49 protein-coding genes, 1 tRNA gene and 1 rRNA gene (1 of these 51 only partly in view) are annotated in these 57,153 nt (G+C 69.2%); 23 read left to right on the top strand and 28 right to left on the bottom strand.

What is annotated here, in order from left to right; translation table 11 throughout:
* A protein-coding gene (locus ACWGSK_RS10705) for a serine/threonine-protein kinase (RefSeq protein WP_358508797.1) crosses the window boundary here: on the top strand, positions 1-878 show its 3' portion. 490 nt of this gene lie to the left of the window's left edge; 878 of the gene's 1,368 nt are visible here — the last part of the coding sequence; its start codon lies beyond the left edge, outside the window; its stop codon occupies positions 876-878.
* 15 nt (positions 879-893) lie between these two features.
* Here ACWGSK_RS10705 and ACWGSK_RS10700 read toward each other — a convergent pair whose 3' ends face one another.
* Positions 894-2,927: a thioredoxin domain-containing protein gene (locus ACWGSK_RS10700; protein WP_452455723.1), complete on the bottom strand. Its 2,034-nt coding sequence runs from the start codon at positions 2,925-2,927 to the stop codon at positions 894-896.
* A gap of 32 nt (positions 2,928-2,959) precedes the next feature.
* Complete coding sequence (locus ACWGSK_RS10695; protein WP_358508801.1) at positions 2,960-3,979, bottom strand: AraC family transcriptional regulator; 1,020 nt, start codon at positions 3,977-3,979, stop codon at positions 2,960-2,962.
* A 125-nt stretch (positions 3,980-4,104) separates the two neighbouring features.
* On the opposite strand from ACWGSK_RS10695, the gene ACWGSK_RS10690 reads away from it, so the two are divergent.
* Together ACWGSK_RS10690 and ACWGSK_RS10685 are read left to right on the top strand one after the other, a co-directional pair.
* Complete coding sequence (locus ACWGSK_RS10690) at positions 4,105-5,241, top strand: MBL fold metallo-hydrolase (RefSeq protein ID WP_358508803.1); 1,137 nt, start codon at positions 4,105-4,107, stop codon at positions 5,239-5,241.
* Positions 5,238-6,068: an SDR family oxidoreductase gene (locus ACWGSK_RS10685; protein ID WP_358508805.1), complete on the top strand. Its 831-nt coding sequence runs from the start codon at positions 5,238-5,240 to the stop codon at positions 6,066-6,068. The genes ACWGSK_RS10690 and ACWGSK_RS10685 overlap by 4 nt, the downstream gene beginning before the upstream one ends.
* A gap of 34 nt (positions 6,069-6,102) precedes the next feature.
* Here ACWGSK_RS10685 and ACWGSK_RS10680 read toward each other — a convergent pair whose 3' ends face one another.
* The gene (locus ACWGSK_RS10680; protein ID WP_358508807.1) at positions 6,103-6,405 is read right to left on the bottom strand and encodes a hypothetical protein; all 303 of its coding nucleotides are present in this window, start codon (positions 6,403-6,405) and stop codon (positions 6,103-6,105) included.
* A gap of 5 nt (positions 6,406-6,410) precedes the next feature.
* Positions 6,411-7,289, bottom strand: coding sequence for a mycothiol conjugate amidase Mca (mca, locus tag ACWGSK_RS10675; RefSeq protein ID WP_358508809.1), 879 nt, complete (start codon positions 7,287-7,289; stop codon positions 6,411-6,413).
* A gap of 168 nt (positions 7,290-7,457) precedes the next feature.
* Between mca and ACWGSK_RS10670 the strand changes: the two genes are divergently transcribed.
* The 3 genes from ACWGSK_RS10670 to ACWGSK_RS10660 all read left to right on the top strand — a co-directional run bounded on the left by ACWGSK_RS10670 (position 7,458) and on the right by ACWGSK_RS10660 (position 9,273).
* Positions 7,458-7,874: a DUF4307 domain-containing protein gene (locus tag ACWGSK_RS10670; RefSeq protein ID WP_358508811.1), complete on the top strand. Its 417-nt coding sequence runs from the start codon at positions 7,458-7,460 to the stop codon at positions 7,872-7,874.
* Positions 7,875-8,023: 149 nt separating this feature from the next.
* Positions 8,024-8,521, top strand: coding sequence for a transcription elongation factor GreA (gene greA / locus ACWGSK_RS10665; protein WP_358508813.1), 498 nt, complete (start codon positions 8,024-8,026; stop codon positions 8,519-8,521).
* 146 nt (positions 8,522-8,667) lie between these two features.
* Positions 8,668-9,273, top strand: a complete 606-nt coding sequence (locus tag ACWGSK_RS10660; protein ID WP_452455722.1) for an RDD family protein — start codon at positions 8,668-8,670, stop codon at positions 9,271-9,273.
* 11 nt (positions 9,274-9,284) lie between these two features.
* Here ACWGSK_RS10660 and ACWGSK_RS10655 read toward each other — a convergent pair whose 3' ends face one another.
* Both ACWGSK_RS10655 and ACWGSK_RS10650 read right to left on the bottom strand, forming a co-directional pair.
* The gene (locus ACWGSK_RS10655; RefSeq protein ID WP_452455721.1) at positions 9,285-10,598 is read right to left on the bottom strand and encodes a hypothetical protein; all 1,314 of its coding nucleotides are present in this window, start codon (positions 10,596-10,598) and stop codon (positions 9,285-9,287) included.
* A 155-nt stretch (positions 10,599-10,753) separates the two neighbouring features.
* Positions 10,754-11,908, bottom strand: a complete 1,155-nt coding sequence (locus tag ACWGSK_RS10650) for an FIST signal transduction protein (RefSeq protein ID WP_358508819.1) — start codon at positions 11,906-11,908, stop codon at positions 10,754-10,756.
* 128 nt (positions 11,909-12,036) lie between these two features.
* Here ACWGSK_RS10650 and ACWGSK_RS10645 point away from each other — a divergent pair, with 128 nt between their 5' ends.
* Positions 12,037-13,458, top strand: coding sequence for a sigma 54-interacting transcriptional regulator (locus tag ACWGSK_RS10645; RefSeq protein ID WP_358508820.1), 1,422 nt, complete (start codon positions 12,037-12,039; stop codon positions 13,456-13,458).
* Between the two features lie 14 nt (positions 13,459-13,472).
* Positions 13,473-14,600 carry a VWA domain-containing protein gene (locus ACWGSK_RS10640; protein ID WP_452455720.1) on the top strand — a complete coding sequence of 376 codons (1,128 nt, stop codon included), beginning with the start codon at positions 13,473-13,475 and terminating at the stop codon, positions 14,598-14,600.
* A 7-nt stretch (positions 14,601-14,607) separates the two neighbouring features.
* Here ACWGSK_RS10640 and ACWGSK_RS10635 read toward each other — a convergent pair whose 3' ends face one another.
* Both ACWGSK_RS10635 and ACWGSK_RS10630 read right to left on the bottom strand, forming a co-directional pair.
* Positions 14,608-15,420 (bottom strand): GntR family transcriptional regulator, encoded by an 813-nt coding sequence (locus ACWGSK_RS10635; RefSeq protein ID WP_358508824.1) that lies wholly within the window; start codon positions 15,418-15,420, stop codon positions 14,608-14,610.
* A gap of 8 nt (positions 15,421-15,428) precedes the next feature.
* A complete protein-coding gene (locus tag ACWGSK_RS10630; RefSeq protein WP_358508825.1) occupies positions 15,429-16,160 on the bottom strand; it encodes a GntR family transcriptional regulator in 732 nt (243 codons plus the stop codon).
* Between the two features lie 326 nt (positions 16,161-16,486).
* On the opposite strand from ACWGSK_RS10630, the gene ACWGSK_RS10625 reads away from it, so the two are divergent.
* Complete coding sequence (locus ACWGSK_RS10625; protein ID WP_358508827.1) at positions 16,487-16,744, top strand: hypothetical protein; 258 nt, start codon at positions 16,487-16,489, stop codon at positions 16,742-16,744.
* Positions 16,745-16,937: 193 nt separating this feature from the next.
* Here ACWGSK_RS10625 and ACWGSK_RS10620 read toward each other — a convergent pair whose 3' ends face one another.
* The 3 genes from ACWGSK_RS10620 to ACWGSK_RS10610 form a co-directional block, all read right to left on the bottom strand.
* Positions 16,938-18,083, bottom strand: a complete 1,146-nt coding sequence (locus ACWGSK_RS10620) for a cystathionine gamma-synthase (protein WP_358508829.1) — start codon at positions 18,081-18,083, stop codon at positions 16,938-16,940.
* 79 nt (positions 18,084-18,162) lie between these two features.
* Positions 18,163-18,891 (bottom strand): acyltransferase, encoded by a 729-nt coding sequence (locus ACWGSK_RS10615; protein WP_358508830.1) that lies wholly within the window; start codon positions 18,889-18,891, stop codon positions 18,163-18,165.
* Between the two features lie 139 nt (positions 18,892-19,030).
* Entirely contained in the window at positions 19,031-20,398 is a 1,368-nt protein-coding gene (locus ACWGSK_RS10610) for a cystathionine beta-synthase (protein ID WP_358508832.1), read from the bottom strand.
* 322 nt (positions 20,399-20,720) lie between these two features.
* Between ACWGSK_RS10610 and ACWGSK_RS10605 the strand changes: the two genes are divergently transcribed.
* From ACWGSK_RS10605 to ACWGSK_RS10595, 3 genes are all read left to right on the top strand, one after another.
* Positions 20,721-21,776, top strand: a complete 1,056-nt coding sequence (locus tag ACWGSK_RS10605) for an SGNH/GDSL hydrolase family protein (RefSeq protein WP_358508834.1) — start codon at positions 20,721-20,723, stop codon at positions 21,774-21,776.
* 39 nt (positions 21,777-21,815) lie between these two features.
* Positions 21,816-23,036: an acetyl-CoA C-acetyltransferase gene (locus ACWGSK_RS10600; RefSeq protein ID WP_358508835.1), complete on the top strand. Its 1,221-nt coding sequence runs from the start codon at positions 21,816-21,818 to the stop codon at positions 23,034-23,036.
* Between the two features lie 237 nt (positions 23,037-23,273).
* Positions 23,274-23,525: a DUF4287 domain-containing protein gene (locus tag ACWGSK_RS10595; RefSeq protein WP_067607743.1), complete on the top strand. Its 252-nt coding sequence runs from the start codon at positions 23,274-23,276 to the stop codon at positions 23,523-23,525.
* Positions 23,526-23,601: 76 nt separating this feature from the next.
* On the opposite strand, the gene ACWGSK_RS10590 is transcribed toward ACWGSK_RS10595, so the two are convergent.
* From ACWGSK_RS10590 to pruA, 3 genes are all read right to left on the bottom strand, one after another.
* Positions 23,602-24,519 carry a Bax inhibitor-1/YccA family protein gene (locus ACWGSK_RS10590; protein ID WP_358508837.1) on the bottom strand — a complete coding sequence of 306 codons (918 nt, stop codon included), beginning with the start codon at positions 24,517-24,519 and terminating at the stop codon, positions 23,602-23,604.
* Positions 24,520-24,677: 158 nt separating this feature from the next.
* Positions 24,678-25,604, bottom strand: a complete 927-nt coding sequence (locus ACWGSK_RS10585; RefSeq protein WP_358508839.1) for a proline dehydrogenase family protein — start codon at positions 25,602-25,604, stop codon at positions 24,678-24,680.
* 150 nt (positions 25,605-25,754) lie between these two features.
* The gene (pruA, locus tag ACWGSK_RS10580; protein WP_358508841.1) at positions 25,755-27,380 is read right to left on the bottom strand and encodes an L-glutamate gamma-semialdehyde dehydrogenase; all 1,626 of its coding nucleotides are present in this window, start codon (positions 27,378-27,380) and stop codon (positions 25,755-25,757) included.
* A gap of 222 nt (positions 27,381-27,602) precedes the next feature.
* On the opposite strand from pruA, the gene ACWGSK_RS10575 reads away from it, so the two are divergent.
* The gene (locus ACWGSK_RS10575; protein WP_358508843.1) at positions 27,603-29,414 is read left to right on the top strand and encodes a helix-turn-helix domain-containing protein; all 1,812 of its coding nucleotides are present in this window, start codon (positions 27,603-27,605) and stop codon (positions 29,412-29,414) included.
* Here the strand turns inward: ACWGSK_RS10575 and ACWGSK_RS10570 are convergent.
* The 7 genes from ACWGSK_RS10570 to ACWGSK_RS10540 all read right to left on the bottom strand — a co-directional run bounded on the left by ACWGSK_RS10570 (position 29,382) and on the right by ACWGSK_RS10540 (position 35,454).
* Positions 29,382-29,455, bottom strand: a tRNA-Leu gene (locus ACWGSK_RS10570). The two genes, ACWGSK_RS10575 and ACWGSK_RS10570, sit on opposite strands and share 33 nt — an antisense overlap.
* A 117-nt stretch (positions 29,456-29,572) precedes the next feature.
* A complete protein-coding gene (locus tag ACWGSK_RS10565; RefSeq protein ID WP_358508845.1) occupies positions 29,573-30,949 on the bottom strand; it encodes an NAD(P)/FAD-dependent oxidoreductase in 1,377 nt (458 codons plus the stop codon).
* A 410-nt stretch (positions 30,950-31,359) separates the two neighbouring features.
* Complete coding sequence (locus ACWGSK_RS10560) at positions 31,360-32,361, bottom strand: Ppx/GppA phosphatase family protein (RefSeq protein WP_452455719.1); 1,002 nt, start codon at positions 32,359-32,361, stop codon at positions 31,360-31,362.
* A complete protein-coding gene (locus tag ACWGSK_RS10555; RefSeq protein WP_452455718.1) occupies positions 32,358-32,942 on the bottom strand; it encodes a DUF501 domain-containing protein in 585 nt (194 codons plus the stop codon). Before ACWGSK_RS10555 ends, ACWGSK_RS10560 begins: the two co-directional genes overlap by 4 nt.
* A gap of 32 nt (positions 32,943-32,974) precedes the next feature.
* Complete coding sequence (locus tag ACWGSK_RS10550; RefSeq protein WP_358508884.1) at positions 32,975-33,343, bottom strand: FtsB family cell division protein; 369 nt, start codon at positions 33,341-33,343, stop codon at positions 32,975-32,977.
* 174 nt (positions 33,344-33,517) lie between these two features.
* Positions 33,518-34,801, bottom strand: a complete 1,284-nt coding sequence (gene eno, locus ACWGSK_RS10545; protein WP_358508851.1) for a phosphopyruvate hydratase — start codon at positions 34,799-34,801, stop codon at positions 33,518-33,520.
* A gap of 101 nt (positions 34,802-34,902) precedes the next feature.
* Positions 34,903-35,454, bottom strand: a complete 552-nt coding sequence (locus ACWGSK_RS10540) for a TetR/AcrR family transcriptional regulator (protein ID WP_452455717.1) — start codon at positions 35,452-35,454, stop codon at positions 34,903-34,905.
* Between the two features lie 134 nt (positions 35,455-35,588).
* On the opposite strand from ACWGSK_RS10540, the gene ACWGSK_RS10535 reads away from it, so the two are divergent.
* Positions 35,589-36,794 carry an FAD-dependent monooxygenase gene (locus ACWGSK_RS10535; RefSeq protein WP_452455716.1) on the top strand — a complete coding sequence of 402 codons (1,206 nt, stop codon included), beginning with the start codon at positions 35,589-35,591 and terminating at the stop codon, positions 36,792-36,794.
* Between the two features lie 90 nt (positions 36,795-36,884).
* A complete protein-coding gene (locus ACWGSK_RS10530; protein WP_358508856.1) occupies positions 36,885-38,339 on the top strand; it encodes an FtsW/RodA/SpoVE family cell cycle protein in 1,455 nt (484 codons plus the stop codon).
* A 49-nt stretch (positions 38,340-38,388) separates the two neighbouring features.
* Here ACWGSK_RS10530 and ACWGSK_RS10525 read toward each other — a convergent pair whose 3' ends face one another.
* Together ACWGSK_RS10525 and cysC are read right to left on the bottom strand one after the other, a co-directional pair.
* The gene (locus ACWGSK_RS10525) at positions 38,389-39,138 is read right to left on the bottom strand and encodes a MazG family protein (RefSeq protein ID WP_452455715.1); all 750 of its coding nucleotides are present in this window, start codon (positions 39,136-39,138) and stop codon (positions 38,389-38,391) included.
* Positions 39,139-40,710, bottom strand: coding sequence for an adenylyl-sulfate kinase (gene cysC, locus ACWGSK_RS10520; protein WP_358508860.1), 1,572 nt, complete (start codon positions 40,708-40,710; stop codon positions 39,139-39,141).
* 323 nt (positions 40,711-41,033) lie between these two features.
* Between cysC and mfd the strand changes: the two genes are divergently transcribed.
* Positions 41,034-44,666: a transcription-repair coupling factor gene (gene mfd / locus ACWGSK_RS10515; protein WP_452455714.1), complete on the top strand. Its 3,633-nt coding sequence runs from the start codon at positions 41,034-41,036 to the stop codon at positions 44,664-44,666.
* A gap of 72 nt (positions 44,667-44,738) precedes the next feature.
* Here the strand turns inward: mfd and ACWGSK_RS10510 are convergent, their stop codons facing one another.
* Positions 44,739-46,394, bottom strand: a complete 1,656-nt coding sequence (locus ACWGSK_RS10510) for a cell division protein PerM (RefSeq protein WP_452455713.1) — start codon at positions 46,392-46,394, stop codon at positions 44,739-44,741.
* A 138-nt stretch (positions 46,395-46,532) separates the two neighbouring features.
* Here ACWGSK_RS10510 and ACWGSK_RS10505 point away from each other — a divergent pair, with 138 nt between their 5' ends.
* Positions 46,533-47,027 (top strand): DUF1707 SHOCT-like domain-containing protein, encoded by a 495-nt coding sequence (locus tag ACWGSK_RS10505; protein ID WP_358508865.1) that lies wholly within the window; start codon positions 46,533-46,535, stop codon positions 47,025-47,027.
* A gap of 93 nt (positions 47,028-47,120) precedes the next feature.
* Here the strand turns inward: ACWGSK_RS10505 and sucD are convergent, their stop codons facing one another.
* The 3 genes from sucD to ACWGSK_RS10490 form a co-directional block, all read right to left on the bottom strand.
* Positions 47,121-47,999, bottom strand: coding sequence for a succinate--CoA ligase subunit alpha (sucD, locus tag ACWGSK_RS10500; protein WP_358508867.1), 879 nt, complete (start codon positions 47,997-47,999; stop codon positions 47,121-47,123).
* Between the two features lie 14 nt (positions 48,000-48,013).
* Positions 48,014-49,195, bottom strand: coding sequence for an ADP-forming succinate--CoA ligase subunit beta (gene sucC / locus ACWGSK_RS10495; protein ID WP_358508869.1), 1,182 nt, complete (start codon positions 49,193-49,195; stop codon positions 48,014-48,016).
* A gap of 358 nt (positions 49,196-49,553) precedes the next feature.
* On the bottom strand, positions 49,554-49,964 hold the full coding sequence (locus tag ACWGSK_RS10490) for a cobalamin B12-binding domain-containing protein (protein ID WP_358508871.1): 411 nt from the start codon (positions 49,962-49,964) through the stop codon (positions 49,554-49,556).
* A gap of 146 nt (positions 49,965-50,110) precedes the next feature.
* Between ACWGSK_RS10490 and ACWGSK_RS10485 the strand changes: the two genes are divergently transcribed.
* The 6 genes from ACWGSK_RS10485 (at position 50,111) to ACWGSK_RS10460 (ending at position 56,294) form a co-directional block, all read left to right on the top strand.
* Positions 50,111-50,398 carry a hypothetical protein gene (locus tag ACWGSK_RS10485; RefSeq protein ID WP_452455712.1) on the top strand — a complete coding sequence of 96 codons (288 nt, stop codon included), beginning with the start codon at positions 50,111-50,113 and terminating at the stop codon, positions 50,396-50,398.
* A gap of 69 nt (positions 50,399-50,467) precedes the next feature.
* On the top strand, positions 50,468-51,955 hold the full coding sequence (locus tag ACWGSK_RS10480) for an AlkA N-terminal domain-containing protein (RefSeq protein ID WP_452455711.1): 1,488 nt from the start codon (positions 50,468-50,470) through the stop codon (positions 51,953-51,955).
* Complete coding sequence (locus ACWGSK_RS10475) at positions 51,952-52,542, top strand: methylated-DNA--[protein]-cysteine S-methyltransferase (RefSeq protein WP_452455710.1); 591 nt, start codon at positions 51,952-51,954, stop codon at positions 52,540-52,542. The genes ACWGSK_RS10480 and ACWGSK_RS10475 overlap by 4 nt, the downstream gene beginning before the upstream one ends.
* 111 nt (positions 52,543-52,653) lie before the next feature.
* The gene (locus tag ACWGSK_RS10470; protein ID WP_452455709.1) at positions 52,654-53,688 is read left to right on the top strand and encodes a M23 family metallopeptidase; all 1,035 of its coding nucleotides are present in this window, start codon (positions 52,654-52,656) and stop codon (positions 53,686-53,688) included.
* 879 nt (positions 53,689-54,567) lie between these two features.
* The gene (locus ACWGSK_RS10465; protein WP_452455708.1) at positions 54,568-55,929 is read left to right on the top strand and encodes an HNH endonuclease; all 1,362 of its coding nucleotides are present in this window, start codon (positions 54,568-54,570) and stop codon (positions 55,927-55,929) included.
* A 170-nt stretch (positions 55,930-56,099) separates the two neighbouring features.
* Positions 56,100-56,294, top strand: coding sequence for a hypothetical protein (locus ACWGSK_RS10460; protein WP_452455707.1), 195 nt, complete (start codon positions 56,100-56,102; stop codon positions 56,292-56,294).
* A gap of 583 nt (positions 56,295-56,877) precedes the next feature.
* On the opposite strand, the gene rrf is transcribed toward ACWGSK_RS10460, so the two are convergent.
* A 5S ribosomal RNA gene (rrf, locus tag ACWGSK_RS10455) occupies positions 56,878-56,993 on the bottom strand.
* Positions 56,994-57,153 lie beyond the last annotated feature (160 nt).

Here is a 57,153-nt window from a genome sequence, read left to right as displayed (position 1 = left end):
CCTCCGGGTTCACCGCCGCCGCGGGAACCCCCGGCTACATGTCGCCCGAGCAGAGCATGCCCGGCGGCGACCTGGACGTGCGCTCCGACGTGTACTCGCTGGGCGCGGTCGCCTACGAACTCATGACCGGCCAGTCGCCGCCGCGCCCGCCGGTACGGGCCGCGCCTGGCCGGATCCGGCCAGGCCTGCCTCCCGCACTGGACGAACTGATCCTGGCCGCGCTATCGGTGGACCGCGAGGACCGGCCGAGCGACGCCAAGACCTTCACCGATCGGGTCAGGGCGATCCGTATGTCGCCCGACCTGCCCAAGGCGGCCCCTTGGTGGTCCCTGTCCCGCATGCCCTGGCGGCGGAGCGGCGCCCTCGCCCTCGTCTGCGGGGTGTTCGCCTTCGTCATGACCGCCTCACTCGGATCCCCGGGGATGTCGTTGACCACCGTCCGGCACGCGGCCCAGGACGTGCGCGTGGACGTGCCCTCGGTGTGGGCCCGGGAGTTCCACCCCGACCAGGAGGCGCGACCGGCCGTGGCCGAGGCCGGTGCCGGTCCCGGGCTGCTCGCCGCGACCGACGCCGAACACTGGAACGCCACCGACGAGGAGTCCTACGGGGTGTACGCCACGGTGCTGCCCGGCTCCCCCGACCTGCGCCGGGTGGCCGAGACCGACCCGTGCGCGGGGCAGCCCGAGGAGCGCTCCGTGCGCACCGACCGGTGGGAGGGCATGCTCTGGGAATGGCCAGAGTGCAACGACAACGGTACGTTCACCTCGATCGCGGTGCACCCGCCCGACACCCCGCGCACGGTGTACATGGAGATCCGCCAGCCCGACTACCGGCCGGACGTCGTGGACACCATCATCGACAACGTCCGGCTCCGCTAGCGGCGCTCGGCGGCCTCACCCTGCGAGCTGTGCGAGGAGTTCCTCGACGGTGGTGACGGGGAGCTTGCAGGTGAAGCCCTCGCACACGTAGGCGGTCGCCTTCCCCTCGATCGGCGCGCGGTGCTCCAGCAGGGGCACTCCCCCACTGTCACGTCCGTCGCCTCGGGACAGGACGGTGCCCAGCGGCGCCCAGCGCAGGACCGCGCGGACCATCTCCTCGACGGTCGGATCGCCGATGTCACCGACCACGGCCACGGCGCGCGGCCCGGTCAGCAGGGCCTCCCCGGCGGCCAGGCCCCAACCGGCGAAGCGCGGGGCCTTCTCCGCCAGGAGCGGCACCACCGACAGTGCGCCCTCGGCCGCCTCCCGGTGGCGTTCGCTCCCCGTGAGCGCCGCGTAGGTGAGCAGCGCGGACGCGGCGGCGAACCGGCCCGAGGGGGTGGCGTTGTCCGTGGGGTCCTGGGGGCGACTGAACAGCTTCTCCGCGTCGTCCGCGGTGTCGAAGAACCCGCCCTCGTCGTCGCCGAAGTGGTCCAGGACCGTGTCCAGCAGACCGCCGGCCTCCCGCACGTAGCGGGCCTCACCCGTCACCCCGTGCAGGGCGAGCAGCCCCTCGGCCAGGTTCGCGTAGTCCTCCAGCACGCCCGTACCGGGGCCCGGTTCGCCGTCTCGCGAGGTGCGCACCAGGCGTCCGTAGCGCAGGTGGACGTCCAGGAGCAGGTCCACTGCCTCGCGGGCGGCGGTGATCCACTCGGGGCGCCCCAGCAGGGCCCCGGCCTCGGCCAGACCGGCGATCGCCAACCCGTTCCAGGAGGCGACCACCTTGTCGTCGCGGGCCGGCGGCACGCGGTCCGCGCGGGCGGACAGCAGGGCGGCGCGCACCCGGTCGTAGCGTTCGGGGTCGTCGGGGTCGGAGCGCAACTGTAGGACGGAGGAACCACGCTCGAAGGTGCCTTCCTCGGTCACGTCGAAAAGCTCGGCCGCCCACGCGCCGTCCTCCTCGCCCAGGACCTCGCGCAGCCGCTCGGGCGTCCACACGTAATAGGTGCCTTCCTCACCCTCGCTGTCGGCGTCCAAGGCCGAGGCGAACCCGCCCTCGGGGGTGCGCAGGTCGCGCAGCATCCAGTCGGCGGTCTCCTGGGCGGCGCGCAGCAGCAGCTCCTGGTCGGAGTCGGCCCCCGCGTCGCCTTCGGCGGGACGACGACTCAGCCGGGTGTAGGCCCGCAGCAACAGGGCGTTGTCGTACAGCATCTTCTCGAAGTGCGGGACCACCCAGCCCCGATCCACCGAGTAACGGGCGAAGCCCCCGCCGAGCTGGTCGTAGATGCCGCCGCGCGCCATGGCCACGGCGGTGCCGCCCGCCATGAGCGCGGCCGGGGTGGGCTCGTCGGCGGTCTGGAACGGGAAGGTCCGTTCGTGCTGCGCGGTGAGGAACGACAAGAGCATCGACGGCGGGAACTTCGGCTCGTCGCCGTACCCGCCGGAGGTGGCGTCGTAGTCACGGATCAGCGCTTGGACGGCCAGGTCCAGGTCGGCGGCGGTCGGCGGCGGCGAGGACGCCAGGCGACGTGGTGCGCTCAGCGCGTCCACCACGCGTCGCCCCTGCTCCACGAGGTCGACCCGCTTGTGCCGCCAGGCCGAGGTGATCCCCTGGAGCAGCCGCTGGAAGTGCTCGCGCGGGAAGTACGTGCCGCAGTAGAAGGGCGCCCCGTCGGGGGTGGCGAACACCGTCATCGGCCAGCCGCCCTGGCCGGTCATGGCCTGGGTGGCCTCCATGTACACCGCGTCGACGTCGGGGCGTTCCTCACGGTCGACCTTGATGTTGACGAAGAGGGTGTTCATCAGGTCCGCGGTCGCGGGGTCCTCGAAGGACTCGTGGGCCATGACGTGGCACCAGTGGCAGGCCGAATATCCGACCGAGATGAGGAGGGGGACGTCGCGGCGGCGGGCCTCGGCGAAGGCCTCCTCACCCCAGGGCCACCAATCCACGGGGTTGTCGGCGTGCTGCAACAGGTACGGGCTGGTCGCGTCGCTCAGGCGGTTGGGCATGTATCCCACTCTGCCGGCCCTCGTCCGACGGGTCAGGTCCCCACCCGGGCCAGGTACACGCGGGGCGCCGTCCCCTTCCAGCGTTTGAACGCCGTGGTGAAGCTCGGGGTGTTGCGGTAACCGAGCCGGCGTCCGGTCTCCTCGACCGTGCATCCCGCGGCGAGCAGTTCCTCCGACAACCCTTCACGGACCTCGTCCAACAGCACGCGGTAGGAGGTGCCCTCGGCCACGAGCCGCCGGCGCAACGTCCGTGAGCTGACGTGCAGTCGCCCGGCCACCACCTCGATGTCGGGGACGTCCGGGAACCCGGACATCAGGTGACCGCGGACCAGTCCGGCCACCCCGGAACGTCCGTACCTCTCCCCCAGCAGCCGCCGGCACTGTTCCTCGCCCAGGGCGACGGTGTGCGCGTCGGCGCGCGGCAGCGGCCGGTCGAGTTCCACCGCGTCCAGGACCAAGGCGTCCTCCTCTGCGTCGAAGCGGACGCGTGGGCCCAACAGCCTCGTGTAGGGCTCCGGGTCGGTGGGCGGGCGACCCCTCAAACGCACCTCGGGAAGTTGCTCCTCCGCCAGCCCGAGCTCACGACCGAACGCGATGATCGAGGCCAGTTCCCGGTGGACGAAGAAGCGCCGGACGTCCTCGGGCAGGTGTCCGGACCGCAACAGCAGGCGTGACCGGCCGCCACCCTCGACCACCCTCATGTCACAGAAGGCCCAGGTCAACGCGAGGTAGCGCAGCCCCACGCCGATCGCCGAGCGCAGATCGGGGCTGCCGGAGATCGCGAACCCCCAGATGCCGTGCGTGGTGAGGTGATAGCGGGAACCGGCGAGCACCGGCAGCGCCTCGACGGTCGGGAGCGCGTCGAGCAGGTTCCGGACGATCCGTGTCTCCTGCTCCGCGGTGACCAGGGTGTGCGGGTCCTCCAGGTCGGCCAGGGCGATGCGGGTTCCATGGAGGACGGTGCCCTTGGACACCGAGTGTTCCCCGCCCAGCCGCACCAGCAGTAGGGCGCTGGCCGGACCGCGCGGCAGGTCCCACCGATGCACCGGCATTCCCTCCTCCGTCCATACGCGTGTCCGAAAATGTTAACTCCCTGGCCGGAGGAAGAGTGTCCCAGCCCACACCCTGGTTCCTAGGGTGCCGTGAGAAGAGCGGTTCCGAGGAGCGGAGAACGAGGATGAGCACCGGTCACACCGAGGACACCCTGGCCGACATCGGCGCGCGGGGCGTACCCGAGTTCGAGGGGGTGCATGACGTCTGGCCGCGCGGAGAACGACTGAGCGCGGTCAAGGAGGCCGCCCACGCGTACAAGGAACGCTTCAAGTCCCAGGGCACGGTGCGCGCGGTGCGATCGGTGGACATCGCCGCGGCCCCCTATCCGGTCGCGTTCGCCTTCAACAACGCCGTGTCGGTACCGACCCTGCCGATGATCGCGATGATCAACCGCATGGTGGTGGTGCAGTACGACGATTGGGAGGGGCGTCCGCGCACCCTGGTGTTCGAACCGACCGTTCCGGACGGTTCGGCGGAGGCCCCGTTCTACCACCACCTCCAGGAGCTGATGCGCAGGATCCCGGGTGGGACCCGGCTGGCCGAGGCCTTCCTGCTCAAGTACTACAACGAGCCGGCGGACGCGCTGACCAAGCTCGGGCTCGCCCCGGAGGACATCGACTTCTGCACCTTCGACCACCTGCACGTCCAGGACCCCCGGATGATCCTCGGGTCGAGCCGGGTGATCCCCGGCGAGAGTCGCCCGCGCCCGCCCCTCTTCGGTTCGGCGCGGATGTTGGTGCACTCCCGTGAACTGGCCACCTTGGAGTCCCTGCACCCGATGCAGTGGGCGTGGTACGTGGAGGACGGGCTCAGCGGCGTGGACCGGTCGTCGTTCGTGACCTTCGACGGGGACGTCGAACTCGGTCCGGGCGTCACCTTGCTGTGGACGCCCGGGCACACGGACGGAAACCACTCTCTGCTGCTCAACACCCCCGACGGTGTGTGGGTCTCCTCCGAGAACGGCATCGCTCTGGACAACTGGCAACCAGAGTTGTCGAAGATCCCCGGAGTGCGCGGGTACCACCGGCGCTACGGCCGGGAGATCTGTCCGAACGCCAACACCCTCGAAGACTCGCTCGACCAGTACGACTCGATGGTCAAGGAGAAGATCCTCGCGGACCCGTGCCGTCGGGACCCGCGTTGGCTACAGATCCTCCCCTCGACGGAACTCGCACCGTGGAAGCGGTTCTGGCCGGTGATGCCGACGTTCGCGCATGGAGGCGTCTCCTACGGCGAACTCCGTGGGGGCGAGGCACGATGACGGTGAGGTCAGGGCCCGCAGGTGCCGTGGTCACCGGCGCGGGGCGCGGGCTGGGGCGGGAGATCGCCGCGCTGCTGGTGGAGCGCGGGTACACGGTGCTGATCACCGACGTCGACGGGGAAGCCGCCGCGGCCACCGCCGCGGACCTTGGCCCGCGCGCCACATCGATGCGGGTGGACGTTCGGGAAGAGGCCGAGGTCGTCGCGGCGGGCGACGAGATCCTGGCCCGCGCCGGACGACTGGACGTGTGGGTGAACAACGCTGGGGTGCTGGTCACCGGACCGGCGTGGGAACAGGACGAGGCGACCCGGTCCCTGCTGTTCGGCGTCAACGGCCTGGGCACCGTGAACGGCACCGTGACGGCGATCCGGACCATGCTCGGACGGGGAGGAGGCCACATCGTCAACATCGTGTCCCTGGCCGGGATCACCGCCGTGCCCGGCGAGGCCGTGTACGCCGGGTCCAAGCACGCCGCCATCGGCTTCAGCCTCAGCACCCTCGCCGACCTACGACTGGCACGGGTGCGCGACATCGACGTCTCGTGCGTGTGCCCGGACGGGATCTGGACGCCGATGCTGCACGACAAACTCCACGACCCCGAATCGGCGCTGTCCTTCTCGGGCAGGCTGCTGCGGCCGGCGGAGGTGGTCAGGGCCGTCGGCCGCGTCCTCGACCGGCCTCGTCCCGTGACGATCCTGCCTCGATGGCGGGGATGGCAGTCCCGGCTCGCCGACGCCCTGCCCGGGTTCGGGCTGTGGGCACTACCGATGGCGGTGGCCATGGGACGGAGCACCCAACGCAGGATGCTCCGATCCCTGAAGAATTAGTGCCGCGACGGGGTGAACCCTGGCCGACGCGGCGCTAACCCTTGTCCGTACCGCTGTCGGCCTTGTCCGAACCGGAGGCCTCGACCTTCGTGGTGTCGGTCTCGGCGGCCTCGTCGGACTCGCTCGCGTAGATGTTCGGCCCGGACGGCTTCTCTCCGGCCTCCTCGGCGCGCTCCGAGACACCCTCCAGCTTGCCCGTCATGTTGCGCATGAGGAAGAACAGGGCCACACCGATCGCGAAGATGGCGAGGAAGCCCATGACGCCGGGCGTGACCGTGTCCTTGTCCAAGGAGAAGCTGTCGGCGAGCACCATCGTGGACGCGAGAAGGGTGTTCATGTCGTTCATACTCTCATTGCTTCCCGGACCCCCGCGAAGAGGTCCTTCTCCGGGACCTCGGTATCCACGAGGGACCGGACCAGGTGGTAGTCCTCGGTCGGCCAGGCCTCGGCCACGATCTCGTTGGGCACCGCGAACCAGAACCCGTTCGGATCGATCTGGGTGGCGTGGGCCCGCAGGGCGTCGTGCGCGACGTCGAAGTACTCACCGCAGTGCACCCGAGTGGTGATCTCCCAGCGACGGCGGTCGCCGTCCTTGATCCGCGCGGCCCAGTCCTCGAAGGGGTTCTCCAGGCCGCGTTCGGTCAGGACCTCGGCGAGCGCGTCGAAGCGCTCGGGCGGGAAGCCCACGAAGTAGTACAGCTTGAGGGGCTGCCACGGGTCTCCGGTGCCCGGGTAGGCGTCCGGTTCGGGCGCGGCGTCGAAGGCGTGCATCGACACCTTGTGGGTCATGATGTGGTCGGGGTGCGGGTAACCGCCGTTCTCGTCGTAGGTGAGGATCACGTGCGGGCGGAACCGGCGGATCGCCTCGACCAGAGGGGCCGCGGCCTCCTCCACCGGAAGGGTGGCGAAACACCCCTCGGGCAGGGGCGGCAGTGGGTCGCCCTCGGGCAGACCCGAGTCGACGAAACCGGCGAACTCCTGCTCGATCCCCAGGATCTCGCGGGCCCGGTTCATCTCCTGACGGCGTACCTCGGTGATGTTCTCCCGGATCTCCGGGCGTTCCATCGCGGGGTTGAGGATGTCGCCGCGTTCACCACCGGTCATGGTGACGACCAGCACTTCCGCGCCCTCTTGGACGTAGCGCGCCATGGTGGCGGCACCCTTGCTGGACTCGTCATCGGGATGGGCATGGACGGCCATAAGCCGCAGGCGCTCGGACAACGAAGGATTCTCCTTGGCTCGGTCGACGACCTGGACGACCTCTGGTCAGGGGCACGGCCGTGCCCCCGGTGGTCCACGACGTCGTACGACTCACGTGCGGGCCGCGTAGGGGGGCTGTCAGGTCGGGGATATCTTAGACAACACCATCCCCTCGCTCGGAGATTCCCAATGTCAGCGACCCCGGAAGATGATGCCGTGAACAGTGCCGACACAGCTCCAGCGCTCCGTAAGCGCCACGGCAACGGGCCCGTCTTCTTCATCGTCGGCACCATCTTCGCGGTGGCGGTCACCTTCGGTTGGGGATTCTCCGTGATGAGCTACAACGGGTTGGGCGGTGGCGTGTACCACCAGGTGGTGACGGTCACGGCGCCATCGGCCGACGAGGCGCGGATCTCCTTCGAGGTGAACAGCAAGGACGGCGCCGAGTGCCTGCTGCGCGCGTTGGACGAGCAGATGGTCGAGGTGGGTACGAGCAGGGTCGAGGTCGAGGCCGGTAACCGGATGGTCGAGGCGAGCATCGAGACGGTTCGTGAGGCCGGCACGGTAGAAGTGGCCTCTTGCAGGGAACAAGGTTCGCAAGACTGATCGACCGAGTCCTCCCCGGCCGGGTACCCAGGAGCGGGGCGGAACCCCGAGAGCACGGACACCGGGCGCCTGATCGCGCTCGGTGATATTCTCGTAAGTTCAGCTCTGGCCGCCTGGTGGCCTTTGCTACTAGTACACAAGGAGTTCCCGTGACCCAGACCCGCGATGACAACGCCACCTGGCTCACCCAGGATGCGTACGACCGGCTCAAGACCGAGCTGGACCACCTGTCGGGGCGTGGGCGCATCGAGATCGCGGAGAAGATCGAGGACGCCCGAGAGGAGGGCGACCTCAAGGAGAACGGCGGATACCACGCCGCCAAGGAGGAGCAGGGCAAGATGGAGGCCCGCATCCTCCAGCTCACCGAGATCCTGCGCACCGCGAGGGTCGGCGAAACGCCCCGTACCGAGGGCGTGGTCGGACCCGGCATGACCGTCACCATCATGTTCGAGGGTGACGACGAGGAGGTCACTTTCCTGCTCGCTTCCAGGGAGGAGAGTGGGTCCCCCATCGACGTGTACTCCCCCAAGTCCCCGCTGGGTTCGGCGATCAACGGCAAGCGTGTGGGCGAGACCGTCAGCTACGCGCTCCCCAACGGCAAGAGCCTCGGTGTGGAGATCATCGGAGCGGTGCCCTACGGCATGTGAAACGTCCGGTCGTCGCACGGACGAGACCACATGACGAGGGGCGGCCACGGCCGCCCCTCGTCGTGTGGCCGGTGGGCCCATGGCTGGGTACTCTGCATTTGAACCCCGCTCGTTGAACCCCTTCTACTCAAGGAACCGGCGGCCGCATGCCCTCGCCCTACTGGAACCCCCAAGACCCGTATCAGGCCGGACCACCGCCGCAGAACGGTGGCTGGTCCTACGGAGGGCCGCTTCCCGCACAGTCGGCTTCTCCACTCCCCCCGCCCCCGCCCCCGCCCCCGCCACCGGCTCGTCCCGCCGGGTTCGGCATCCGTCTGGTCGCCCGGGCCATCGACGCGGTCCTGGCGACCGTCGCCGCCTTCGCGTTCTTCCTCGTGATGGTGCTCTTCATGGTGCTGGCGAACGGAGGAGACAGCGCGACCAGCGACGCCGAAGGAGCCCTCTGGGGCTCGTTGTTCCTCTTCGGCTGGGGCCTACTGCTGTTCTTCTACGACTGGCTCTACCTGATCGCCTGGGGCAGCACCCTCGGCAAGATGATGGTGGGCATCAAGGTGGTCGACGCGGCGGACGGCGGCAGGCTGAACCAGGGCCAGGCCATCGGCCGGTCCATGCTGTTCTGCCTGCCGCAGTCGTTGCCGTGTCTGGGCCACCTGTTCTCCCTCGGGGAGTCGATGGCCATGTTCGGTGACGACCGGGAACGTGCCCTGCACGACCGCGTCGCCGGAACCGTGGTGATCCGCACCCGCGGCTGACCGAAACCGGCTCAGGGCTGGTCGGGCAGGCACTGCGGGGCCTCGGAGCCGCCCGAGGCGAAGACCGCCGGAACGTAGTGGTCCTCCCCGATCCGGTACCACACGTCGTCGGTGCCGTTCGGTCCGTTGGCGGTGTCGCCGACCACCTGGCAGGCCACGTCGACGTTGGCCTTGTGCGCGGCCAGACCGACGGTGTCGTGGTGGGTGGACGGGCCGGTGCGTACGACCACCGGGTCGCTCTGGGTGTCCGTGATGATCTCCGCGCGATCGCGGTACTCGGCGGTCCACAGGTAGTCGACCTGGACCCAGCCGTTGGTGGGCAGTTGCAGCCCCTCGTTGAAGGCTCCGTCGGCCAGGTCGATGCCGGCGGGGTTCCCCACTCGGCGACCGAACCCGTCCAGTCCACCGTTGTGGCCCTCGGTGAAGGCGGCCTGGGACTGGGGGCGACCCCGGTCCAGGTCGGGCCAGGACTCACGATCCTCGTTCCAGTGGTCGTCGGTGATGTTCCACGGGCCCACGTCCCACACCGGCAGGTAGGCACAGCGCGCCTTGTGGTTCTCGGTGTCGCCCGTGGCGTCCGGCCCGAGTTCGCCGGTGGTGCACACCCGGACGGTGTACTCGCCGCCACCTCGGTTGGCGAGGCCTCTGCGGGAGGGCAGGGCCACGAAGTGGTCGTCGGGGCGCACCGTGTGACCGTTGGCGGTGGTGTTGCCGACCAGACCGATGCGGGTGGCGAAGAGCCGGGCGGAGTAAGGGGTGGGCACGTCGTCGTCCCGCGCGGAAGCCTCGGTGTCGGCCTCCGCTTCGGCGTCGGTGGACGAGGACTCCACGGGGCGCAGACGCACGTCGGTGACGGAGGTGTCGTTCCGCTCCCCCTCGGCGGACATCTCGACGCGCAGCTGCACCTCGGTGACCTCCGAGGAAAGGGCCACCCGGCCCCCGCGGGATCGGGCCGGGTGCCACTCGGTCCACATGCCGTCGGCGCGAACGCCCCGGGCCTCGGTGAGGACCTCCTCCTCGTCACCGGTGGTGGTCACGGCCACGTCGACGGTGTCGGTGGGGGTCTCCAACTCCTGTTCGGGGAAGGTCGCCAACCCGGTGCGCCGCTCCGCGGTCTCCAGTCGGAGCGAGGCCCCCGATCTCTCTCCCGTCTCCAGGCGCAGTGCCCCCGAGTCGAGGGCCAGACCGATCCGGTCGGTGGAGGACAGGTCCTGTTCGAGCCAGGTGGTCTCCGCCGAGGCCGCAACGGGGACCGTCAACGGGGCCAGCAGGGCGAATGCCCCCAGTGCCACTAAGGGCGCGGTGGTGCGCCGATTCTGCGCCATCGTTCCTTCTCTCGCCAATTACCCGAAGTGAATAAAATAGTCACTCTCAGTAACTAACGGAACGCGCGCACACTCAAGGAGCCCACGTCGGGTGTTGGTGATACGGCGGTAAAAGTCCGACTTGGAATGAGACGATCGTGGTCCTACCGGATGCGTCAGGGAGCGAAGGCCAGCAGGCAGGCGGTGAACCCGTGTACGTGGTTCACCCCGGAGACCGGTCCGATCTCCCCCGCCGCGAAGAACCCCGCCACCGGAGCGGCGCCCAGGATCCGCCGGACCGCGAGCACATCGTGGTCGGCGCGGGTGAACAGGCCATCGCCTCGACCGTTGCAGGAGAACAGCAGCCCGCCGCCGACGGCGTGTTCGGCCCCGAACTCGGTCAGTCTGCGGGCGAAGTCCTCGTCGGCGGTGCCGGCGTCCCTGACCTGGAAGCGGACGGTCTGTCCGATCTCCACCATGTCGCCGATGGTCAACGCGCCCAACTCGGGGTCGGCGCCCACCAGGCTCCGTACGAGGAAGTCACCGTGTTCGTGTTGTTCGGCGTACTCGTCCATGGCCACCCCGATGTGCAGTCCACGTTCGGCGAGCTCACGGTCCTCGTCGGAGAGCTCCTCGACCAGCTCCTCCAGCTTCTCGTAGGCGTTGCCCCCGGCCAGTTCGAGGAGGAGGTTGCCCTCGGCCTTGGTGACGGTCATGGCCGGGCCGACCGGGCGACAGCCCTGGCTGACCACGGTGCCCAGCACACCCTCACCACCGATGAGGACGCCGATGGCGCCGTTGTCCACCACCTCGCCGTCGCTGAACAGCCGTACCGACTCCTCACCGCGCATGCCGTCGGCCATCCCGCCGACCAGCGGCAGCCCGCCCAAGGCGGCGGTGGTCTCACGGACGAACGCCTGGGTGGGGAACTCGTAGGGGTTGGTGAGCAGGATGCCGACCCGGTCGTTCGGTCCGGGTTCGCGCATGCCCACCACCGCGAGCTGCTCCTCCTCCACCACCGTGTCCAGCCGGAACGGGGTGAACTCCACGTCGGGAAGGCGAGCGGCCCAGACGCTCACGGCGCCCTGTCCCTCCACACCGCGACCGCCGCCGACCACACCGCTCCCACTGCAGCCCAGGGTGATCGCGCCGCCGGACAACTCCATGACCTTCAAGCCCGCGAGCGAGACCTCGTCGGGATCCGCCCCACTGACGAAGAAGCACACGAGATCGGCGAGTCCATCCACCTGTTCCAGTGCGTGGAGAACAGCACGCTCGGCCGCGTTCACGAGGTCGGCCCCCGTCGTCAGAGCATCGCCGAACCTTGTCACTGCCACCCCCGTCTACGGCCGGCCACGACACCGGCCATGGGAACCTCACGGCCCCATTCTTCCATTCGTCCCCCAGGGACTTTCCTGCATCTGGCCCCTCAAACTCTCCCGGGCCTACACTGCTTGCCGTGACCTATGCCTCACCACCTCCAGGCGGGTTCGCGCGCACCCTCGGCGCACTGCGCGGGTCCGGCCATGTCCACCGGTCCACCGCGGCCGAGGTCCGCGAGAACCTCCTGGCCCGCATGGGCTCGGGGCTGCCCCGCTTCCCCGGTGTCCACGGGTTCGACCACACGGTGCTGCCCCAACTGGAGCGGGCGCTCATCGCCGGCCACGACGTGGTGCTGCTCGGGGAACGCGGGCAGGGCAAGACCCGGCTGATCCGCACGGTGTCGGGGCTGCTCGACGAGTGGTCTCCCACGGTGGCGGACTGCCCGATCTCCTGTCATCCCTACGCGCCGACCTGTCCGTCCTGTCTCCGCCGATCCACGGCCGAAGGCGATGAACTCCCGGTGCGCTGGCGGCACCGGGACGAACGCTACGGCGAGAAACTGGCGACCCCCGACACCGGTACCGCCGAACTGGTCGGCGACGTCGACCCGGCCCGGCTGGCCGAGGGCCGCTCCCTCGGCGATCCGGAGACGATCCACTACGGGCTGCTGCCCCGGGCCAACCGGGGGATCTTCTGTGTCAACGAGCTGCCCGACCTGCCGGCGCGGGTCCAGGTCGCGCTGTTCAACGTGTTGGAGGAACGCGACCTCCAGGTGCGCGGCTACAACCTGCGGCTGCCGCTGGACCTGCTGTTGGTGGCCAGCGCCAACCCGGAGGACTACACGAGCCGGGGACGGATCGTCACCCCGCTCAAGGACCGCTTCGGCGCCCAGGTGCGCACCCACTACCCACCCGACCTCGACCACGAGTTGGCTCTGTTGCGGCAGGAGGCGGATCTGTCCGAGGGCACGGTCGTGCCCTCACACCTGTTGGAGACGGTGGCCCGATTCGCCCGCCTGGTGCGCGATTCCAATCGGGTGGACCAACGGTCGGGGGTGTCGGTGCGGCTGACCGTGGCCGCCGCCGAGACCGTGGCGGCCTCGGCCCTGCGTCGCGCGGCGTTGATCGGTGAGGAAGTGCCGGTGGCACGGGTCTGCGACCTGGCGGGGGTGGCCGAACCCCTCCTGGGCAAAGTCGAGTTCGAGACCGGGATGGAGGGACGTGAGTCCTCGATCTTGGAGACGCTGTTGCGCCGCGCCATCGCCGAGACCTTCCGGGCCAGGATGGGCGAGGCCGACCTGGAACCGTTGAGCGACCGTTTCGCCGGCGGTGGCACGGTGGAGAGCGGTGACCTGGTGGGCGCCGCCGAGCTGCTGCGCCGGGTGGGAACGGTGCCGGGTCTGGCCGGACTGATCGAACGGGCGGCCCCGGAGGAGACGGACGGGCCGCCCACACCTGGGCTGGCCGCGGCCGTGGTGGAGTTCGCGTTGGAGGGGCTGTACCTGGAACGACGACTGTCCAAGGACACCGCGCCCGACGGTGGCGTGTACCGGTTCTGAGAGGGGCGTGTGGTGTGAGGTTTCGGTACCGGGCGTACATGGGCGGGGCCGACCCGTTGGCCGACGAGGAACCACCGCCGGGTGAGGCGGTGCGCGCCGCCGATGAGCTGCGCGCGCTGATCTCCGCCGAACTCGTCGATCGGGACTCGGCGCCGTTGGTCGCGGCCGAGGAGGCCCTGGAACGCTACGCGGCCGGAGAGCGCTCCGCCCTGGACGAGGTGGACGCCTTGGCGTTGAGCGCCCTGCTGGGCGCCCAGGGGCGGGAACGACTGGACCGGTTGGACGAGGCCGACCACGGGTTGACCCCACGCGAGCTGCGCCGGCTGGGCGAGGTGGCGTTGGCCGAGATCGAGGCGGCGCCGAGCGTGCGGGGCGGAGGCCACCGGGGCGGTTCCGGGAACGCCGGCGAAACGACCGGCGCGAGTGTGCGGCACGACGGCCTCGACCGTCCCTTGGATCCCGTGGCCACCATGCGCGCGGCCATGGTGCGACGCGCCGCCGCGGGAGACCTCACGGCGGCCGACGGCGCGCCCCTGCGCACCGACGACCTGCGCTACACGGAGACCGAACCGACCGGCGCGGCCGCGGTGTGCCTGTTGGTCGACCTGTCCCATTCGATGACCACGCGCGGCCTGCACGAGGCCGCCACCCGCACGGCCCTGGCCCTGCACACCCTGGTGCGGACCCGGCGGCCCGAGGACAGGATGCTGGTGATCGGGTTCGACGACCGGGCCCGGGAGATGACGCCCGCGGAGTTGGTCGAACACGACTGGCGTCGGGTGCCCGGCACCAACCTCCAGCACGCGCTGCACCTGGCCCGTGCCCACCTGCGGCGACACCGGGGGTTGCGTCCGGTGATCATGGTGGTCACCGACGGGGAGCCCACGGCGCACCTGGGCGAGGACGGCGACGCGCGGTTCGCCTGGCCGCCCACCCCGCGCACGGTGGAGGTCACCACGGCCGAGCTGGACGCGGCGTTGGCGGAGGGTACGGAGTTGACGTTCTTCCTGTTGGCCGACGATCCCCGGTTGCGCGCCTTCCGGGAGCTGTTGGAGCGGCGACGCGGGGTGCGTGTGGTGAACGCCGACGCCGAGGCCCTGGGGGCACTGGTGGTCGGGCGTTACCTCGACGGGAAGGACTGAACCGGGATCAGCGCTCGAAGATGTTGACGTCCGAGGCCATGAGCAGAAGCTCCTCGGGGGCGTCGCCGCCCGAGTACAGCAACTGGTGGCGGTTGGCCGGCATGAGCGTCTCGGTGAAGCGCAGTGGTCGGTCCCCGTCGTAGGCGGACCGTTCCTGCACCAGCAGTGGGATACCGGGGCCCAGCCCGAAGGCCTCGGCCTCGTCCGGCGAGGGCATGCGCGCACCCACGATGTCCCAGTTCCAGCTCTCGCGGAAGCCCAGGTCGCGCATGACCGCCGACACTCCGCCCTCCAAGGGTTCGGGGGACATGAGCGCGGTTCCAGAGGCGATCGAGAACGGGAAGTAGGTGATCTGGGACTGCCAGAGACTTCCGTCGACGAAGCGGTCGGAGGAACGGATCACGACGAGGCCGCCGTGCTGTGTCCGGTCGTCGGCTTCGTGGCGCAACCGCTTGGCCACCTTGGGCCGCATGGTGTCCAGGCTGACCTTGATCTTCTCGTCGATGTCGTGGTAGCCGGCCTGCAACAGTCGGGGCTGGTAGCCGGCTTCGAAGCGCTCGGAGTCGCTGCCGCCGGAGACCGGGGTGGCCAGGTGGAGGAACGGCTGGTGGTCGGCGACGAACGCCCCACGGCCGGGGACGATGTCGATGCGCCCCTCGTCCTGGAGGATGCGCATGCCCAGGCGCGCCGTGGCGCGGGAGACCCCGAGGTCGTCGGCGAGGTCCTCCTCGCCGGGTAGTCGCTCGCCCGGCTCGTAGTCGCCTCTGGCGAGGGCCTCGCGCAGGTGGTCGGCGACCAGCGTCTTCTTCGGTGTGCTCATGCGATGCATCAGTCCCGGTGGTAGGCGTTGAGGTCGCCGTGCTCGTACTGGTAGCGAATGCTGTTCCCCGCGTACACAGTGTGCACCAACCGGATGGGACGGTCCTCGGAGTAGTCGGTGCGGTGGACCTCCAGGACCGGCACCCCGGGGGTGAGCTCCAGTTGGCTCGCCTCTTGGGGCGTGGGCATCCGGGTCTCCAGTTCGTCCACGTAGCCGACCTGGCGGTGGCCGTGGTCCATGAGGACCTCCAGGGCGCTCTCCACGTCCTCGGGCAGCATGAGCGGGGTGCCCTCGACCAGGTCCATGGGATAGAACGCGGAGCTGACGGAACCGGATCGGTCTCCGGCGAAGCGGTGCAGGTGTCGGACGACCGTCATGGTGCCCTCCGGGACGCGCAGCCGTGGGGCGATGTCGGAGTTGGCGCTGAGGAGTTGGAGTTCCTCCAGGGTCAGCCCGGCGAGGTTGGGTTCGTTGAACCCGCCGGGGCCGCCACGACTGCGGGTGGCGTAGAAGATCTCGGGGACCACGTCCTGCACGTAATGGCCGCGCCCGGGTCTGCTCACGATGAGGCCCTGGTTGCGCAGCATGCCCAGGGCCAGACGGATGGTGTTGCGGGAGGCCTCGAAGCGCTCCTCCATCTGCTTCTCGGAGGGCAGTTGACCCCCCTGCGGGAGGCTTCCCTCCTGGATCTCCCTGCGCAGAGTTCGAGCGATCTGTCGATATCGGCTTTCTGCCCGCATAAGTCCGCCCTCATAGGGGTAAAAGACCAACAACTCAACCTGTACCAACAAGCTGAGAGCTACACCAGCCGAACAAGTTCAACCAGTTCCGTTGAACCCATATTAGTTGAAGGCCACCCGGAGTACACAGTGGATCCCTCTCTCGGTCACTCGGCCGAGAAAACCCGGGGGACGACCCACTCCCCACCGATCCCACACAGAACAACAGCACCGAACAGCAAGAGGGAAGCCTTCACACCTTGAGATCACAGCCAACGCCCCCTCGGTTCACAGGGGGGCCGACCGGATAGCAGAAAAGACTCTCCACACCCCTTAGGAGAACCGCAATGGAGAACACGTTCATCGCTTTGACCTTCGTCGGCCTGATCCTCCTCGGCCTCGCGGTCGGCTTCTTCCTGGCCGTCTCCATCGGCATCCGCCGTCAGGACAGCCGAGGCAGCTACCGCTCGCTGCGAGACGACGACAACGACAGCGCCCTGTCCCACACCAGCCGTTTCGTCTGCGGCCTGCACTTCCGCGACGACGAGACCACCGACGACACCGCGCCCCTTCCCACCCAGGACCGCACGCCCACCGCGGCCTGAGGAGAAGAACCCCGGCGGTGATCCTCCCAGGGTCCAGGACTCCGGCTCGGAGTCATCCCCCCACGACCGCGCTCACGACCCGCCCCGACCACGTGGGTCGCGATGACGGCCGCGAGGCCGAAGTACGCCGCGACGGGCCCGGCAACGACGCCGGGGAACCCGCGCGGCAGCGCCGCGCGGGCCCCGAGAGGGATCAGCCCTCCAACGCCTGCAACAGATCGGCGACCAGGTCATCCCCGGACTCGATGCCCACGGAGATCCGCACCAGATCCGCCGGTACCTCCAGCGGTGAACCCGCCGTCGAGGCGTGGGTCATCCGCCCCGGGTGCTCGATGAGGGACTCGACCCCGCCCAGGGACTCCCCGAGCGTGAAGACCTTGGTCCGCTCACACAGCTCCAGTGCCGCCTTCTCCCCATCGCGCAGAGCGAAGGAGACCATCCCACCGAAGGAACGCATCTGCCGCTCGGCGATCTTGTGCCCCGGGTGCGACTCCAACCCCGGGTAGTACACACGTCGCACCGCGGGGTGGCCCTCCAGGGCGGCCACGACGCGCTCGGCGTTCTCGCTGTGGCGGTCCATCCGCACCCCGAGGGTCTTGGCACCGCGCAGGGTCAGCCAGGAGTCGAAGGGGCCCGGAATAGCTCCCATGGTGTTCTGGTGGAAGGCCAGCCGCTCGCCCAACTCGGCGTCGGCGACGACCAGCGCTCCACCGACCACGTCGGAGTGGCCACCGACGTACTTGGTGGTGGAGTGCACGACCACATCCGCGCCCAGCGTGATCGGCCGCTGCAGGTAGGGCGAGGCGAACGTGTTGTCCACGACGTACAGGGCGCCACCGTCGTGCGCGACCTGGGCGACCGACTCGATGTCGGTGATGCCCAACAGCGGATTGGTGGGCGTCTCGGTCCACACGACCTTGGTGTTCGGGCGCATGGCGTCCCGCACCGCGTCGACGTCGGTCTGATCGACCGCGTCCCAGCTGACACCCCAGCGCTCGACCACCTTGGAGATCAGCCGGAAGGTGCCCCCGTAGGCGTCGCCGGGGATGATGACGTGGTCGCCCGGGGAGAGGACCGTGCGCAGCAGGGTGTCCTCGGCGGCCATGCCGGAGGCGAAGGCGAGCCCGCGCGATCCGGCCTCCAGGGCGGCGAGGCACTCCTCCAGCGCGGTGCGCGTGGGGTTGGCGGTGCGGGAGTACTCGTATCCCTGCCGCATCCCGCCGACGCCGTCCTGGGCGTAGGTACTCGTCTGGTAGATCGGCACCACCACGGCGCCGGTGCCGGCGTCCGGCTCCTGCCCCGCGTGGATGGCCAGCGTTTCAAACCCATCGAACTTCATGGGGCCAACAATAGTGCCCAGGATCCACACGGGACCCGCTGTCAACTGGGAGGTCTCATACTCCGGACGGGCGGGACGGTCAGGCCGGCGGGAAACGGGTGGGCGAGCCCGGTTCCGGTGGTTCGGCGGGAGCCTCGGGCGGCAGACCGGTCACCGGGGTGGGCACGCGGGTGGGCGTCCCGGTGCCGCGCAGCGGCGGGTCCCAGCCCAGCTCGGGATCGTGGGCGCGCACGACCTTGCCCGGGATCCCGGCGATGACGGCGTGGTCGGGGTAGGTGCCGGGGCGTACCACCGTGCCGGCGGCGACCACCGAGTTCTGCCCCAGGTGCACGCCGGGCAGGATCACGGAGTTGGCGCCCAGCCAGCTCCCGGCGCCGATGCTCACCGGGTCGTCCACCGGCCACTGCAGGCCGACGGGGATGTCGGTGTTGGCGTAGGAGTGGTTCTGGTCGGTGATGTAGACGTAGGGCCCGGTGTAGACGTGGTCACCGATGTCGACGGACCGGTGGGCGACCACGTGCGAGCCGCGGCCGATCGCGCACCCTGACCCGATGCGCACGACGGAGCCCTCGCCGAGGTCGTAGTCGGGGCCCATCCCCGCGGCCAGGGTGATGTCGCCGCCCAGGACGGTGTGCACCCCGATCTCGATCCAGGGTTCGCCGTACAGGGTGGCGATGGGAAAGGCGATGGCCGAACCACTGCCGAAGCGGGCGAACCTACGGCCGGCCTTCGACTCCGCACGGATCTCACCGTGGGTGCGTGCGTACGACCAGACGGAACGGATGATCCAGTTGAGGAGCCGGGACACGGGTGCACCTACTTATTACCGGCCAGTAAATACCAATGCGACGAACATTAGCAGTGTCCGAGTATGCGGCACCCTGTCCGGTACGTGAAAACCGGGCCCCGAACAACGTTCGAGACCCGGTGCGCGAAGGCCGCTACCTTCAGCCGGAAAGGTGCGCCAGCAGGTCCTGACGGGTGAGAATCCCCACCGGCTTGCCGTCGCGCAGCACCACCAGGGCGCCCGACCTGCGCAGCAGACGCACGCAGTCGCTCACCGGGGTTCCGGTGCCCACCGTGGACAGCGGCTTGGCCATGTGGGTCTCCACCAGGTCGTCCAGGTCCGCGCGGCCGTCGAAGAGGGCGTCCAGCAGGTCGCGCTCGGCGATGGAACCCACGACCTCGGCCGCCATGACCGGCGGCTCCTCCTTCATCACCGGCAGCTGGGAGACGCCGTACTCGCGCATGATCGCCACGGCGGTGCCAACGGTCTCGTCCGGGTGGCTGTGCACGAAGTCGGGCATCTCGCCCTCCTTGTCGCCCAGCACCTTGCCCGCGGTGGCCTCCTCGGTCTCGGCCGACAGGAAGCCGTAGTCGGACATCCACTCGTCGTTGAAGATCTTGCCGAGGTAGCCGCGGCCGCCGTCCGGCAGCAGCACGACGATGACGTCGTCCGGCCCGGCCGTCTCGGCCACACGCAGCGCCGCCTCCACCGCCAGACCGCAGGAGCCGCCCACCAGCAGGCCCTCCTCCTTGGCCAGGCGACGGGTCATCAGGAACGAGTCCTTGTCGCTGACCGCCACGATGTCATCGCAGATCGCCGTGTCGTAGGTGCCGGGCCAGATGTCCTCGCCCACGCCCTCGACCAGGTAGGGGCGACCGCTTCCGCCCGAGTAGACCGAACCCTCGGGGTCGGCTCCCACGACCTGCACGCGCCCCTCGGAGGCCTCCTTGAGGTAGCGACCGGTGCCGCTGATGGTTCCACCGGTGCCGATGCCCGCCACGAAGTGCGTGATGCGGCCCTCGGTCTGGTCCCAGATCTCCGGGCCCGTGGAGTGGTAGTGCGAATCGGGGTTGTTCTGGTTCTCGTACTGGTTGGGCTTCCAGGCGTTGGGGATCTCCTGGGCCAGCCGGTCCGAGACCGAGTAGTAGGACTCGGGGTGCTCCGGCGCGACCGTGGTCGGGCAGACCACGACCTCGGCACCGTAGGCCCGCAGCACCGACAGCTTGTCCGGGCCGACCTTGTCCGGGCAGACGAAGACGCAGCGGTAGCCCTTCTCCTGGGCGACCATCGCCAGACCGATGCCGGTGTTGCCCGAGGTGGGCTCCACGATCGTGCCGCCCGGCTTGAGCGCGCCGCTCTTCTCGGCGGCCTCGACCATGCGCAGCGCGATGCGGTCCTTGACCGACCCGCCCGGGTTGAAGTACTCGACCTTCGCCAGGATCGTCGGGGCCAGTCCCTCGGTGACCTTCCGCAGACGAACCAACGGGGTGTCCCCGACCAGGTCGATGAGTGAGTCGTGTACCCGCAACTTCGCTCCTTCGCATAGTGGCGACCGGGTCTTCGGCCCGCCTGTCTCGCATCCCCGGTGACACCCGAGGCCGGTGGGGACCGTTCCGGTCTCCCCCACCCTGAACTCTAGGGCGTGTTCTCGGGGGTTCGTTCCGCCTCACCTGGCGCGAAGCACCGAACCGACCGGCCCCACCCTCGCGAACGTATCGAGCAGGTGTCCCGAAGGCGCGACTTGTGTGCCGCCAAGGTACGTGACCACCGGGTTCCCCGCCGGTAACGTCGGTGGACGACCGGCTCGCCGGTGCCTGAGGCGGGTCCTACTCACCGGGGGTGACCTCCGCATGCTGCGAGCCACGCGAGCCCGACGCATCGCCGCCGCCACCGCCTTCGGTGGAGGCGGCCTCACGCTCGTGGGCGGGGGCACGCTGGCCCTGCTCTACCTCCAGGCCAGGCTGGCCAAGAACGCCATCGGCGTGACCGAGTGGAAGCGGCCCCGCGCCGACGGCACCTACGGCGACGGGGACGGACCGCCACTGCGGCTGTTGATGATCGGCGACTCCACCGCCGCCGGGTTCGCCGTGGAGGAGGCGGGTGAGACACCCGGCGTGATGCTGGCCGCGGGGATCGCCGCGGCCTCCGATCGTCCGGTGCGGCTGCGCTGCACGGCCAAGCCGGGCGCCACCTCGGCCGACCTCGGCCGCCAACTCGAACGGGCCGGGGCGCGCGTGCCCGACCGGCGCTTCGACGTGGCGGTGGTCTTCATCGGCGCCAACGACGTGATCCGCCGGGTACGGCCCAACGACGCGGTGGCGGCGCTGCGCGACGTCACCCGGGAGCTGATGGGGCTGGGCACACCGGTGGTGGTGGCGACCTGCCCGGACCTGGGAACGGTGCGCCCCATCGGCTGGCCACTGCGGTCGGTGGCCAGGCGGGCCTCGCGCCAACTGGCGGCCGCCCAGACGATCGCGGTCACCGAGGTCGGCGGGCGCACCGTCTCACTGAGCGACATCCTCGGCGAGGATTTTCGGACGGACCCTGGTTCCATGTTCGGACCAGACCGTTTTCATCCGTCGGCTCGCGGGTACGCCCAGGCCGCGTTCGTCGTTCTTCCGTCCGCGTGCGCCGCCCTGGGACTGCTGCCCGAACTCGACGAGGACGAACGCACCCGTGGCGTCCTGCCGGTCGAACGCGCGGCCGTGGTCGCCTCCGAGACCCCGGGAACCGAGGTCACGCGGGCCGATGGCCCCGAACCGAGTGGTTCGCGCTCCGGGTGGTCGGCCCTCATCCGCGGCCCGTTCCGCCTCCGGGACACGCCCCGGGAACACGGTCGAGGGCCCGATCCGAAGGACTCGGGAACGAGGACCCCGGATGGCGCGCGGGAACGCCCGACGGGTTAACTGGTCAGTAATAACGTGCCCACGACAAGGACGAGGAACATGCCCGAAGCAGTCATCGTCGCCACCGCGCGCTCCCCGATCGGCCGGGCCTTCAAGGGCTCCCTGAAGGACATGCGTCCGGACGACCTCACCACCCAGATCATCGGCGCGGCCCTGGCCAAGGTCCCCGAGCTCGACCCCGAGAGCATCGACGACCTCATGCTCGGCTGTGGTCTGCCCGGTGGTGACCAGGGCTTCAACATGGCCCGCATCGTGGCCGTGCAGCTGGGCCTGGACAGCGTTCCGGGTACCACCATCACCCGTTACTGTTCCTCCTCGTTGCAGACCACCCGGATGGCCTACCACGCCATCAAGGCCGGTGAGGGCGACGTCTTCATCTCCGCCGGTGTGGAGACCGTCAGCCGTTTCGTCAACGGCAGCAGCGACAACCCGCAGAACGAGAACCCGCTCTTCGCGGACGCCAAGGCCCGCACCGAGAAGCGCAAGGAGGGCGGCCAGGGCGACTGGACCGACCCGCGCGAGTCCGGCCTCCTGCCCGACGCCTACATCGAGATGGGCCAGACCGCGGAGAACGTCGCCGAGCTCACCGGCGTCTCCCGTCAGCGCCAGGACGAGTTCGCCGTCCGTTCGCAGAACCTCGCCGAGAAGTCCCTCGACAACGGCTTCTGGGAGCGGGAGATCACCCCGGTGACCCTGCCCGACGGCACGGTCGTCAGCACCGACGACGGCATCCGACGCGGCACCACCTACGAGAAGGTCTCGCAGCTCAAGCCGGTCTTCCGCCCCGACGGCAGCGTCACCGCCGGTAACGCCTGCCCGCTCAACGACGGCGCCTCCGCCCTCGTCATCATGAGCGACACCAAGGCCAAGCAGCTGGGTCTGACCCCGCTGGCCCGGATCGTCTCCACCGGCGTGACCGGTCTGAGCCCCGAGATCATGGGCCTGGGCCCGGTCGAGGCCTCCAAGCAGGCCCTGGCCCGCGCCAACATGGCGATCGGTGACATCGACCTGGTCGAGATCAACGAGGCCTTCGCCGCCCAGGTGCTGCCCTCCGCCGACCGGCTGGGCATCGACATCGACTCCCGGCTCAACGTCAACGGCGGCGCCATCGCCGTGGGCCACCCGTTCGGCAGCACCGGCGCGCGCATCACCGGCACGCTGATCAACGGTCTGCGATTCCACGACAAGACGTTCGGTCTGGAGACCATGTGCGTCGGCGGCGGCCAGGGCATGGCGGCCGTCTTCGAGCGCCTCAGCTGATCCGCGAAGCGTTCTCGGGGCCCCGGACCGGATCGGTCCGGGGCCCTTCGCGTCGCCCGGCCCGACGAAAGCATGCGAAAAGGTCGAAGTTCCCTCCGGGTTCGGCCGTATAGCACCTCTGGGAGAACGTTCCCGCTCCGGCAAGGTAAAAGCCGGCGACCAGGTCTTGTCCGAACCGTGAACCTGATGCATGGTCGCAGGTAAGTGCCACACGCCCAACGCACTGCGGAGGTGCCTATGTCGGTTGCCCACTCGCCGGAGATCCACGCAAAGCTCATCGAACGCATCCCGGTCGTGACAGGCCGAGGACTCCACGAGTGGTTCGACTCGCTCGACAAGGGACCGGGCCTGCTGCGCCCCTTGGACCGGTCACACTGGCTCGCCGACGAGTACGACCTCACCCACGGCTACGCCCAGGCCATCGTCACCGAGTACGACCGACGCCGAAGGAACCGGACCATCCCGGCACCGCGCCGCGAGGGTTCCTGACCCAGGGAACGGCGAACGAGAAAGGGCCGCCCCGAAGCGTCTTCGGGGCGGCCCATCCGTGCGGGACGATCGAGCGCTACTCGGCGAACATCGTCTTGATGATCCAGAGCAGACGCAGGATCTCGATGTACAGCCAGACCAGGGAGACGGTCAGACCGAAGGCGAACTGCCAGGCGAACTTGTTCGGAATGCCGGCGGCGACGCCCTCCTCGATGCCACGGAACTCGATGGCCAGGGTCAGGGCGGCCAGCACGACGAACACGATGCCCACGCCCAGGCCCAGCCAGGTGGGGCCACGCAGGCCCATGCCACCGGCGATGAAGAAGCTGAGCACGAAGTTGACCAGCATCAGCGCCGCCGCGCCCATGACGGCGTAGGAGACGGCCTTGACGAAGCCGTCGGTCACCTTGATGATCCGGAACTTGTACAGCGCCAGCATCACGGCGAAGACCGCGACCGTGCCGATCACGGCCTGGGAGACCAGTGAGGTGCCCGCGGACGGGTCGTTGAGGGTGACCGAGAGGGTCGCGCCGAGGAAGGCGGACAGGCCACCGACCAGCAGACCCTCCAGAGCCGCGTAGCTCAGGATCGCGACCGGGTTGGTGATCTGCTTGAACGCGATCACCAGGCCCAGCACGAGGCCACCGAGCATGCCCACGAACATGAGCGCCATGCCCAGGCCCGTGTTGCTCATGAAGAGGAAGTAGTTGATGACGCCGAACAGCGCGACCGCGCCCAGGGTCATACCCGTGCGCACGACCACGTCGTCGATGGTCATCGGCTGGTCGGCGGCCGCCTGCTGCGGGTAACCCTGCTGGGGATAGCCCTGCTGCGGGTGACCGGGCTGACCGTAGCCCTGCTGGGGGTAACCCTGCTGCGGGTACGGCTGTCCGTACCCCGGCTGGCCATAGCCCTGCTGCCCGTAGCCCTGGCCGGGCCCGGACTGCTGTTGTAGCGCCCGCTTGAGGACGGGGTTGGAACTGCGCATCCGCATGTCTAGTAAAGGCCTTTCACGCGTGGATTGCTGCCCACAAAGTAACGTACGGGCCTCTGTCCGGGTTCCGAGAGAAGGTCACCGTTGGGAAACGGCGACGGCCCGCGCCGTCGGGGAACGGGGCGGGCCGTCGACACGAGCGCGTGCTCGGCGGTCGCTCAACCGCGCGTGATCAACGACCGTGCGAAGAAGAGCATGTTGGCGGGACGCTCCGCCAGACGACGCATGTAGTAGCCGTACCACTCGTCGCCGTAGGGCACGTACACGCGCATGCGCTTGCCCTCGGCGGCCAGGCGCACCTGTTCGGCGTCCCGGATGCCGTACAGCATCTGATACTCGTAGTCGTCCGCGCCACGGCCGTTGGTGGCGGCCAGCTCTCCGGCGATGGCGATCATCCGCGGGTCGTGCGAGGCCACCATCGGATAGCCCTCGCCCTCCATGAGGACGCGCAGGGCCCGCACGTACGCCTTGTCGACCTCCCGCTTGTCCCGGTAGGCCACGGACTCGGGCTCGTCGTAGGCGCCCTTGCACAGACGCACCCGGGAACCGGCGCCGCTGAGGTCCTGGCAGTCGGCCACGGTGCGACGCAGGTAGGCCTGGAGCACCGCGCCCACGAACGGGAAGTCCTCGCGCAGTTCGCGCAGGAGACCCAACGTGGAGTCGACCGTGGTGTGGTCCTCCATGTCGAGGGTGACCGTGGTGCCGATCGCCTTCGCGGCCTCCGCGATCTTGCGCGCGTTCTCCAACGCGATCTTCTCGCCGTCCGCGTTCAGGAACTGACCGACGGCCGACAGCTTGACCGAGACCTCGGCGCGGTCGCCCAGTCCGGCCTCGCCCAGGGCGGCGAGCAGGTCCTGGTAGGCGTTGACCGTGGCGGTGGCCTGGGACAGGTCGGTGGTGTCCTCACCGAGGAAGTCCAGGGTGACGTAGCGGTCCTCGGCCAACTCGTGGACGGCCGGCAGGGCCTCTTCCCGGGTGGATCCCGCGACGAAGCGGGTGACCATGGCCCGGGTCATGGGCGTGCGCTCGACGAGCTTGCGGCAGGTCGCGGACCTGGCGGCGAGCAGCAGGGGTTTACGAAGCATGGTGACCTCGAAGAAGACGTGCGCGAACCGGTCGCGGTCGGCGCGGACGGAGCACGGCCGGTCGACCCGGCCGCACCGATGGGTTCCTCGGGGGGCGTGGATGTGGCGCGCACCTCCTCAGGACGGAGGAGGAGGTACGCGCCCGGGGCACTACCCCTGGTGGGGGTAGGAGGAGATCGTCGGCGCGACGAACGTCTCCTTGATGGCGCGCGGGCTGGCCCAACGGGACAGGTTCTGCGCCGAACCCGCCTTGTCGTTGGTGCCGGAGGCGCGACCGCCACCGAAGGGCTGCTGACCGACGATGGAGCCGGTCGGGCGGTCGTTGATGTAGAAGTTGCCGGCGGTGAAGCGCAGGGCCTCGGTCGCCTTGGCCACGGCCGCCCGGTCGGTGGCCAGGATGGCGCCGGTCAGGGCGTAGGCCGAGCCCTCGTCGACGACCTTGAGGATCGCGTCGAAGTCGTCGTCCTCGTAGACGTGGACGGCGACGACCGGACCGAAGTACTCGGTGCGGAAGACGTCGTTGCTCGGGTCGGTGCCCTCGATGATGGTCGGGCGCACGAAGTAGCCGACCGAGTCGTCGGCGGTGCCGCCGGCGATGATGTTCAGGGTCGGGTCGGACTTGGCGTCCTCCATGACCTTGGCCAGCTTGTCGAAGGAGCGACGGTCGATGACGGCGCCCATGAAGTTCGACAGGTCGGTGACGTCGCCCATGGTCAGGGCCTCGGTCTCGGCGACCAGGTCGTCGCGCATCTTCTCCCACACCGAACGCGCGACGAAGGCGCGCGAGGCGGCGGAGCACTTCTGGCCCTGGTACTCGAACGCGCCGCGGACGATGGCGGTGCGCAGCACCTCCGGGTCGGCGGAGGAGTGGGCGACGATGAAGTCCTTGCCACCGGTCTCGCCCACGATGCGCGGGTAGGAGCGGTAGTTGGAGATGTTCTCGCCGACGCTCTTCCACAGGTGCTGGAAGGTCTTGGTGGACCCGGTGAAGTGCACACCGGCCAGTTCGGGGTCGTTGAGGGCGACGTCGGAGACGGCCAGACCGTCACCGGTGACCATGTTGATGACGCCCGGGGGCATACCGGCCTCCTCCAGGAGGCGCATGGTCAGCTCGGCGGCGAACTGCTGGGTCGGGGACGGCTTCCACACGACCACGTTGCCCATCAGGGCCGGGGCGGTGGGCAGGTTGCCGGCGATGGCGGTGAAGTTGAAGGGGGTGATCGCGTAGACGAACCCCTCCAGCGGACGCTGCTCCATCCGGTTCCACACGCCCTTGACGCTCAGCGGCTGCTGCTCGATGAGCCCGCGGGCGTAGGAGACGTTGAAGCGCCAGAAGTCGATGAGCTCACAGGCCGCGTCGATCTCCGCCTGCTGGGCGGTCTTCGACTGACCGAGCATGGTGGCGGCGTTGATCGTGGCACGCCAGGGGCCGGCGAGCAGCTCGGCGGCGCGCAGGATGATGGCGGCGCGGTCGTCGAAGGACATCGCGCGCCAGGCGGGGGCCGCGGCCTTCGCGGCGGCGATGGCGTCGCGGGCGTCATCCTGGGTGGCGTTGCGCATCGTGCCCAGGACCGACGCGTGCTTGTGCGGCTGAACGGCGTCGATGGGCTCGCCACCGCCCATGCGGCTCTCACCGTTGATGCGCATCGGAAGGTCGATGCTCTCGCGGCCGAGCTCCGCGAGCCTGGCTTCGAGCTCGACGCGCTCGGGGCTACCCGGAGCGTAGGAGAGAACGGGTTCGTTGACCGGCAGCGGGACGTTGGTCACGGCGTCCATGGGGCACCTCCCTGGAAAGAATGTCCCTGAACGAGCAGGGTTGGGCTGATTCAACGGTCTCAGAGCGTGGACATCCCTACCTTGTGGGCCGGGCCACTCTTTGCCGGACTTATTTGTCCGCTAGAACAAACAGGGATACTTTCGCATGCGACTTCGCCACAGCCGGGAAGCCGTGGCCCCAGTAGTGCCATACCCCGGAAACCCTTGGGAAGGAACCACGTCATGCCTGTTCAGGATGGTCAAGATGGGGAAGTCGAAGAGGGCGTCGCACTGCGCGCGCTGTTACTCGCCCTCGGCGACCCGGTGGTCGACGTGGCCGCAGCCCCCCACGGACTTGATGTTCAGGTGGACAAGGTCGTCATCCTTGACCCCGAGGATCGCGTGGAGGCACGGGAGGGCGACCTCGTGCTGTTGATCGGGGTGCGCGGTTCCCGGGCACGGAGCATGGTGCGCACGCTCGCCGAGCAGGGAGCGACGGCGGTCGCGGTCAAGACCGGTGTCCACGCACAGCCACAGGAGGTGTTGCCTCCGCCGACCGAGCAAAGGTCGGGGCGCGTCCAGCGCTCGGTGGAGGAGGCGCTGGCCCTGCGGACCGAAGCCCAGGAGGCCGGGATCGCGTTGTTGACGGTGCGACCCGAGGTGCGGTGGGACCAGTTGCAGTCGGTGTGCCAGCACATCGTGGACGACGCCCGGGTGACCGCCACCGAGGACCTGTCGGAGGCGGGCGGCGACCTGTTCTCCATGGCGCAGACCATCGCGCACCTCACCGGCGGGTTGGTGAGCATCGAGGACGCCGCGAGCCGGGTGCTGGCCTACTCCAGCGGCGCCGAGGTGGACGAGTTGCGCCGACTGTCGGTGCTCGGCCGGCAGGGACCCGAGTCGTACCTGGCGCTGCTGCGCGAATGGGGCGTGTTCGCCAAACTGCGCTCGGGCGAGGAGGTCGTGCGCGTCGACGAGCACCCCGAACTGGGCATCCGCCGCCGGCTGGCGGTGGGCATCCACGCGGGGCGTCGACCGTTGGGCTCGATCTGGGTGCAGGAGGGGTCCGAACCCCTGGCCGCGCACGCGGAGGAGGCGCTCCTGGGCGCGGCCCGCACCACCGCGCTGCACATGATCCGCCAGCGCACCCAGGCCAGCGCGGGCCTGCGGCTGCGCGAGGACCTGTTGTCGAGCCTGTTGGAGGGACGCATCGACGCGAGCGCGTTGGCCGACACCGTCGAGGTGCACACCGACCGGGCGGCGCTGGTGATCGCGTTCTCACCGCGTCGAGGTTCGGAGTCCGAGGACGTCGAGGGCGGGACCGGCGAACGCGCCGACCGCCCCGAACGGGAGTTGCGTCGGCGCCGGCTCATCGACCTGGTGTCGGTGCACACCGCCGCCTACCGGCGCGGTTCCCTGACCACCGATCTGGACGGGCGGGTGTACGTCCTGCTCCCGGATCTGGCCCGCGGCCGTGAGGGGTGGCGCGGGGTGGAGCAGTCGGTGGTGGCTCTGGCCCGCAGGACGGTGGCGGCGGCGCGCGCGGCGCTCGGCGTTCGGGTACAGGCGGCGGTGGGTTCGCTGGTGGAACGGCTGGGCGACGTGCCCGAGTCGCGCGGCGAGGCCGACCGGGTCCTGGACGCCATGGAACGCGACCTGGACCGGGACGACGACTGGGAGGTGGCGACCATCTCCGACGTGCGCTCACAGGTGCTGATCAGCGAGACCCTGGCGCACCTTCGGGCGGATCCGTCACTGCGGGACCCGCGGGTGAGCCGGCTGATGGAGCACGACCGTGCCGGGGGCGCCGACCTGGTGCACTCGTTGCTGGCCTACCTGGAGGCGTTCGGGGACGCCCGTTCCGCCGCCGAGCGGTTGCACGTCCACCCCAACACGCTGCGCTACCGGGTGCGGCGCGCGGCCGCCGTCAGCGGCATCGACCTGGGTGATCCCGGCGAGCGGTTGTTCACCTGGCTCCAGCTGCTCATGGAGCGACACGACCTGGATGATCGCGCTCGGAAGTACCCTCGGTCGGACTCGAACCGACACTTGTGACCCTTTTAGGGGGCCTGCCTCTGCCATTGGGCTACGAGGGCGACACCATCATACCGGCCGGGCCGATTGCCCACTTTGGTTCTGCTTGGCCGGAAGGGGACAGAAAACGGCCGGGTTCCAGTGGAACCCGGCCGTTTTCTGTGTTCTCGTGACGCGCGTCAGCTCACTCGACGAAGTCGACCGTCCTCGACCTGCGGGCTGCTGGCCGCCTCGAAGGCCTGACGGGGCTCGGCCATCTCGGGAAGCGCGGCGAAGTCGCGCTTGAGGAAGAGGGAGAGCGTCCAGTCGGAGAGCACCCGCAGCTTGCGGTTGAAGGTCGGCACCGCGAGCAGGTGGTAGGCGCGGTGCGCGTACCAGGCGAGACGGCCGTTCAGCTTGATCTTGCCGAACAGCTGGGCGGCCCCCTTGTGCACGCCCAGACCGGCGACGGCCCCGAGGTTGTCGTGCTTGTAGGCCTTCAGATCGGTGCCGCGCAGGGTCGCGATGACGTTGCCGGCGAGCACCGGGGCCTGACGGACCGCGTTCTGGGCGTTGGGCGGGTAGTAGCCGCCCTTGCCGTCGGGCACCTGGGCGTTGTCGCCACCGGCGAAGACGTTGTCGGTGCCGTTCACGGTCAGGTACTCGGTGGTGTCGACGTGACCCTTGGGGCCCAGGGGCAGGTCACTGGCGGACACGACCGGGCTGGGCTTGACGCCCGCGGTCCACACCAGGGTGCCGGCGTCGAACTCGGTGCCGTCGCTGAGCTTGATGTGCTGGTCGGCGGCCGACTCCAGGAACGTGCTGAGACGCACGTCGATGTCGCGGCGACGGAGCTGGTTGAGGGCCTTCGCACCGACCTCGGGGCCGACCTCGGGCAGGATCTTGTCCGCGGCCTCGATGAGGTAGAAGTTCACCTCGTCCTGCTCGATCGAGGGGTGCACGCGAACGGCGTCGCGGACCATGTCCTCCAGCTCGGCGATGGCCTCGGCACCGGCGAAACCGCCACCGACGAAGACGAAGTTGAGCGCCTTGGCGCGCACGTCCTTGTCGTCGGTGGAGTCGGCGATGGCGAGCTGGTTGAGGACGTGGTTGCGCAGGTAGGCGGCCTCTTCGACGGTCTTGATGCCGATGCCCCACTCCGCGAGCCCGGGGATGGGCAGCGTGCGGGAGACGGCACCGGCGGCCATGACCAGGTGGTCGTAGGCCATCGTCTGGGGTTCACCGACGTTGGGCTCGTAGCGGACCGTGTTCTGGGCGCTGTCGATGCGCACGACGCGGCCACTGAGGACGCGGACACGGTCGAAGACCTTGCGCAGCGGCACCACGACGTTGCGCGGGGAGATGCTGCCGGCGGCCGTCTCGGGCAGGAAGGGCTGGTAGGTCATGTAGGAGTTGGGGTCGATGACGGTGATGCGCGCCTCACCGGCCCCCAACTTCTTCTCCAGCCGCCTCGCGGTGTACATCCCGAGGTAACCGCCCCCGACGATGAGGATGTGCGGGATCTCCGCCTCGTCCCCGCCGCCGTGTACCAGCCGGTAGTTCCTGCTCTCGGTCATCGCATTTCCGCCCTAACGGTTATTCCTGTGGCGCCCTTGCCTCAAGGGCCGCAAAGCCTGTCACGGTCTTCGGTTCCCCGACCAAGTGCGATCGGGCCGACCTCCGAGTCGTGATCTCCTACCTTCGCCTCTTGCGGAGGCCGCTTGTGCATTCTTTCACAAGCAGCCATCCGCAGGAAGGTTCACATCCGCCTACCTTCAGACCACCCCACGGCATATGCGAGAGACGTCTTCGCAGGTCAGATGGGTTGTGAATGCATTCACAAGAGGACTACGGGTGACACGTCTCACCCAAGGTCCCGGGGCGCACCTCCCGGAAGTCCCTCCGGATTCGCCCGAAGTTCCCTTTCCAGGAGGTCACGCCTCGATGTATCGGCCCTGACGACCGGTCTCCCCGTGTGGGGTCCGGGTCAGGCCCCCTCCCCCGCCGCGATGAGGCTCCAGGCCACACCGTCCAGGATGTCGTGCTCGCTCGCGGTGAAGTGATCGGCGCCCGTACGCGCCAGCACGCGGGACAGCACCAGGGCGCCCGCCCCGATGACGTCGACGCGACCGGGGTGCATGACCCCGATCTCCGCGCGCCGGGAGTGCGTGGAACGCAGCAGATCACCGGTGATGCGCTCCAGGTCGGCCGTGGAGACCCGGGTGTGGTGGATACGCTCGGAGTCGTACTCGGGAAGGTCCAGGGAGATCCCGGCCACCGTCGTCGCGGTCCCGGCCACGCACACCACCGAGCCGGCCTCGCCCAGCGGGACGACCTTCTCCACCTCGTCCAGGGCGACCTCGATGTCGGCCGTGGCCGCCTGGATCTGTTCGTCGGTCGGCGGGTCCGAACTCAGGTGGCGCTCGCTCATGCGCACGCAACCGATGTTCACCGACAGGGACTCCCGAACCAGTTCGTCGTCCTCGCCCAGGCCGCCCAACACGAACTCGGTGGAGCCACCGCCGATGTCGACGACCAGGAAGGGCGGGGAGAAGTCCCCGTCACTCCCCCCGTCGGCCGCCTCGGCGTCCAGCTCGGCCGTGGCCCCGACGAAGGACAGTTCGGCCTCCTCCAGACCGGTGACCACCTCGGGCTCCACCCCGATGATCTCGCGGACCCCGTCCACGAACACCTGACGGTTGCTCGCGTCCCGGGTGGCGCTGGTGGCGACCATACGCACCGTGTCCGGGCCCGGCTCGATACCGTGCGCCTCGATCGCCTCGGCGTACCCGCGCAGCGCGTCGAAGGTGCGCTCCAGCGCCTCCTCGGAGAACGCGCCGGTCTCGTCCACGCCCTCACCCAGACGCACGATCTCCATGCGCCGGTCGGCGTCGACCACCTGGACCTCGTCACCGTCGAGGGAGACGACGTCGGCGATCAACAGCCTGATCGAATTGGTTCCGCAGTCGATCGCGGCGACACCGCTCATGAAGCGTCCGTCCCTTCAGCGCCCTCGGGGGCGTTCTCGTCCACGCGCACACACGGGCCCCGGTCCCACCAGTCGGGGAGTTCGTCCAGCGCCTCGGCGCCGATGGGGTTGGCCCCCGGGGAGGCGAGCTCGTGCCCGACCAGGGCGTGCAGGCACTTGACCCGTGTGGGCATCCCACCGGTGCTCTGCATGCCCTCTGGCAGCGGCTCCACACCGTCCAGGCGGGCCTGTTCGGAACGATCGGCGATGTAGGACTCGTGGGCCTTGGTGTAGGCCTCCTGGAGGTCGGGCTCCTCACCCAAACGCTCCTGCATTCGGCGCATCGCGCCGTCGCCCTCCAACCGACCGATCGCCGAGGCGGCGCGCGGGCAGGTCAAGTAGTACAACGTCGGGAAGGGGGTGCCGTCTTCCAGGCGGGGGGCGGTCTTCACCACGTCGGGCAGGCCGCATGGGCAGCGGTGCGCGACGGCGCGGACCCCGCGAGGCGGGCGACCCAACTGGAGTTCGATCGCGGCGAGGTCGCGCTCGGAGGCGGGATCACCATCGGTATGCCCCGGAACGGGCTGATCTGCGGAAGTCATGACCCAACCAGCATAGGCGCAGCCGAGGCTGGTCAGAGCCCGTCGTCGGGCCGGTCGGCCTCCTCCACCGAGCGCCACAGCTCGGTGAACCAGGGGTCACGAGGCTCGGAGGGGTCGACCCTCTCCTCGTCCTCGGTCTCGGGACGGATGACGATGTAGGCGGTCTCGTCCGGGTACTGGTAGTGCAGGCGGGCGCGGGCCTCGCGCTCCACGTAGGCGTCCTCGTTCAACGCCTCTTCGCGCTCGCGCAGCTCCTCGACGTTGGTCTCCATGCGGGCCCGATCGTCCTGCAACTGGGCGATCTGAGCACGCTGCATGACGTACTCGCGGAGCGGATAGGCCAGGCTCAGCGCGATCACGATGACCACGAGGGCCAGGATCGCGGCCCGGCTGGTGAGCATGGGCCGCACCCGACGGGTGCGGCCCGCGCTCGTGGCCTTGGTGGCCTTGGCCTTCGTCGTGGCCTTGGCCGTCGTGCCCGCTCTGGTGGCAGCACCCTTCCGCGGCTTGTCGGTTTTGGCCGACTTCCGGGCCTTTGTGGGCTGCTGCTGCGTTTCGCGGGACACTGGGGCAGACTAGCCGCGCTCGGTGAACCTCGGGAAGGCCGACACGCCCGCGTACACGGCGGCGTCGTCGAGTTCCTCCTCGATGCGCAGCAGCTGGTTGTACTTGGCGACCCGCTCGCTGCGCGCCGGGGCACCGGTCTTGATCTGGCCGGCGTTGGTGGCCACCGCGATGTCGGCGATGGTGGTGTCCTCGGTCTCGCCGGAACGGTGGCTGATCATCGCCGTGTAACCGCTGCGCTGGGCGAGGGACACCGCGTCCAGGGTCTCGGTCAGGGTGCCGATCTGGTTGACCTTCACCAGCAGCGAGTTGGCGGTGTCGGCGTCGATGCCGCGCTGGAGCCGCTCGGGGTTCGTGACGAACAGGTCGTCGCCCACCAGCTGGACCTTGGCGCCGAGCCGCTCGGTGAGCTTCTTCCAGCCCTCCCAGTCCTCCTCGTCGAGGGGGTCCTCGATGGAGACCAGCGGGTAGGCGTCGACGAGCTCCGCGTAGTAGGTGGCCATCTCCTCGGAGGTTCGGGACTTGCCCTCGAAGGTGTACACACCATCGGAGAACAGTTCGCTGGCGGCCACGTCCAACGCCAGGGCGACGTCGGAACCGACCTTGTAGCCGGCCTTCTCGATCGCCTCGACGATGAGGTCCAGGGCGGCACGGTTGCTGTCCAGGTTCGGGGCGAAGCCACCCTCGTCACCGACACCGGTGCCCAGGCCATGGGCCTTGAGCACCGACTTCAGGGAGTGGTAGACCTCGGTGCCCCATCGCACGGCCTCGGAGAAGGTCGACGCGCCGATCGGAGCGACCATGAACTCCTGGATGTCGACGTTGCTGTCGGCGTGCGCACCACCGTTGAGGATGTTCATCATCGGCACGGGCAGCACGTGCGCGTTGGGACCGCCGATGTAGCGGTACAGCGGCAGGTCGGCCTCCTCGGCGGCGGCCCTGGCCACGGCCAGGGAGGTGCCCAGGATGGCGTTGGCGCCGATCCGGGACTTGTCCGGGGTGCCGTCCAGGTCGATGAGCGCACGGTCGATGGTGCGCTGTTCGTCCGGGGTGTGGCCGCGCAGCTCTTCGGCGATCTCGTCGTTGACCGCGGTGACGGCCTTGGTCACACCCTTACCGCCGTAGCGGTCGCCGCCGTCGCGCAGCTCGACCGCCTCGAACCGTCCGGTGGAGGCACCGCTGGGAACACCAGCGCGGGCAGTGATCCCGTCGTCGAGCAGAACCTCGACCTCGACTGTCGGGTTTCCCCGGGAGTCAAGGATCTCCCGCGCCTGTACTGACTCGATGGACGCCACGATCTCTCCGTCTCTTCGGTGTCTGGGCCAACTCTTTCCGACCCGGACACGAGACTAGCGACCCGGACCCCCATCGGTGGAGTCCCCCCGGCCACATTGGTCTAGTCCATATACGAGAGGCCGGCGTCCAGGGCGGCGAGCGCGATCTCCACGGCCGCCTCCCTGTGGCGTTCGGCGTCCCCGGGGGCCACCAGAACGGCGATGTCCTGGATTCCGCCGAGGGCGACCACCGCGCCCATACGCGCGGGCGTTTCCGGTTCCTCACCCACCAACGCCACGTCGAGCCCGCGCCGCCATTCGACGATCCGGTCCACCAGACCACTCTCCCCCAGCGACCCGAGGTCGTTGAGCAGGGCGAGCAAGAGGGTGCTGTGGCGCACACACAGGTCGAAGTAGTCGCCGAGGAGCGCCCGCGGGTCGACGCCGCCGCCGGAGTAGGCCCCGAGCAGTTCCTCGGCGTCGTCGAGCAGGGGCCGCACCATCGCCTGGAGGAGCTCGTCCTTGGATCGGTAGTGGTAGTAGAGCGCGGCCTTGGTGATGTCGAGTCGTTCGGCGATCTCCCGCAGGCTCGTCTTCTCGTAGCCCTTGCGACCGAACAACTCCAGGGCCACCGCCCTGATCTCGGTCTTCGTGTCGCTCCGCTCCCTGGGCACCCCGGCTCACTCCCGTCCCTCGTGATCGATCCGCCGAGTCTATCCCGAACCTGCCGCCCGGTAGGTTACTTGACGCACGGTAAGTGATCCGTTTAGCGTGGGGATTCCACGACACAAGGAGCTCTGACGGCCCCATGTCCGCCGTTCGAACAGTCCTCGTCTCCGGAGCGAGCATCGCCGGGCCCGCACTGGCCCACTGGCTCCACCACCACGGGATCAGCGTCACCGTCGTCGAGAAGGCCCCCGAGCCCCGGCCCGGCGGATACGCCATCGACCTGCGCGGCAAGGCCATCGACGTGGTCGAGCACATGGGTCACCTGCCCGAGATCCGCTCCAAGGTCACCGAGATGAACCACCTCGCCCTGGTCGACGCGGACGGGCGCCGCCGCGTCGGTCTGCACACCGGGGTGATCTCCGACGAGGATCGCTCGTTGGAGATCCTGCGCGGCGACCTGGTGCGGATCCTGCACGAACCCACCACCGAGTACGCCGAATACCTCTACGACGACACCATCACCGGCATCGACCAGGACGACGACGGAGCCCACGTCACCTTCGCCGACGCGGCACCGCGCACCTTCGACCTGGTCGTCGGAGCCGACGGCCTGCACTCGAACACGCGCGGTCTCGTCTTCGGGGCGGAGGACCCCCTGGCCCGCTTCCTCGGCGCCTACATCAGCATCTTCACCATCCCCGACCACGTCGGGTTGGACCGGGAGGCCCTGCTGTACAACACACCCGGCAGGCTCGTCGGGATGTACCGGACCCCACGGGCCGAGGGGGCCAAGGCGATCCTGGGCATGCACGTACCCCGCCCGCTCGGGGTGGAGCGCCTCTCCCCCGCCGAACAGCGCGCGTTCCTGCGGAGCGTGCTCGCCGGCAACGGGTGGGAGAGCGACAGGATCCTGGACGCCATGGAGGACAGCGAGGACTTCTACTTCGACTCCATCACCCAGATCCGGATGGACCGCTGGTCGCGAGGCCGGGTCACCCTGCTGGGCGACGCCGGGTACTGCCCCTCTCCGCTGTCCGGCCAGGGAAGCACCCTCGCGGTGGTCGGCGCCTACGCCCTGGCCCAGGAACTGGGACGACACACCGACGTGGCTCGGGCCCTGGCCGCCTACGAGGACCGGATGCGTCCCTTCGTCGGCGCCAACCAGGACATCGCCGACAGCGGTATGCGCTTCCTCGCGCCCAAGACCCGCTTCGGCCTCGTGGCCCGGGACCTGGTCATGCGCGCGGCGCCGCTGATCAAGACCCTGGGAACGTTCACCGGGAAACTGGACCGGTCCTCGGAGGCCTTCGACCTGGACCCCGACCCCATCGGGTCCCAAAGGTGATGAACTCACGGTTCCGGGTGGTTCGAACTGACCCGCCCGGAACCGGCCCCGCTCCTTGAACCGGGAGTTCACCGGCTTATAGTTCGAACCGTGGCGGACCCTCAGAGCGCACCCGCGGACGGCACACTACGTCCGGTCCGCCGACGGCGGGCCGAACTCGGACTGCTCCTGATCGCCCTCACCGTCACCGCCGCCGGCCTGGCGTCGGCCTCCCTAGCGATCACCGGCGGGATCGACCCCGGCGTTTCCACCTACGTGACGGCCGTCGGCCTCGGAGCACTGGGCGTGCACGTCCTGCTGCGATTCATCGCCCCCTACGCCGACCCCGTCCTGCTCCCGGTGGCCACGACGCTGAGCGGGATCGGCCTGACCATGATCTGGGCGCTGCAGATGTCGCGCACCGGCGGGGAGGAGCACACCGAGGCCGACCGGCAACTGCTGTGGACCCTGATCGGGCTCGGGCTGTGCGCGGCCACCGTGGTGCTGGCCCGCAGGCCCCGAAGACTGGCCCAGTACACCTACCTGATCGCGTTGGGCGCGCTCGTCCTGCTCCTGTTGCCGCTGTCCCCGCTGGGGCACGAGGTGTTGGGTGCGCGCCGGTGGATCATGATCGGCCCGTTCACCATGCAGCCCTCGGAGTTCGCCAAAGTGCTGCTGGTGCTCTTCCTCGCCTCCTACCTGGGCAGACGGCGTGACGTCCTGGCCACGGCGACCCGCACCTTCCGGATCGGCGGGGTGAAGGTGTTCAGCGCCCCGCGCGCCCGCGACCTGGCGCCCATGGGTCTGGGCTGGGGCCTGGCGATCCTGCTGCTGGTGGGCACCAAGGACCTGGGCACCTCGCTGCTGCTGTTCGGGACGTTCCTGGCGGTGCTCTACGCCGCCACGGCCCGCAAGTCCTGGGTGCTCATCGGCCTGGTGGCCTTCGCGGGCGGCGCGTACGTGGCGTACCTGCTGTTCGGTCACGTGCAGAACCGGGTGCGGATCTGGCTGAACGCCTTCGACGTCGAGGTCTACAACTCGCCCGGCGGCAGCTTCCAGGTGGTGGAGGGCCTGATCGCCCTGGCCTACGGCGGGTTGCTCGGCACCGGTTTCCACGACGGGCAGGCCCAGGAGATCTTCGCCGCCGACAGCGACCTGATCCTGGTGTCGGTAGGCGAGAAGCTCGGGTTCACCGGCCTCATCGCCGTCCTGTTCCTGCTGTTCCTGTTCGCCCAGCGGGCGTTCCGCGTCGCCCTGGGCAGCCGCGACGTGTTCCTGAAGCTGACCGCGCTGGGCTGCGGATTCCTGACCGCGTTCGACGTGTTCATCGTTCTGGGCGGCGCCACCCGCATCATCCCGCTGACCGGCATGACCACACCGTTCCTGTCGGCGGGCGGGTCGGCGCTGATGGCCAACTGGGTCATCGTGGGCCTGTTGTCGGCCATCGGCGATACCGCCCGCCGGCCACAGGAGACGTTCAGCGCGGGGTTGGCTCCGAGCGACCCCTCCACCGAGGTGATCGACGTGCGTTCCCTACCGAAGGGGATGAGGCGGTCGGGAAGGTGACGCACGGGGACGTCGCACACCGGTGGGAGGGGTTCGAGGGTCCTTGAGGTTACTCCTCGGTCTTCGACCAGTAACCACGCCACTCCTCGACGCTCAACCCGCGCGGCTCACGACCGTCGGCGCGCGCCGCGTCCTCCGCGGCCCGGACCCGACCGTCGAACCGGCGGGCCGCCAGGCGCAGGTCCGTCTCCGGGTCCCGCCCCTGGCCCCGCTCGACCGCCACCGCCGCGAACAGCTCGCCGCCCTCGGCCCCGTCGTCGCCCACCAGATCGGCGGGGAAGCCGTTGCGCACCGCGCGCTTTTGCAGCTCGTGGGCGAGCAGCACCGCCGGCTGGGCGAACGGCACCCCATCCAGCACCGAGACCTCGCCGGAGCCTCCCCTCGCCTTGGCCTTCTCCGCGCGCTCGGCCGCCTTGATGGCCTCCCAGTTGGACCACACCTCGTCGGTGCCCGACACCTCCACACCACCGAACACGTGCGGGTGGCGGCGGGTCATCTTGTCGATGATGGCGTCGGCGACGTCGTCCACGGTGAACCTCGCCGGATCCCCCTCGGGCCGCTCGGCGCCGATCGCCGCGTGGAAGACCACCTGCAGCAGCACGTCACCGAGCTCCTCGCGCAACAGCGCGTGGTCGCCCTCCTCGATGGTCTCCAAGGTCTCGTAGGACTCCTGGATGAGGTACTTGGCCAGGGACTCGTGCGTCTGGGAGCCGTCCCACGGGCACTCCCGGCGCAACGTCTCCATCACCTCGACCAGGCGCAGCACCCGGTGTCCGGGGGCTCGGACGTCGTCTGTCATCTATTCCTCACTCATGTGCCGGTCCAAGGCCGGGATCCAACCGCCCTCGCGCAGGGCGTCCATCACCGCGGCCACGGACTCGGCCGGGTCGGAGTCCACGGTGTCGACCACCAGGTCGGCGTCGGTCGGCACCTCATAGGGGTCGGAGATCCCGGTGAACTCGGGGATCACCCCGGCGCGCGCCTGGGCGTACAGGCCCTTGCGGTCGCGCTCCTCGCACACCTCCAACGGGGTGGCCACGTGCACCAGGAAGAAGTCACCGAACTCCTCCACCATGGCACGAACCTCCGCCCGCCCGGCCTCGTAGGGAGCGATCGGCGCGCACACCGCGACCCCGCCATGGCGGGTGATCTCCGAGGCCACGTAACCGATCCGCCGGATGTTGAGCTCCCGGTCATGCCGGGAGAACGTCAACCCCTTGGACAGCATCCGGCGCACCACGTCTCCGTCGAGCAGGGTCACCGGACGCCCCGCCCGCCGGATTCCATCGGAAACCCCGCGGGCGATGGTGGACTTGCCCGACCCCGAAAGACCGGTGAACAACAGGGTGACACCGCGCTTGGTACGGGCCGGACGCAACCGGGCCAGCTCCGCGCCGACCCGAGCGGGGGTGAGCCACGCGGGCAGCTCACGCCCATGCGCCAGCTCCGACTCCACCTCGTCGTCGGAGGGCTCGGCGAGCGCCCGTGCCGGGTCCACATGCGTGAACGGCTTCCACAACCCCTCCTCGGAGTCGTACCGCCACGGCTCGGGATCCAGAACCGTCAGCGGTGGACGCAACGCCATCACCCGCTCGACCTCCGGTCCGCGTCCACCCGACTCGGCCAGCATGTGGGTGGCGCCATAGGCGGCGGCCACGTGCGCGGCCAGGGCCGTGTCCCGTTCGTTCCAGTCGCCACCGACCGCTCCGGTGGCGCGCGCCCGCGAGCGGGGCAGGGTCACGACCACGAACGAGCTGCGCGGCGGCAACAGGGGTTCGGCGGCCAGCACCGCGGTAGCGAGCCCTTCCTCCTCCAGGGGGGCGTCGACCACCACGATCACCTCGGCCCGTTCACCATCGCGCGCCAACGCGTCGGCCTCGGCCCGGATCTGGTGCAGCGCCCGATGGTGCAACGGACGGTCGGTGACCACCGCGAGCAGCGATCGGGCCCCGGCCCCTTCCAACTCGCTCTGCGCCCGCACCTCCGCCGGGGTGGCGCGCAGCTCGCGCAACACCCCGTAGGTCGCCGGACGCAGCATCGTCACGTCACCGGCCAGGCGGTGGACTCCCCCGTCCTCCCAGTGCTCGCGCACCTCCAGCCCGGCCAACGGCGCACCTTCGAGATCGGTGAGCGTGAGCGCCTTCTCACCGGCCAACTCCTCGGGGACCTCCAAGGTGACCGGAACCGGCCAAGGCCGGCCGTCGGGCAACCGCCCGCTCCGTGAGACCGACTCCACCTCGTCCCGGGTCATGAAACCCGGGAACGGGTACGCCCCGCTGAGAATGAGCTCCAAGTGGGCGAGCCCATCCGGACCTGGGGCGAAGACCGGGGCTTGCCGACTCCCGTGTCTGTGGACACTCACCACGCACATCCTCCCTCTGCCATGGTCGCGATCCCACCCAGCGTAATCCCGCACCCTCCACCGACATGGCGCTGAGGTGCTCCTACCGGGAAGAGTCCGAGCTCATCGGGTGTTGCGTAGGAGGAAGGCCGAAGACGGCCGGACCCGCGCACTCGTCCCACGCGCCATCGGCGAACTGGATAAGCTGAGCGGAGAACGGGTGGCGCACACCCACCCGACCCACGGCCGCCCGACTCACGTGCGGCCCGATCGTGCCTGGACGGATCCACTTCAGGGGACCCATGGCCGTGACCGTCTCCGCCACCGCACGTACCTCTCCACTTTCTGGTGCTATGAGCCTCATTGGACTTCTCGCCGACGTCTCCCGGGACCCGGCACTGCACAGCGCGATCGAGACCGCCCGCGGCGGCCACGATCCCCATCTCGACCTCGTCGCCCCGGCGGCCCTGCGCCCCTTCATGGTGGGCGCGCTGGCCGCCGACGCGCCGGTGGGCGCCGAACGACCGGTGCTCGCCATCACCGCGACCGAACGTGAGGCCGCCGACCTGACCGACGCCCTGGGCTCACTGCTGCCCACGGACTCGGTCGCGCTCTTCCCCGCCTGGGAGACGCTTCCGCACGAGCGGCTCTCCCCTCGCTCCGACACCGTCGGCCGACGCCTGGCGGTCCTGCGACGTTTGGCCCACCCCGACCCCTCGGACCCGCTCACCACACCCCTTCGGGTGGTCGTGGCGCCGGTGCGCAGCGTCCTGCAACCACTGGTCGCCGGGTTGGGCGACCTCGAACCGGTCCGCATCCGGACCGGTGACGAGGTGCCCCTGGAAGAGGTCGTCACCTCCCTGACCAACACCGGCTACGCCCGCGTGGACCTGGTCGAGAAGCGTGGTGACATGGCCGTGCGCGGCGGCATCCTCGACGTCTTCCCGCCCACCGAGGAACACCCGCTCCGGCTGGAGTTCTGGGGCGACACCGTCGAGGACATCCGCTACTTCCAGGTCGCCGACCAGCGATCCATCACCCCCGGCGAGGAGGGCGCGGGCCCCGGAGACGGTGCTTCCTCCGGGCTGTTCGCGCCGCCCTGCCGGGAGTTGCTGCTCACCGAAACCGTCCGCGAACGCGCACGCGCCCTGGCCGAGGAACACCCCTCCCTGGCGGAGATCCTCACCAAGATCGCCGACGGAGTGGCCGTGGAGGGCATGGAGGCGTTCGCGCCCGTGCTCGCCGAGAGCATGGAACCGTTCTTCACCTACATGCCGAAGAACGCCATGGTGGTGGGCTGCGACCCCGAGCGCATCCGTACCCGCGCCCTGGAACTGGAGGCCACCAGCGCCGAGTTCCTGGACGCGTCCTGGATCAACGCCGCCTCCGGTGGCGAGGCCCCCATCGACCTGGGCGAGTCGGCGTACATGTCGATCTCCGAACTGCGCACCATCGCCGACGAACGGGAACTCCCCTGGTGGGGCCTGACCCCGTTCGCCGCCGATGAGGACCGCACCGCCGAGGAGGACGACGCGGTGATGGTGGGCGCGGTGCCCGCCGACAGCTACCGCGGCGACACCGAGCGCGCCCTGGCCGACATCAAGGGCTGGCTGCACGACAACTGGAGCGTCGTGCTGGTCACCCAGGGGCAGGGGCCGGCCGAACGACTCGTCGCGATGCTGCGCGACGCCGGGTTGGGTGCGACCCTGACCGGCGACCTGGTCGAAGCCCCCAAGGAGGCCATCGCCACCGTCACCACCGGCCTGGTCGACCACGGTTTCCTACTGCGGTCGGTGCACACGGTGGTGCTCACCGAGACCGACCTGGTGGGGCAGAAGTCCTCCACCCGGGACATGCGGCGCATGCCCAGCCGACGCAAGGGCACCGTAGACCCACTCCAGCTCAAGCCCGGCGACCACGTCGTGCACGAACAGCACGGCGTGGGCCGCTACCTGGAGATGGTCAGCCGCCAGATCCAGGGCGCCACCCGCGAATACCTGCTCATCGAGTACGCGCCCTCCAAGCGCGGACAACCCGGTGACCGCCTCTTCGTGCCCACCGAACAGCTCGGCGAGGTCACCCGGTACGTGGGCGGCGAGGCGCCCACCCTGTCCAAGATGGGCGGCGCCGAGTGGAGCAAGGCCAAGAGCCGGGCCCGCAAGGTCGTCCGGGAGATCGCCGGCGACCTCATCCGCCTGTACTCGGCCCGTCAGGCCTCGCCCGGGCACGCGTTCGGTCAGGACACCCCTTGGCAGCGCGAACTGGAGGACGCCTTCCCCTACGTGGAGACGCCCGACCAGCTGGCCGCCATCGACGAGGTCAAGAAGGACATGGGCAAGTCGGTCCCGATGGACCGGCTGATCTGCGGTGACGTGGGCTACGGCAAGACCGAGGTGGCGGTGCGCGCCGCGTTCAAGGCGGTCCAGGACGGCAAGCAGGTCGCCGTGCTGGTGCCCACCACCCTGCTGGTCCAGCAGCACATGTCCACGTTCACCGAGCGCTACGCGTCCTTCCCCGTCACGGTCAAGCCGATGTCGCGCTTCCAGACCGACGGCGAGGTGGAGCTGACCCGCGAGGGGCTGCGCGGCGGCGAGGTCGACGTGGTCATCGGTACCCACCGCCTGCTGTCGCAGGAGACCCGGTTCAAGGACCTCGGACTGGTCATCATCGACGAGGAGCAACGCTTCGGCGTCGAGCACAAGGAGTCCCTCAAGCGGCTGCGCACCCAGGTGGACGTACTGGCCATGTCGGCCACACCCATCCCGCGCACCCTGGAGATGGGTCTGACCGGCATCCGTGAGATGACCACCATCCTCACCCCGCCCGAGGAGCGCCACCCGGTACTCACCTTCGTGGGCCCCTACGAGGACAAGCAGATCACCGCGGCGATCCGACGCGAGCTGATGCGCGAGGGCCAGGTGTTCTTCGTGCACAACCGGGTGGCGTCCATCGACAAGGTGGCCGCGTCCATCCAACGCCTGGTGCCCGAGGCACGAGTGGCCTACGCACACGGTCAGATGAACGAGCAGCAACTCGAACGGGTCATGGTGGACTTCTGGGAGAAGAACTTCGACGTGCTGGTCTCCACGACCATCGTCGAGTCCGGCCTGGACGTGCCCAACGCCAACACCCTCATCATCGACCGCGCCGACACCTACGGGCTCTCCCAGCTGCACCAGCTGCGCGGCCGGGTGGGTCGTGGCCGCGAACGCGCCTACGCCTACTTCCTGTACCCCCCGGAGAAACCGCTCAGCGAGACCGCCTACGAGCGGTTGGCGACGGTGGCCCAGCACACCGAGACGGGCGCCGGCATGTACGTGGCGATGAAGGACCTGGAGATCCGCGGCGCCGGCAACATCCTGGGCGCCGAACAGTCCGGGACGATCGCGGGCGTGGGCTTCGACCTGTACATGCGCATGGTCGGTGAGGCCGTCGCCGAGCTCAAGGGCGACCCCACCGCCGCGGAAGAGGTCGAGACCAAGGTCGAACTGCCCATCAACGCGCACATCCCGCACGACTACGTGCCGGGGGAACGGCTGCGGTTGCAGTCCTACAAGCGCATCGCGAGCGTGTCCGACGAGGCCGACATCCTCGGTGCCTACGAGGAGCTCACCGACCGGTACGGCACCCCGCCGCAGCCGGTGGACAACCTCATGGCGGTGGCCCGATTCCGGGTGCTGGCCAAGTCCGCGGGGTTGGCCGACGTGGTCATGCAGGGCAACCAGATCCGGTTCTCACCGGTGGAGCTGCGCGAGTCCCAGGAGCTGAGGCTGCGACGCATGTACCCCAGGTCGATCCGCAAGGAGGCCGCCAAGACCCTCCTGGTTCCGGTCCCCAAGGCCGGCGGGATCGGCGGCAAGCCGCTGCGCGACCTGGAACTGCTCAAGTGGTGCACCGACCTGGTGAACGCCATCTTCGAACCGGACAAGCGCCGGGCCCAGGTCAAGGGCGACCAGCCGGGCGGAAGCGCGAACGGCGGAACGTGAAGGACGCGGAGGGCACGGCACGTGGGCCGTGCCCTCCGCGCCGTGTCCAGATCGGTCTGATCCGGGTCGGTACTAGTTCCGCTGGTCGAGTTCCTCCGAAGAGGCCTCGTAGGTGATGCCGTACAGCTCCTCCTCGGAGACCTCCTCCACGTCACCGCCATTCCGCCACCACGACCGCGACGCCTTCTCCGCGCGACGCTGTTCGCGCAGTTCCCTGCGGGCGTCCTTGCGCGCCCGCCGCTCGGTGGAGCGGTCGGCGCGACGGGCCTTACGGGTCCTCTTCAGTTCCTCGCGACGTTCGGCGATGGTGGGTCCGGGAACCTCACCGGTCTCGGTGGTCTCGGACTCCTCCTCGCGGGGTCGCAACGGGGTGACCGTCGCCAGCCCCTCGCCGCTGGGCACGTCCTGGGGCAGGTCCACCGCCGGCATCGACGGTTCGGGGGTGCGTTCGGCCTTGGCCTCCTCCCGGCGGGCGACCACCGAGTGGTTCGACCTGCGCGTGTACCACCAGTTGGCGATCCACGCCGCCACCGCCGCGGCCACCCCCACCTCCAAGGCGGCCACCAATCCCACCTGCCAGGCCGAAGGGCCCACCTCCGCCAGGCGCTGAGTGCCCAACGAACCACCGGCGGCACCGGCCAGAGCCGCGTACAGGATCCCCGTGGTCACCCCGCACACGAATCCCCACAGCGGAGCCGCCTCGCTCACCACGTCCGGGGCGTGGCGTTGGGTCACCACACCGCCGAGCGCGCCCGCCACGAACGGCACCGCCAGTGCCACCAAGGACAACACCGGGGCCGCGCCGTTGGCCGGCAGCGCGGCGAGCATCGGCAACGCGGGCAGTGGCCCCACCGAAACACCCGTCGGCGCCACCAGCGTCTCGGCTCCCACCGCGAAGCCCGGGCCGAGCGCGTAACAGACCGCGAAGATCACCGCGTTGGGCAGATAGGCCAGCTGGACGATGAACAACAGCACCCCGCCGATCAGGCCGGGGGCGAGGGACGCGGTGACCGCCAGCACCTCGTCGTAGCTCATCGCCAACGCCACCAGGAACAACAGCAGACCGCCGGCGAGCAGGGTCCCCGAGGACGCCAACATCCCCACCAGTAGCGAACGACTACGGGCCGGCATCAGGTCGAGCAGGTCGCCCGCGGCCACGCCCTTGTCCTTCATGAGCTGGCGCAGCACGCCCAGGCCACCGGCCAGGAACGCGATCACGAACCCCATCAGCAACGCTCGCGGCATGCTCGGCTCCACGGCGTCCGTGTGCGCCAGCAACGCGAGCGTGCCCGCGATCGCCGCGTAGGGACCCGCGATCGCCAGGGCCGCCCGGTACACATGCCGCAGTCGTTCGATCTCGCAGTTGCGGGCCAACCACCGACCGAACCGGTACAGCAGCATTCCGGGCAGCAGCACCAACCCCATCGGCAGCAGACTGATCTGCCCCTCCATGATGGTGAAGGACACGTGGTGGCCCACCAACCAGGCCAGGACCGCGCTGCGCAGCAGGTCGGCGATGTCCTCACCGAAGGTGTCGTGCGGTGCCGCCACCCAACCGACCATGGTGAAGGTGACGATCACCGCCAAGCCGATGCCGGCGGCCGACGCGGCGGCGATCCCGCCGGTCGAGTAGACCGGGCGGGGCTCGCCCAGAGCCGAGGAGGCCTCGGGCGCGTCGCCGGACTTCGACGGGCGCCCTCTGTCGGGGGGTGATGCTGGCGTACTCACCCGACTTATGCTGCCAGGGACCGGAATGCTCCGCGGCATCCGGCTCGCGCGTGTCGTATCCGCGTCAGGGGCCGGGAACGGGGAACGAACGAGATACGTCGTAAGATCATGAGCTCTCTCCCCGCTCGAAGGACGATCATGTCAGAGCCCGCCCCGGACCACCCCTACCGTCTCTCGGACTCCGAACGCGACGAGGCCCTGGACCGACTGCGCACGGCGCTACAGGACGGGCGGTTGGACCTGGACGAACACGAGCGGCGCACGAACGAGACCCTGCACGCGGTCACCAACACCGACCTGGTCCCGCTCTTCGACGATCTACCCCGCGCGCTCCGACCCAGCGCCATCGACGGACCGAAGGAGACGGCCGTGGCCCCCGCGCCGCGCACCAAGGGCGACGTGGCCGAGGCGGAGGAGAAGAACCAGAAGAACGGCCCCAACGTCAACGGGGCGGTCATCTGGGGCGGCGTCATCTTCGTCATCTGGGGGATCCCCGCCATCGCCTACGGAGGTACGAGCTCCCTCATCGGATGGCTGATCTTCCTGCTGCTGTTCATGGTGCCCGCGGTCACCGTCGCGACCGTCCAGGGCATCCGCAAGAGGTCGGACCGGCCGCCCGAGATCGAGGAGTAGGCTGGCGGGGGCGGGCCCCGCACACGAGACGGCTCCGCCCCGCCGACCGGGAGACCCGGTGGCGGGGCGGAGCCGTCGATTCTTCGAGAAGACCTAGAAGAGCCCGCGAGCCAGCTCGGCGGTCTCGGTCGGAGTCTTGCCGACCTTGACGCCCGCGGCCTCAAGGGCCTCCTTCTTGGCGGCGGCCGTACCGGAGGAACCGGAGACGATGGCGCCGGCGTGGCCCATGGTCTTGCCCTCCGGGGCGGTGAAGCCCGCGACGTAGCCGACGACCGGCTTGGTCACGTTCTCCTGGATGTAGGCGGCGGCGCGCTCCTCGGCGTCGCCACCGATCTCACCGATCATCACGATCACGTCGGTGTCCGGGTCGGCCTCGAAGGCCGCCAGGGCGTCGATGTGCGTAGTGCCGATGATCGGGTCGCCACCGATGCCGACGGCGGTCGAGAAACCGATGTCGCGCAGCTCGTACATCATCTGGTACGTGAGCGTGCCCGACTTCGACACCAGGCCGATGCGGCCCGGCTTGGTGATGTCGGCCGGGATGATGCCGGCGTTCGACTGACCCGGGGTGATGAGACCGGGGCAGTTCGGGCCGATCACGCGCGTCTTGTTGCCCTTGGCGCCCGCGTGGGCCCAGAAGGCGGCGGTGTCGTGGACCGGGATGCCCTCGGTGATCACGACGGCCAGACCGATCTCGGCGTCGATGGCCTCGACGACGGCGTCCTTGGTGAACTTCGGCGGAACGAAGATCACGGTGACGTCGGCGCCGGTGGCCTCCATGCCCTCGGCCACGGAGCCGAAGACCGGAACCTCGGTGCCGTCGAAGTCGACCTTCTGGCCGGCCTTGCGCGGGTTCACGCCGCCGACGATGTTGGTGCCGGAAGCGAGCATCCGGCGGGTGTGCTTGGTGCCCTCAGAGCCGGTCATGCCCTGGACCAGCACCTTGCTGTCCTTGGTCAGGAAGATAGCCATGGTGAATTCGTCCCCTACTTCGCCGCGAGCTCGGCGGCCTGAGCGGCGGCGCCGTCCATCGTGTCGACCCGACGAACCGCCGGGTGGGCACGCTCGTCCAGGATCTGTCGGCCCAGTTCGGCGTTGTTGCCGTCCAGGCGCACCACCAGCGGCTTGGACACGTCGTCGCCGCGGCCCTCCAGCAGCTCCAGCGCCTGCACGATGCCGTTCGCGACGGCGTCACAGGCGGTGATGCCACCGAAGACGTTGACGAATACGCTCTTGACCGCGGGGTCGCCCAGGATGATCTCCAGGCCGTTGGCCATGACCTCGGCCGAGGCGCCACCACCGATGTCGAGGAAGTTGGCGGGCTTGACGCCACCGTGGTTCTCACCGGCGTAGGCGACCACGTCCAGGGTCGACATGACCAGACCGGCACCGTTACCGATGATGCCGACCTCGCCTTCGAGCTTGACGTAGTTGAGGCCCTTGGCCTTGGCGGCGACCTCTAGCGGGTCACCCTCCTCGGCGAAGGTCAAGCTCTCCAGGTCCTGGCGGAACTCGGCGTTCTCGTCCAGGGTCACCTTGCCGTCGAGGGCGACGACCCGGCCGTCCTTGGTCAGGATGAGCGGGTTCACCTCCGCGAGGGTGGCGTCCTTGCCGACGAAGGCGTCCCAGAGCTTGGTGATGATCTCCGTGGCACCCGCGACGGCGGCCTCGGGCAGCTTGCCCGCCTTCACGATCTCCGCGGCGACATCGGCCGGGGCGCCGTTGAGTGCGTTGATCGAGATCTTCGCGACGGCGTCGGGGTTGGTCTCGGCGACCTCCTCGATCTCCATGCCGCCCTCTTTGGAGCAGATGGCGAGGAAGTCGCGGTTGGCGCGGTCGAGGAGGAAGGAGAAGTAGTACTCCTCGGCGATGTCACTCGCCTCTTCGACCAGGACACGGTGGACCGTGTGGCCCTTGATGTCCATGCCGAGGATCTGCTCGGCCTTGGCCTGAGCGTCCTCGGGGCCGTCGGCGACCTTCACACCGCCGGCCTTACCGCGGCCACCGGTCTTGACCTGGGCCTTCACGACGACACGGGGCTTGCCCGCGGCGGCGAACTCATCAGCGATGGCACGTGCCTCAGCGGCCGTGCTCGCCACCTTTCCCTGGGGTACGGGGACTCCGTACTCTGCGAAGAGTTCCTTCGCCTGGTATTCGAACAGGTCCACGAGGGTCCGTCCTTGTAAATCGCTGGCTCAAGTTTGTACCGGGGTGGCGTGTCCGGATCGGCGGTGACGCACTGATGTCACACGACGCAAACCCCCGATGGGGGCTGAGCCGCCTACAGAGATCGAGATCGCCGCGGCGTTGCCACCCGCGACATGCGCAAAGCTTAGTCGCCCGGGATCCGGTCGCCGGCCATCGGGGCCTCGTTGACCCCCCGGGGCCGCCCCGGAAAGCCGCTCGCGCGGTAGTAGCACGGTTCTCACGTGGGAAAATCTGTGACCAGAGACACGGCCGCTAACACCGTTCCCACGGCCCACGATGCGAGGAAGATCACGACTCGGGGGTCGGTCGGGCGTGGGGTCAGGCGGCGTGCGCCGGGCGGATGTTCTCCCGCACCCAGTCGGCGATGTCCGTCGTCGGAGCACCCGGCGTGAAGATCCGGGCGACCCCCATCGACTCCAACTCCGCGACGTCCGAATCGGGGATGATGCCACCGCCGAACACCCGGATGTCGGTGGCGTCGTTCTCCCGCAGGAGTTCCATGACCCGACCGAACATCGTCATGTGGGCGCCCGAGAGCACCGAAAGGCCGATGGCGTCCGCGTCCTCTTGGAGCGCGGCGGACACGATCATCTCCGGGGTCTGGCGCAGGCCCATGTAGATGACCTCCACCCCGGCGTCCCTCAGCACCCGGGCGACGATCTTGACCCCTCGGTCGTGTCCGTCCAGACCCGGCTTGGCGACGACGACCCGCGCGGCGGACTCGGCCATGGCGTACCCCTCACGACGTTTCCCCGCCCGCCCGGCACCCCTTGTGAGGGTCTCCCCGGGCGCCGAGGAGGCGATGATGAACTCGTGTGAAGAGTAACGCAGCTCACTCGGGGATGCCCGGCGCGGGTCTCGGGTATCTTCCGACCATGGGAGACAACACCACCGGCTTCGAGCACATCAGCACCGATGAACTGCGTGAACGCGCCGTGGAACTGGCGCGGAAACGGTGGGACCTGCGGTTCTTCTGGAAGCTGCTCGGCCTCATTCCGGCAGGCGAGGCCGCCGCCGGGCACACCGAGTCCAGCCAGGCGAGCGTCGCCCAGGCCTCCGGCCTGTTCTTCGAGGCGCTCTCCGCGGAGGACGACCCCGAACTCCAGGAGGCCCTGCGCCCGGTCTACGTCCAATACCTGGTCGACCACGAGAACGACGAGTAATAGCCCCCTCACCTCCATGTCCGAAAACCGCCGGCCCCGCGGCTCTCGGTCGGTGAACATGGAGGGGTGATGAACGACGAGCAGCGCTACAGAGCGGTCCGCAGCAGGGACTCCCGCTTCGACGGGGTCTTCTACACCGCCGTGCGGACCACCGGCATCTACTGCCGTCCGAGTTGCCCGGCGGTCACCCCCAGACGAGAGAACGTCCGGTTCTACCGTTCCGCCGCGGCCGCCCAGGAATCCGGTTACCGCGCCTGCAAACGCTGCCGTCCCGACACCGTGCCCGGCTCCGCCGAGTGGAACGTACGGGCCGACGTGGTCGGGCGGGCCATGCGTCTCATCAACGACGGTGCCGTGGACCGCGGCGGGGTGGGCGCGGTGGCCGCGTCACTGGGATACAGCGAACGTCAGCTCAACCGGCTGCTCACCACCGAGGTCGGAGCGGGACCATTGGCGCTGGCCCGCACCGAGCGGGCGCACACCGCCCGAATCCTGGTGGAGACCACCGACCTGCCCATGACCGACACCGCGTTCGCCGCGGGCTTCGCCAGCGTCCGCCAGTTCAACGAGACCATGCGGGCGATCTACGACCGCTCCCCCGGCCGGATGCGAGAGGACGCCGACGGCGGCACCGTCGCGACCGGTTCGGGCACCATCACGCTGCGACTTCCCTACCGGGGGCGGATCGACCTGCCCGGGATGCTCGCCTTCCTCGGGGAACGCGCGGTGCCCGGGGTCGAGGAGTACGTCGACGGGACGTACCGGCGCACCCTCAGGTTGGCGAACGGGCCCGGGATCGTGGAGCTGTCTCCGGCGAACGGGTCGAGGGCCGTGGGCCGGCACGTGCTGTGCCGGTTGCGGCTGACCGAACCACGCGACCTGGGCGGGGCGGTCCGTCGTTGCCGAAGCCTGCTCGACCTGGACGCCGACCCCGAGGCCGTCGCCGAGATCCTCGGGCCCGACCCCCTGCTGGGGCCGGTGCTGCGCGAGCGCCCCGGCGTGCGCGCCCCCGGTCACGTGGACCCCGCCGAACTCACGGTGCGGGCGGTCCTGGGTCAGCAGGTGTCGGTGAGGGCCGCTCGTACCCTGGCGGGCCGGCTGGTCGAACGGTTCGGAGAACCCTTGGAGCGGCCCGACGGCGCCCTCACCCACACGTTCCCGGCACCCGACGCACTCGCTTCGGCGGACCCGACCGCGATGTCGATCCCGGTGGCCCGCGGTCGCGCGCTGGTGGGGGTGGCCACGGCGCTGGCCGACGGCCGGGTCGACCTCGGACCCGGCTGCGACCGGGACGAGGCGGAGCGGAGACTCGTGGAGTTGCGCGGCATCGGCCCGTGGACCGCCCGATACGTGCGTATGCGGGGCCTGGGCGACCCGGACGTGTTCCTTGAGACGGATCTGGGGGTCAAGAAGGCCCTGGAGAGGGCGGCGTTGCCGGCGACCCCCGCGGCGGCGGCACGAGGAGCGCTGGCCTGGAGCCCTTGGCGTTCCTACGCGACCCACCTGTTGTGGGCGTCTTTGGACCATGACGAACACCGAGAGAGGCGAGGACGATGACCTACACCGATCAGGACGCACTACCGCTGGACCTGCCCGAGGCCACCGAACCGGCGGCCCCGCACAGGATGACCTCGGTACGGTTCCGTGAACCGATACCGGGCTCGACCAGGTACACGACGGTGGACTCGCCGTTGGGGGAACTCCTACTGTTCGGCGACGGTGAGGCCTTGGCCGGGGTATCGACCCCGCCCAAGGACGGATCACCGCACCACGTCGGCGAGAGGTGGCTGGCGGACCAGGCTCCGTTCACCGAAGTGAAACGGCAGCTGGCCGCCTACTTCGCGGGTGAACTGCGCGAGTTCGACCTGCCGTTGGCGCCCACCGGCACGCCCTGGCAGTTGCGGGTGTGGCGGGCCCTGACCACCATCCCGTACGGGGAGACGGCCGGGTACGGGGAGCTGGCCGAGGAGCTGGGACGGCCCACCGCCTCGCGCGCGGTGGGGGCGGCGAACGGCCGCAACCCGATCAGCGTCATCGTCCCCTGTCACCGGGTGATCGGCGCGAACGGCTCACTGACGGGGTACGCGGGGGGACTGGAGCGGAAGAAGAAACTTTTGAACCTCGAAAATCGTAATCGCGTATGAAATTTTCGTTACCCCCCTTGATCGGGGATTGTGGCGTGCTTACTCTGCGGTAACCACATCAAGGTTGTGGTGTCATAACCCGTTCGCTACTCGACTCCCCCAGGAGAAGCGTTGGCACTGCCCACCCCCGCCCCCCGATTCCTGCCCATAGGCGCGCTCACGGTCACCATGTCCGCCGCCCTGCTCGCGGGAGCCTCCACCCCGGTCTCTGCCCAGCCGTCCGCTCCGTCGCACAGCACGGCGGACAACGTCGAGATCATCGTCGAACACGCCGAGACCCTGGACCTTCCCCGTACCCTGAGCACCACCTCCGAGTCCGCCGAGGACGCCCTGGCCGACGCCGTCATCGACGACGTCCTGGCCGAACGCGACACCGGGCTGTCCACCCTGGCCGACCAGGAGCGCGACGTCCGCGTCGACATCCGAGAAGCCGCCGACGGCGCCGCGTTCGGCGTCGCCATCGTGACCGCCCCCATGGGCGCCGAAGAGGACCCCGACGCCTGGCTGTTCGCCGCCGAACACGAGGCCTCCGACTGGTCCATCGGCCTGGAGGGAACCGAGGAGTTCTCCTCGATCCTCGCCGAAAGCTCCCTGCTGGCCGAGGAGGAGCGGGAAACCGTCGCCGCCTCGACCAACCCCTCCGAGGCCGCCCCCGCCAGCTACGTCGGCGTCGGTCTGCCCTACGCCATCGGCACGTCCATGATCATGACCGGTGGCCCCCACGGAAACGTGGGAGAGTCCGCGGACTTCGCCGGCGGCGCCGGTCAGGCCCGCGCGTCCCGTGGCGGCTACGCCTACAGCCTGTGCACCGGCTGGACCCGTGTCATCCACGACAACGGCTTCTCCACGGACTACTACCACCTGGAGGACTACCAGTGGCTGCCCGGCAACAACGTCGGCACCGGCCACTACCTGGGCACCCAGGGCAACAGCCTCTGCGCCGGCGGCTCCACCACGGGCGCGCACATCCACTACTCGCTCCGGGCCTACAACGACCCCAACGCGGCGGGCTGGTACGTCTCCCTGAACGGTAGGACCCTGGGCGGTTGGACCTTCGTCCAGGGCGCCCAGTACGGCGGCTACGCCTACCGCGACGGCGTCGGCACCATCTACCCGGGCGGTTCCATGTACAACTACGGCTTCTGACCCGAGCCACCCCGCCGGTCAGCCGGTGAGCCGACCGGCGCGCTCTGCGAGCGTGCGGCGGCGTGTAGTAAGAGGGGCCTCTACAACGGAGTGGAGGCCCCTCCTCCATGCCCACCCTCGGGTGGTGGGTGCTGGGGTTATCCACAGGCGGGGAGTTCGGGGTGGTGAACCGTTCCGCCTACATGATCCCATCGATCTTGGGGGAGCCGCTGGTTTCGCCGGTTTCGTGCTGCCCAAGGTCTCCTGGTGGGGCGCCTGGGGGCGGGAGTCTTGGGGTTATTGGGTGTTGCTCGGGTGTGTGGGTGGGGCGCCTCAGGTTTCTGGCTCTTTGGGGTGGTTGGGCGGGGGGGTGGGTTCTCCCTCCTTCCCCGCCGCGTGATTGTTGCCGCCCGCACCGCACGCGTCAAGGCAATGGTGTGTGCTCTGGCAGCGGGGTTGGTGGCCTTGACCCGCACGGTGCGGGCGGCGGTTTGGCGGCTATCGGGGAAGGGGGGAGAGTGGTTGAGGTCCCAAGGGCCCTGTGGGCCGGGGGCCCACTCCGGCCGCAGACGGCCGGATCCCTTCCCCTCCCTCTGGTGTCCTCGTTGAGCGCGTCGCCACTACGTGACGGGTGAGGTCACGAAGGGCCCGCTACAGGTGGGGTGGGGGTGGTGCGCGTCCTCGCGGTGGCCGGCTCTGATGAGGCTCTTTCCCGTAGCGCCGTTGTGGGCACCCATAATGGCGCTAGGAGCAAGATTAAATCCCGGATCCCCTTCGATTGCGGGTTGTGGATAACCCAAAATCGGCATGGTTTTGTGGTACGCGCAGACGGGAGAAAAGAATGCAATATACCCGCCGGTAAGTCTGCCATTCTTGGGGGTGTTCGCATATAATCAGAGTATGATCTTTCCTCCCAGCACGCCGCGCCCGACCGGGGACACCCCGGTCGATCAGGCGATGGCGGGTGCGCGGGAGTTGGCGGTGGAATTCTCCGGCCGGGATATCCCGTTCGGGTGCGAAGCCGATGTGCTCGCACAGTTTCGCCGGCTCAACCAGGAAACAGACCGGATCCGTTACGGGATGCTGCCCGCCCTGGCCCGCATGGAGGCCACCGGTGTCCTGTTGGAAGAGGGTGGCCAGCGCAGCATCCAGGCGTGGATCACCCACCAGTGGGGCACCTCCCCGGCCGAGGCCAACAATCTCGCCACCCTCGCCCGAGCCCTGTACAAGCAGCAGCTGCCGCTCGTGGAAGAAGCGTTCGGGAAGCAGAATCTGTCGTTGGGTGAAGCGTGCGCCATCGCGACCTCCACCGAAAAGGCTGTGGGCGAGTGGGCGAAGGTCCTGGAATCAGCGGATGAGGAATTCCGTGCCCAGCGTCCTTCGGTGGAGGGGTTTCGGGCCCGGTTGGAATTCGGGCTGATCGGTTTCAAGGCCGAGTGCCCGCAGGCCTCGGTGCGCCAGTTGCGGGACGCGGCGAAATGGTTCGTGGCCCGCCTGGACCCGGAAAAGGCCGACCGGGACTATGACGAGACGTTCGAGAACCGGGGCGCGCAGTTCTCGCCCACGTTCGAGTCCGGGTTTTTGCTGCGGATGTGGGGGCCGGGGGCCGACAACGAGCTGATCCAGGCCGCCCTGGAGGCTTACACGCAGCTGTACGGGCCCGATAACGCCGCTGTGCCGAAGCATCAGCGCACCTATGACGCGATGATGCGGATCTTCGAGACCGCCCTGGGCCACCGGGAGTGCGCCAAAGCCCCCCAGGCGTTGGCCACGCTGAACATCACCGTCCCCCTGAAGCGGTTCCTCGGAGACGACACTGCAGAGCCGGCCACCACCGAGGATGGTGTGGTCATCCCCGACCAGATGGTGGCCCGCCTGACCCCCGACAGTTGGCTGCGCCGGTTCCTGACCGACGAAGAAGGCCGGACCCTGTTGGATGTGGGGCGAAAGCAGCGGTGTGCCCCGGATCCGGTGCGTCAGGCGGCCGGGTTCAAGAAGCCCTACTGCGAGTGGCACCAGGGCTGTGACGTGCCGCGTAGCTGGTCGCAGTACGACCACATCATCCCCTTCTCCCACGGCGGGGTGACGAGCTCGGACAACATGCAGATCTTGTGTGCGACCCATAACCGGCTCAAGCACCGGTTGCAGACCAAGGTGAACCGGAAGATCTGGGAACACCACCACGCCCAGAACAGGCAGGACACCGAGACCAGCGGGTCCGGGGACGGGGAAGGAGAGCCAGCCCCAGCCACCGCCCTCTAACCACCGTGCACTTCCACCAGGTGGAACACCACGCCGACGAGATCACCCCAGGTTGGGTGTCAGACCCCAAGGGCCCGTGCCCTGTGGGGATATCAGCATGCCCAGAGGCAGAAACACCGCGAACCCTCACCCAGAGCCATACCCCGGGGACAGAGTGGCCCCCATCGGGGGTGTCGACAGCACACCTGCCGACACCGGACCTACTGCCACCCCACTACGGGCACAGTGCCGGGTACTGGCACCGAGACTGCTCCCACCACCACGACCGGCCCGCCGGCATCCGCTACTGCTACCAGCCTCTGTGTGGTCTTGCCTCCAGGGCCGGCTACCGCTGGGACGCGGCCCGCCCCGTGCCCGACCTGTAGCGGGCCCTTCGTGACCGGGCCCGTCACGTAGTGGCGACGCGGCCCACGAGGACACCAGAGGGATAGGGAAGGGATCCGGCCGCCTGCGGCCGGAGTGGGCCGCAGGCCCACAGGGCCGTTAGGAACCTCAACCACTCTCCCCCCTTCCCCGATAGCCGCCAAACCGCCGCCCGTGCCGCGCGGGTCAAGGCCACCCACCACAGCGCCACAGCACCCGACATTGCCTTGACGCGTGCGGTGCGGGCGGCAACAATCACGCGGCGGGGAAGGAGGGAGAACCCACCCCCACCCCGCCCAACCACCAGCAGGACCCCCTACCCGAGGCGCCCCACCAACACGCCCCACACCCGCCCCGTGAACCGGTGGGCTCTCGATCTCAGGCGCCCCACACACCCACCCCACACCCGCCAGACCACCCACAGGACCACCACCCGAGCAACGCCCAACAACCCCAAGACTCCGCACCTCAGACACCCCACCCACAACAAAAAAAGGGGCCGCCTAAAAAGACAACCCCCCAACACACAACCCCACCACACACAAAAAAAGGGGGCCCGCCAACAAGCGGACCCCCCAAGAAAAACCGTGGCAGCGACCTACTCTCCCACCCCACCACAGGGCAGTACCATCAGCGCAAAGAGACTTAACGACCGGGTTCGGAATGAGACCGGGTGTGACCCTCCAGCAATAACCACCACGGAAACCAAACACCCACAACCACACCCCCACAAAAGGGGCACAGCCACGAGTAAGATTTCGTGAACAAAATGTGCGCGAGCAACCTAATTATCTGCAGCGGACAAGCCCTCGGCCTATTAGTACCGGTCAGCTCCACCCCTCACAGGGCTTCCACACCCGG

This window comes from Nocardiopsis sp. NPDC055551 (assembly GCF_053619415.1).
Note: the sequence above shows the minus strand (reverse complement) of the source record. Positions and strands in the feature narration are given on the sequence as shown.

Coding starts and splice junctions, on each gene's coding strand:
- ACWGSK_RS10700 (WP_452455723.1), bottom strand. CDS start 2,927: ATGCCCAACCGCCTGAGCGACGCGACCAGCCCGTACCTGTTGCAGCAC.
- ACWGSK_RS10695 (WP_358508801.1), bottom strand. CDS start 3,979: ATGCCGGTGCATCGGTGGGACCTGCCGCGCGGTCCGGCCAGCGCCCTA.
- ACWGSK_RS10690 (WP_358508803.1), top strand. CDS start 4,105: ATGAGCACCGGTCACACCGAGGACACCCTGGCCGACATCGGCGCGCGG.
- ACWGSK_RS10685 (WP_358508805.1), top strand. CDS start 5,238: ATGACGGTGAGGTCAGGGCCCGCAGGTGCCGTGGTCACCGGCGCGGGG.
- ACWGSK_RS10680 (WP_358508807.1), bottom strand. CDS start 6,405: ATGAACACCCTTCTCGCGTCCACGATGGTGCTCGCCGACAGCTTCTCC.
- ACWGSK_RS10670 (WP_358508811.1), top strand. CDS start 7,458: ATGTCAGCGACCCCGGAAGATGATGCCGTGAACAGTGCCGACACAGCT.
- ACWGSK_RS10660 (WP_452455722.1), top strand. CDS start 8,668: ATGCCCTCGCCCTACTGGAACCCCCAAGACCCGTATCAGGCCGGACCA.
- ACWGSK_RS10655 (WP_452455721.1), bottom strand. CDS start 10,598: ATGGCGCAGAATCGGCGCACCACCGCGCCCTTAGTGGCACTGGGGGCA.
- ACWGSK_RS10635 (WP_358508824.1), bottom strand. CDS start 15,420: ATGAGCACACCGAAGAAGACGCTGGTCGCCGACCACCTGCGCGAGGCC.
- ACWGSK_RS10630 (WP_358508825.1), bottom strand. CDS start 16,160: ATGCGGGCAGAAAGCCGATATCGACAGATCGCTCGAACTCTGCGCAGG.
- ACWGSK_RS10625 (WP_358508827.1), top strand. CDS start 16,487: ATGGAGAACACGTTCATCGCTTTGACCTTCGTCGGCCTGATCCTCCTC.
- ACWGSK_RS10620 (WP_358508829.1), bottom strand. CDS start 18,083: ATGAAGTTCGATGGGTTTGAAACGCTGGCCATCCACGCGGGGCAGGAG.
- ACWGSK_RS10605 (WP_358508834.1), top strand. CDS start 20,721: ATGCTGCGAGCCACGCGAGCCCGACGCATCGCCGCCGCCACCGCCTTC.
- ACWGSK_RS10600 (WP_358508835.1), top strand. CDS start 21,816: ATGCCCGAAGCAGTCATCGTCGCCACCGCGCGCTCCCCGATCGGCCGG.
- ACWGSK_RS10595 (WP_067607743.1), top strand. CDS start 23,274: ATGTCGGTTGCCCACTCGCCGGAGATCCACGCAAAGCTCATCGAACGC.
- ACWGSK_RS10590 (WP_358508837.1), bottom strand. CDS start 24,519: ATGCGGATGCGCAGTTCCAACCCCGTCCTCAAGCGGGCGCTACAACAG.
- ACWGSK_RS10585 (WP_358508839.1), bottom strand. CDS start 25,604: ATGCTTCGTAAACCCCTGCTGCTCGCCGCCAGGTCCGCGACCTGCCGC.
- pruA (WP_358508841.1), bottom strand. CDS start 27,380: ATGGACGCCGTGACCAACGTCCCGCTGCCGGTCAACGAACCCGTTCTC.
- ACWGSK_RS10575 (WP_358508843.1), top strand. CDS start 27,603: ATGCCTGTTCAGGATGGTCAAGATGGGGAAGTCGAAGAGGGCGTCGCA.
- ACWGSK_RS10565 (WP_358508845.1), bottom strand. CDS start 30,949: ATGACCGAGAGCAGGAACTACCGGCTGGTACACGGCGGCGGGGACGAG.
- ACWGSK_RS10560 (WP_452455719.1), bottom strand. CDS start 32,361: ATGAGCGGTGTCGCCGCGATCGACTGCGGAACCAATTCGATCAGGCTG.
- ACWGSK_RS10555 (WP_452455718.1), bottom strand. CDS start 32,942: ATGACTTCCGCAGATCAGCCCGTTCCGGGGCATACCGATGGTGATCCC.
- ACWGSK_RS10550 (WP_358508884.1), bottom strand. CDS start 33,343: ATGCTCACCAGCCGGGCCGCGATCCTGGCCCTCGTGGTCATCGTGATC.
- ACWGSK_RS10535 (WP_452455716.1), top strand. CDS start 35,589: ATGTCCGCCGTTCGAACAGTCCTCGTCTCCGGAGCGAGCATCGCCGGG.
- ACWGSK_RS10525 (WP_452455715.1), bottom strand. CDS start 39,138: ATGACAGACGACGTCCGAGCCCCCGGACACCGGGTGCTGCGCCTGGTC.
- cysC (WP_358508860.1), bottom strand. CDS start 40,710: ATGTGCGTGGTGAGTGTCCACAGACACGGGAGTCGGCAAGCCCCGGTC.
- mfd (WP_452455714.1), top strand. CDS start 41,034: ATGAGCCTCATTGGACTTCTCGCCGACGTCTCCCGGGACCCGGCACTG.
- ACWGSK_RS10505 (WP_358508865.1), top strand. CDS start 46,533: ATGTCAGAGCCCGCCCCGGACCACCCCTACCGTCTCTCGGACTCCGAA.
- sucD (WP_358508867.1), bottom strand. CDS start 47,999: ATGGCTATCTTCCTGACCAAGGACAGCAAGGTGCTGGTCCAGGGCATG.
- ACWGSK_RS10490 (WP_358508871.1), bottom strand. CDS start 49,964: ATGGCCGAGTCCGCCGCGCGGGTCGTCGTCGCCAAGCCGGGTCTGGAC.
- ACWGSK_RS10485 (WP_452455712.1), top strand. CDS start 50,111: ATGGGAGACAACACCACCGGCTTCGAGCACATCAGCACCGATGAACTG.
- ACWGSK_RS10480 (WP_452455711.1), top strand. CDS start 50,468: ATGAACGACGAGCAGCGCTACAGAGCGGTCCGCAGCAGGGACTCCCGC.
- ACWGSK_RS10475 (WP_452455710.1), top strand. CDS start 51,952: ATGACCTACACCGATCAGGACGCACTACCGCTGGACCTGCCCGAGGCC.
- ACWGSK_RS10465 (WP_452455708.1), top strand. CDS start 54,568: ATGATCTTTCCTCCCAGCACGCCGCGCCCGACCGGGGACACCCCGGTC.